This is a genomic window from Curtobacterium poinsettiae (genome assembly GCF_047226435.1).
GTDB lineage: Bacteria > Actinomycetota > Actinomycetes > Actinomycetales > Microbacteriaceae > Curtobacterium > Curtobacterium poinsettiae.
The window spans coordinates 2,219,987-2,276,015 of sequence record NZ_CP178434.1 but is presented as its reverse complement, the minus strand read 5'-3'; the positions used below and the strand labels follow the sequence as shown (position 1 = coordinate 2,276,015).

Sequence of the window (56,029 nt, the reverse complement as noted above, 5' to 3'; positions counted from 1 at the left end):
GGCCTGCAGGTCCGGCTCGCTGACGAACCGCGAACCGATCGCGCGGAGCCACTGCGGGTCGACGTGGACGTCGTCGTCGGTGAAGGCGATCACGTCGCCGGTCGCGGCGGCGACACCGGCGTTGCGACCGGCGGACAGGCCCGGGCGACGTTCCTCGACCAGACGGACGTCCCGCCCGGCCAGCATCGCGGGCAGCGCGTCACCGGCGGGGACGCGCACCCGGTTGTCGACGAGGATGACCTCGTGCCGCGGGTAGTCCAGGTGCTCGAGGACGTCGAGCAGCTTGCCGAGGTCCTCGACGCGGTCGACGACGGTGGACACCACGACCGAGATGGTCGGCAGGTCCTCGTCGGCCACGACGGGGACGTCAGCCAGCACGGTCTCCTGCAGGGCCTCGAGCGCGCGGGCCGCGTCGGCGGGGTCGTCGGTGAGCAGCACGTCGAGCGTGCCGGTGGGGTGGCCGCCGCGGTAGCCGATCACCATGGCGGACGCGCCGGTCTCGTCGGCGACGAGCCGGGGGAGCGGGGCGTCGAGGTCGACGCCGATCACCCGGCGCGGTGCGGGCACGGTGGCGGCGGTGGAGGGGATGGCCATGTGCGGGACGCTACGACGGCCCGGAGCGGCCGACAACGGGAGATCGGCGCAGTGGCGGGGTTCGTGCGGGGTTCCGCACGGCGCGTGTGCCCCGGACGAGGGTGAGCGCTCACCCAGGAAGACACGGGAAGCTCATGGGTCACGCTCAGGTCACGGATCCGATGCAACCGGTTGCGCTCCGGTCGGACCGGGCGTAGCTTCCTCCTCCAGCAGGCAGTGTCGCCTGCTCCAGGGCGGCGGTGTCGTGCTCCGACCGAGCCGTCCTGGTGATCTCAACGAGGAGACAACGCTGTGAAGACAACACGCGCCAGGGTGCGGTTCGCGTCCGTTGCGGGGGTCGCGGTCATCGGGCTCGTGCTCACCGGATGCTCGAGCGGCAGTTCGGCGGACGACGACGCCAAGAGCGGCCAGGACAGCCGCGGACCCATCACCTACGTGCAGGGCAAGGACAACTCGAACGTCGTCCGCCCGCTGATCGCGAAGTGGAACAAGGCCCACCCGGACGAGAAGGTCACCTTCAAGGAACAGTCCGACCAGGCCGACCAGCAGCACGACGACCTGGTGCAGCACTTCCAGGCCAAGGACGAGAACTACGACGTCGTCGACGTGGACGTCGTCTGGACCGCCGAGTTCGCCGCGAAGAAGTGGCTCACGCCGCTCACCGGCGAGATGAAGCTCGACACCTCAAAGCTCCTGCCGTCGACGGTGAAGACCGCGACCTACAACGACACCCTCTACGCCGCGCCGCAGACCTCGGACGGCGCGCTGCTCTACTACCGCAAGGACCTCGTCAAGACGCCCCCCACCACGTGGAAGGAGATGATGGACGACTGCACGATCGCGAAGGCCGCCGGCATCGGTTGCTACGCGGGGCAGTTCGCGAAGTACGAGGGCCTCACCGTCAACGCGTCCGAGGCGATCAACGGCTCCGGCGGTTCGGTGCTCGGCAGCGACGGTGCTCCCGACGTCGACACCGACAAGGCGAAGGCCGGTCTGCAGAACCTGGTCGACGCGTTCCAGGACGGGAACATCCCGGCCGAGGCGATCACCTACCAGGAGGAGCAGGGCCGCACCGCGTTCGAGGACGGCAAGCTGCTGTTCCTGCGCAACTGGCCCTACGTCTACAGCCTCGCCAAGACCGACGGCTCGTCGAAGGTCAAGGACACCTTCGGCATCGCGCCGATCCCCGGTGCCGACGGCGTCGGAGCCTCGACGCTCGGTGGGCACAACGCGGCCATCAGCGTGTACTCGAAGCACAAGGCGACGGCGCACGACTTCCTCGAGTTCCTGACCTCGGACGAGACGCAGAAGTTCTTCGCGACCCAGGGCTCGCTCGCACCGGTCGTCGGTGACCTCTACACGGACCCCGAGCTGACGAAGCAGCTGCCCTACCTGCCGACGCTGCTCAAGTCAATCGAGTCGGCGGAGCCGCGCCCGGTCACGCCGTTCTACCCGGCCGTCACGAAGGCGATCCAGGACAACACCTACGCGGCGCTCAAGGGGTCGAAGTCGGTCGACGAAGCCATGAAGGACATGCAGGACGCCCTCAAGGCCGCGACCGACAGCGGGAGCTAGCGGCCGCACCGCGGCTTCCGCCGCACCTTCCGGACAGGAGGCCCGTGGCGGGTCCGCCACGGGCCTCCCCTCCGTCCCCACTTGCGTTCCGACACCCCCGGCAAGGAGGCCGACACGTGTCAGCAGCAACCGAGATCCCCGCAGCCGTCCCGAACCCGACGGGCACGGAACCGAAGCCCCAGCGGCGCAAGGGCGGGCTCAACGCCGAGCACGGCCGGTGGGCCGTGTACCTCATCGGCCCGACGATCGTGCTCCTGGCGGTCGTCATCGGGTACCCCGTGGTCAGCGCGGTCATCCAGTCGTTCCAGCTCGACCAGGGCCTCGACAAGGCGACCGGTCTGTTCGTCGAGGGCGGCTTCGCCGGAGTCACGAACTACGTGCACTGGCTCGGCCAGCGGTGCGGGGACGTCGCGTGCCCACCAGGCAACCTCGGCTCCCAGTTCTGGGTCGCCTTCGGGAACACGTTCTTCTTCACGATCGTGACAGTGGTCCTCGAGACCGTCATCGGTCTGTGGATGGCGATCATCATGAACCGCAACTTCAGGGGCCGCGCCCTCGTCCGCGCCGCCATCCTGGTGCCGTGGGCGATCCCGACCGCCGTCACCGCGAAGCTCTGGTACTTCATCTTCGACGCGAACGGCGTGCTCAACCACGTGATCGGGCACCAGGTCCTCTGGTTCTCCGACGAGTGGGCGTCTCGGTTCGCGATCGTCATCGCCGACACCTGGAAGACGACGCCGTTCATGGCGTTGCTGATCCTCGCGGGCCTGCAGCTCATCCCCGAGGACGTCTACGAGGCGGGGAAGATGGACGGCGCTTCGACGCTCCAACGCTTCTTCCTCATCACGCTGCCGCTCGTCCGGCCGGCCCTGATGGTCGCCATCCTGTTCCGTGTCCTCGATGCCCTGCGCATCTACGACCTCATCGCGATCATGACCGGCGGTGGTGGTGGTTCCGGGAACGCGACCGTGTCGCTGTCGGTGCTGGTCGTCGACCAGATCCGGCAGGGGTTCAACGCCGCATCCGCCCTGTCCACCATCACGTTCCTCATCGTCTTCATCGTCGCGTTCGTCTTCGTCCGGTTCCTCGGCGCGAACGTCGTGCAGACGCAGGCAGCCCAGCAGAAGGGTGAACTCAAGTGACCCTCGCAGCAGATCGTCCCCGGCGCACCGCCGCGACCCGCGACCGGGCGACGGACCGTCCCGACGTGCGGGTCCGACGCGAGACGGGCCCGAAGCTCCGGACCGCCGTGCAGGCCGTCGTCATCGCCGTCTGGTGCCTCCTGCCGTTCTACTGGATGGTGGTCACGAGCTTCCGCGAGGTCGGGTACACGTTCGACGCCACCCCGTGGTTCACCCACGTGACCCTCGACAACTACGCGACCGCGTTCTCGACGGCACTGGGCAACCACCTCGGCCGAGCCCTCCTGAACAGCGTGTTCATCGGCGTCGCCGTGACCGTCATCGCCCTGCTCGTCGGCACCACGGCGGCGTACGCGCTGGCCCGGCTCGAGTTCCGCGGCAAGTCGTTCATCGCCGGTGCGATCCTGGCCGCGTCGATGTTCCCCGGTGTCGCCCTCATCTCGCCGCTGTTCCAGCTGTTCACCGACATCGGCTGGATGGGGTCGTACCAGGCACTCATCCTGCCGAGCATCTCGTTCGTGCTGCCCTTGACCGTGTACACGCTCGCGTCGTTCTTCCGCGAGATGCCGTGGGACCTCGAAGAGGCCGCCCGCATCGACGGGTGCACCCGGGTGCAGGCGTTCCGGCGGATCATCCTGCCGCTCGCGGCGCCCGCGGTGTTCACCACGGCGATCCTGGCGTTCATCTCGAGCTGGAACGAGTACCTCATCTCGTCGCAGCTCTCGAGCGACGCGACACAGCCGGTGACCGTGGCGATCGCCTCGTTCGCCGGGTCGCAGCCGCACCAGGAGCCCTACACGGCGGTGATGGCCGCCGGCACGATCGTCACGATACCGCTCGTGGTCCTCGTGTTGATCTTCCAGCGGCGCATCGTGGCGGGGCTCACCGCCGGCGGCGTGAAGGGCTGACGGCCATGGCCCAGCGCGGACCCACCCGTCCCACCGCCCACATCGAGGAATCGATCGGCTTCGTCGGCATGTTCGGCGTGCTGTTCCTCGGCGTCACGGTGTTCTGCGAGCTCACCGGGCGACCGGCACTCGGCTGGGCGCTCACCCTGCTGGTGTGCGTGCTCGGCGTCGTCGCCCTCGACCGCTGGCGGGTGCGGGTGCTCCGCCGGCACGCCGAGGTCGACGGTGTCGGTGCCACTCCCGCCATCGCTGGGTTCCGCACCGCGCGCGGCGACGACCACCGGCGCCGGCCACGACCCTCCGCGGACGGGCGGGTGCACCGGCACAGCGGGTGGGACGAGCTCGCACCAGCCGGTCGTCGAGCGCCGCACGGCGCCCGCCGGGCCGCAGCGGCCGTCGCGCACGCAACCCCCGGCACTGCGGCCGACCGACCGGCGGACGTGACGCACGGGACGGACGGCTGACGGGCCTCCCGGGTCGCACCGATGGGGATCCAGGAGATCGCGACCGTCACGGGGCTGTCGAAGTCGACGGTGTCGCGGGCGCTCCGCGGCATGTCGAACGTGGCCGACACCACGATCGACGAGGTGCGCCGGGTCGCCGACGAACTCGGGTACGTCCCGAGCTCGGCGGCGGCCGGTCTCGCCACCGGTCGTCAGCGCGCCGTCGGGGTGGTCGTGCCCGTCATCGACCGATGGTTCTCCGTGCAGGCGCTCGGCGGTGTCGACGCGGAGCTCCGCCAGGCCGGGTACGACCTGGTCCTCTACAACCTCGGCGGCCCGGGCGGCGACCGTGACCGGGCGTTCCGGCGCTCGATGCTGCGGCACCGCGTCGACGGCCTCGTGCTGCTCTCCCTGGTGCTCGACGCCACCGAACGGGCCGAGCTCGAACTCAGCCGACACCCGATGGTCGTCATCGGCGGCCCCGCACCGGGCCTGCGGAACGTGGGCGTCGACGACCGCGAGGTCACCCGGATCGCCGTCGAGCACCTGCACGGACTCGGGCACCGGCGGATCGCCTACGTGGGCGGCCAGGACGAGGCCGGCCTGAACGTCGCCGTGCCGCACCTGCGTCGGGACGGGTTCCTCGACGCGGTGCGGTCGGCGGGGTCCGCGGTGCCGGAACGGTGGTCCCTGGACGGTCGGTTCTCGTTCGCCGGTGGGACCGCCGCCGGGGCCGTGCTGTTCGCCGAGCCGGCGACCGCGCGACCGACGGCGGTGCTCTGCGCCTCGGACGAGATGGCCCTCGGCGTCCTGCTGGCCGCCCACCGAGCCGGCCTCGCAGTACCCGAAGCCGTGTCCGTGATGGGGATCGACGGCCACGAGTTCGGTGCCACCGTCGGACTCACCACCGTCGCGCAGGACCCGGTCGCCCAGGGGCGGACCGCGGCGCGGGCGGTGCTCGCCGAGGTCGACGGCGGTGTGGCCGGCCCGATCGCGGCGGCACCGGCGCACCTGGTCGCCCGAGCGTCGACGGGGCCGCCGCCGGGGTGAGGTCGGCGGCGCGTGGGTGGCGTGGGCGTGGGCGGCGTAGGCGTGGGCGTGGGCGTGATCGACTCGGAACGACGTTCCCGATGTCTCACGACAACGGCGATGTCGTTCCGAGCCGACGCAGCCCCCGCGGCCCTCCCTCCCTCGCTCGGCTCGGCTCGGCTCGGCTCGGCGTAGCCTCGCCCGCATGGAGGTCACGAAACTCGAACACGCCTGCCAGATCATCACCGAGGGCAACACCCGCCTGGTGCTCGACCCGGGCAACTTCACCCGCCCGGTCGACGTCACGGGTGTCGTCGCCGTCGTCGTGACCCACGAGCACCCGGACCACGTCACGCCCGAACAGCTGCACCGGATCCTCGCCGCCGACCCCGATGCCGTGGTGTTCGGCCCCGAAGGCGTCCGCGCGGCGCTCGCCGACTCCGGCATCGCGGTCGAGGTCGTGACCGACGGCGACCACCGCACCGTCGGCCCGTTCGAGCTCTCCTTCCACGGCACCCGACACCAGCTCATCCACTCCTCGGTGCCGATCGTCGACAACACCGGCGTGCTCGTGAACGGCCGGCTGTTCCACCCGGGGGACTCGTACACGGACCCGGGCGTCCCCGTCGAGGTCCTCGCAGCGCCCGTCGGGGCACCGTGGCTCAAGGTCGGCGAGATGATGGACGCCGTCGCCGCGATCGCGCCGTCCCGCGCGTACCCGATCCACGAGGCCACGCTCTCCGACATCGGCTACGACATGCACACGGGGCGGCTGCGCGAGGCCGTCGAACCCGCGGGGTCGCTCGTCGTGCTGCGGCCGGGGGAGTCGCTCACGATCTGACCGCGCGGGCGGACGGGAGGCCCGTGGCGGGCCCGCCCCGCGCCTCCCTTCCGAGGGGCGGTCGCGTCCACGGCCGCGCGACCGATGCGTGCGCATGTTGCGACAGACTGCGCGTCGTTCGACGGGTGTTTCGTCGCTCGATGCGCACGCAACGGATGCGTGTGCAGGTTGCGACAGAACGCGCGTCGTTCGACCGGTGTTCCGTCGGGATCTGCACGTGCAGCGAGCGCCGTATGCCGGGCGCAGCACGACGGCGCACCCGGGCGACACGCCCCGTTTTGGTGCGGATGCAGGGCTTGTGCAATACTTGTCGAGTTGTCGGAACGGCCCCATCGTATAGCGGCCTAGTACGCTGCCCTCTCACGGCGGTAACGCGGGTTCGAATCCCGCTGGGGTCACCACAGGTGACATGCTCCGAGTCCGACAACAGCCGCGGCCCCATCGTATAGCGGCCTAGTACGCTGCCCTCTCACGGCGGTAACGCGGGTTCGAATCCCGCTGGGGTCACCAGCACACGAAACCCCCGTCGAGCTCCTGCTCTGCGGGGGTTTCTTCGTCCCCTCCGACAGGCGGTGTCGACCCGGCTCGGCACATGTGCGCATCCACAGACCGTCCAGGTGCGGGCGATCGCGGGCGCCGCGGGTGGGGCGGTACCCTGTCGACGTCGCCAGACCCGGCAGTGGGGCCTGCCGGACCCAACCGCGCACCAGCCGCCAACGGTCCCTATCCCGAACACCGCACGCGCGGAGACGATCCGGCGTGCTCGGCGATAGGAGTACCGATGACCGATGAGCGCCCACCACACCTGCGATGGGGCTTCATCGCCCTGGTCGCCCTCGGCGGCGCGATCGGGACCACCGTCCGCGCACTGCTCGCTGCAGCGTTCCCCGCCCACGATGGCATCAGCTGGACCATCCTGGCGATCAACGTCGTCGGGGCGTTCTGCCTCGGGTTCCTGCTCGACGCGCTCGCACGCCGCGGCGCCGACGTCGGTCGTCGTCGTGCGGCCCGGCTGTTCGTCGGCACCGGCGTCCTGGGCGGCTTCACGACCTACAGCACGCTCGCGGACGACACCGCGCAGCTGCTCGACCTCGGCCGGTGGACGGCCGGCAGCGGGTACGCCCTGCTGTCGGTCGTGCTCGGACTCGCCGCGGTCGTCCTCGGTCTCTGGGTCGCCGCGGCCACCCGGCCCCGCACCCGCCCCGAACCGCTGCAGGACACCCGATGAGCCCCGTCGAACTGCTCCTCGTCGCGGTCGGCGGGGGAGCAGGCGCTGCGCTTCGCTTCGTGCTCGACGGGCTCGTCAAGGGCCGCGTGGCCCGTTCGCGGTTCGCCGGGTTCCCGGTCGGCACGCTGCTCATCAACGTGTCCGGGTCGCTCCTGCTCGGCGTGCTGACGGGCCTCGGACAGGCCGGCACCATCCCCGCCTCGACGGTCGCGGTGCTCGGGACGGGCATGATGGGTGGGTACACGACGTTCTCGACGGCGAGCGTCGAGACCGTACAGCTCCTCCGATCCGGCAAGACCCGGCTCGCCGTCCTGAACGGCCTCGGGATGCTCGTCGTCTCGGTCGGCGCAGCTGCGCTCGGCCTCTGGATCGGAAGGAACTCATGACCTCGGAACGCCCCGGCGAACTCGTCCTCGTCCGTCACGGAGAGACGGAGTGGTCGAAGAGCGGGCAACACACCGGCCGCACCGACATCCCGCTCACCGACAACGGCGTCGAGCAGGCGAAGCGCGCAGGCCGGTACCTCGGGGACCGGTCGTTCGCGCTGGCGCTGTCGAGCCCGCTGCAGCGCGCCCGCGACACCGCACACCTGATCGGCGTCGAGCCGGAGCTCGACGAGGACCTGTACGAGTGGGACTACGGCGCGTACGAGGGCCTCACCACCCCGCAGATCAAGGTGCTGCGCCACGGACCGTGGGACCTGTGGACCGACGGCGTCCCCGCCGGCGACACCCCCGGTGAGAACGCCGCCGAGGTCCGGGTCCGCGTCGAGCGCATCCTGAACCGTGCCCGTCCGGTGCTCGCCGAGGGCCACGACGCCGTGTTCATCGCGCACGGCCACGTGCTGCGGGCGCTCGGCGCCGCGTGGATCCGGCTCGCACCGCAGGACGGTGCCGTGCTGAAGCTCGGCACCGCTTCGGTCAGCGTCCTGGGCTACGAGCACGGTCGCCCCGTCATCGACGCCTGGAACATCCAGCCGCGCGACTGACGCGCTGGTGGGGCGTCCGGTGCTCGCGAAAGCGACAGACCCGCGGCACCCGGTGCGGTCCCGTCCGCGAGGGCGACAGACTTCAGCGGTTGTTCCGCAGCGATCTGTCGCTTTCGCAGAGCGCGCTGGTCGTGACCACGGACGGACGGGAGGCCCGTGGCGGCCCCGCCACGGGCCTCCCGTCCGTCGTCCGCGCCCGTTCCTTCCCCTGTCACGCGCGATGGCAGGCGGAATCGGGCATCCCTGGTCGGAAGGAATGACCAGGAACGCCCGGAACGACCGGGTGCGTCAGACGGTCCGGATGGCGCTGGTCGCACCGAGGGCACGGCCGCGCCGGCGCTCGATCGCGCGCCCGACGAGCAGCAGCCCCACGCTGACCACGGCACCGAGCACGGTCTGCGCGATCCGGTCGAGCGCGAGCAGCTGGGGCGCCTCGGGCAGGCTCAGCCACGAGACCGCCAACGCAAGCGGGGTGAGGAACAGCAGGCACACGGCGTAGTTCCGGGCGACGAAGATCTCGGCGAAGAACTGCCCGACGACGGCCAGCACGACGATCCACCACGCCGCCGGTTCGAGCAGCAGGACGCCGACCGCGACCACGGTGCCCCCGATCGTGCCGACCACACGCTGCCCGGCGCGGACGACGGTGTGCCGCTGCCGGATCGCCGGCAGCGTCGACACCACCGCGATGACGGCCCAGTACGGGTGGCCGAGTCCGGGGATCGACTCCGCGACCGCACCGGCGACGAGGGACCCGACGACGTTGAGCCCGACGGTCTCCCACAGCGCCGGCGTGCGCAGGACCGCGAGCGACCGGTGCTTGCGGTCGGCCAGCGGGCGGAACCGGTGCGGGGCGTGCGGGTGGAACACCCGGCGGAGCACCGAACCGGACATCGCGACGAGCCACGCCCAGACCACCGAGCACACGATGATCGTCGCGACGAGCGGGACGTCCGCCGGACGCATCGGGACGAGTGCGGACACGACGAACGCGAACACCGGGAAGATCGGCTGAGCGGGGATCGCCCGGAGCGCGGAGAGGGTGCAGACCGCGACCACCAGGGCGACGACGAGACCCACGGCCTGCAGCCAGAGCGGCGACCCGACGAGCCCGACCCCGATGCCGGCGAACATGCAGAGCGTCTGCAGCGCCCCGGCGACCCCGGTGGTGACGGCACGCTGCCGGTAGGGCTCGGTCGCACCGAAGATGGCGGTGAACCCGGCGAACATGGCGAAGGCGGCGTACCCCGGCATCCCGAGGGCGATGAGCAGCGCGAGCGGTGCGCCACCGGCGATCGCGGCGCGGGCCGCGCCCTCGAGGTTGATGGTCCGGGTCGAGTGCGCAGGTGTCGTCATGTCGTCCCCATCTTCCCACCGCGACAGGTGTCGGGGAGTCGCCCCGGGCCTCCAGGCCGCGCCGTCACGGGGTGACGGGCGTGCGACGGCGGGGTGACGGACCCGCGACGGGCGGGGTGCCGCATGTGCGACGGGCGGGGTGCCGCGCGTTGGTATACCAATGGTAGAGTCTGCTGATCGTGCCGCGGTCGCGGCGCAACGACGAGGACGAGGAGGGCCGGGCTCATGGGAAAGACGCTCGCCGAGAAGGTGTGGGACGACCACGTCGTGGTCAAGGGTGAGGACGGCAACCCCGACCTCCTCTACATCGACCTCCACCTCGTGCACGAGGTGACGAGTCCGCAGGCGTTCGACGGCCTGCGGCAGGCCGGTCGGCCGGTCCGTCGCCTCGACCTGACGATCGCGACCGAGGACCACAACACCCCCACGCTCGCCATCGACCGCCCCATCGCGGACCCGACGAGCCGGATCCAGATCGAGACCCTCCGTCGCAACTGCGAGGAGTTCGGCGTCCGCCTGCACTCCCTGGGTGACAAGGAGCAGGGCATCGTCCACGTGGTCGGCCCGCAGCTCGGCCTCACCATGCCCGGCATCACCGTGGTCTGCGGCGACTCGCACACCAGCACCCACGGGGCCTTCGGCGCGATGGCCTTCGGCATCGGCACGTCCGAGGTCGAGCACGTCCTCGCCACGCAGACCCTGCCGCTCAAGCCGTTCAAGACGATGGCGATCACGGTCGAGGGCACGCTGCGCCCCGGGGTGACGGCGAAGGACATCATCCTGGCCGTCATCGCGAAGATCGGCACCGGCGGCGGCCAGGGCTACGTGCTCGAGTACCGCGGCTCCGCGATCCGCGCGCTCTCGATGGAGGGGCGCATGACGATCTGCAACATGTCGATCGAGGCCGGTGCCCGCGCCGGCATGGTCGCCCCCGACCAGACGACCTACGACTACGTGCAGGGCCGCGACCACGCCCCGACCGGTGCGGACTGGGACGACGCCGTCGCCTACTGGGAGACCCTCGCCACCGACGACGACGCCGTGTTCGACGCCGAGGTGTTCATCGACGCCGACGACCTCGAGCCCTTCGTCACCTGGGGCACGAACCCCGGCCAGGGCGTCTCGCTGTCCGAGAACGTGCCGGACCCGTCGAGCTACAGCGACCCCAACGACCAGGCCGCAGCACGCCGAGCCCTGGAGTACATGGACATCACCGCCGGCACCCCGATGAAGGACATCGCCGTCGACGCGGTGTTCATGGGGTCCTGCACGAACTCGCGCATCGAGGACCTGCGGGCCTTCGCGTCGATCATCAAGGGCCGCACCAAGGCCGACGGCGTCCGGGTGATGGTCGTGCCCGGCTCCGCCCGCGTCCGGCTCGAGGCCGAGGCCGAGGGACTCGACAAGGTGTTCACCGAGTTCGGCGCCGAGTGGCGGTTCGCGGGCTGCTCGATGTGCCTCGGCATGAACCCGGACCAGCTGGCGCCGGGGGAGCGCTGTGCGAGCACCTCGAACCGCAACTTCGAGGGGCGCCAGGGCAAGGGCGGCCGTACGCACCTGGTCTCGCCGCTCGTCGCCGCGGCCACCGCGGTGCGCGGCACGCTGTCCAGCCCGTGGGACCTGGAGACCGACGACGAGATCGCGGCGGCGACGTCCGCCACCGCCACCGAGGGGACCTTCTGATGGACAAGATCACCACCGTCACCGGCATCGCGGCCCCGCTCAAGCGGTCCAACGTCGACACCGACCAGATCATCCCCGCGGTCTACCTGAAGCGCGTCACGAAGACCGGCTTCGAGGACGCCTTGTTCTCCGGGTGGCGCCAGGACCCCGACTTCGTCCTGAACCAGGAGCGCTACCAGGGCGCCCGCGTCCTGATCGCCGGCCCCGACTTCGGCACCGGGTCGTCCCGCGAGCACGCCGTCTGGGCGCTCCGTGACTTCGGCTTCTCGGTCGTGATCTCGCCCCGGTTCGCGGACATCTTCCGGGGCAACGCCGGCAAGCAGGGCCTGGTCACCGCGATCGTGACCGAACCGGAAGTCGAGCGGCTGTGGGCCGTCATCGAGGCGAACCCGGGCGTCCAGGCGACGGTCGACCTCGTGACGCAGCGCGTGTCGCTGGGGGATGTGGACGTCCCCTTCGAGATCGACGCTTACACTCGTTGGCGGTTGATGGAAGGGCTCGACGACATCGGGCTCACCCTCCGTGACGAGACCTCGATCACGGAGTTCGAATCCCGCCGCTCCAGTTGGCGGCCGAAGACATTGCCGGTGAAGTAGTGAACTCTCTCGTACAGGACGCAGCGGCCGCAGGGGCGCGCGTGGGCCTCACGTCGGACGAGATCGTCATCCGCGGGGGCAAGCCCCTCGTGGGGCGCATCGAGGTCCGTGGGGCGAAGAACCTCGCGACCAAGGCCATGGTGGCGTCGCTGCTCGGTGACACCCCGTCGATCCTCCGTGACGTGCCGGACATCTCCGACGTCAAGGTGGTCCGCGGGCTGCTCGAGGTGCACGGCGTGCGCATCACCGATCCGGCACGAGGCGAGCTCATCCTCGACCCGTCGCGCGTCGAGTCGGCGCACTTCGCCGAGATCGACGCCCACGCCGGCTCGAGCCGCATCCCGATCCTGTTCTGCGGCCCGCTGCTGCACAAGCTCGGCGAGGCGTTCATCCCCGACCTCGGCGGCTGCCGCATCGGCGACCGCCCGATCGACTTCCACCTCGACGCGCTCCGCGCCATGGGCGCGGTCGTCGACAAGCAGGTCAACGGCATCCACCTGACGGCCCCGGACGGCCTGACCGGCGCCTCCATCGAGCTGCCGTACCCGAGCGTCGGCGCCACCGAGCAGGTCCTGCTCTCGGCGACCCTCGCCAAGGGCGTCACGGAGCTGCGGAACGCCGCGATCGAGCCCGAGATCATGGACCTCATCGCGATCCTGCAGAAGATGGGCGCCATCGTCTCGGTCGAGCCGAACCGTGTCATCTTCATCGAGGGTGTCGAGTCGCTCCGCGGCTACACGCACCGTGCGATCAACGACCGCAACGAGGCCGCGAGCTGGGCCTCTGCAGCGCTCGCCACCAACGGCGACATCTTCGTCGAGGGTGCGAACCAGCAGGAGCTCATGACGTTCCTCAACGTCTTCCGCAAGGTCGGCGGCGGGTTCGACATCCAGGAGGACGGCATCCGGTTCTACCGCGAGCTGGACACCCTGAAGCCCGTCGTCATCGAGACCGACGTGCACCCCGGCTTCATGACGGACTGGCAGCAGCCGCTCGTCGTCGCGCTGACGCAGGCCGACGGCCAGAGCATCGTGCACGAGACCGTCTACGAGAACCGCTTCGGCTTCACCGACGCCCTGAACGAGATGGGTGCCGACATCGTCGTGCACAAGGAGGGGCTCCCCGGCCACGACCGCCGTGTCGCCCGCCGACCGTTCGAGCAGGCCGCCGTCGTCACCGGGCCCACGAAGCTGCACGCCGCGAACGTCCGCGTCCCCGACCTGCGCGGTGGCTTCAGCCACCTCATCGCGGCGCTGACCGCCGAGGGTGAGTCGCACATCACCAACGTCGGCATCATCAGCCGCGGCTACGAGCACTTCATCCCGAAGCTGCGCAAGCTCGGCGCCGACTTCGACTTCGCTGGGTAGGCACCGTGCGGGCTGAAGGCAAGGGCGACGGTCTGGAGGCCCGTGGCGGCTCCGACGCGCAGGTAGCGACCGGCATCCCAGTGCGTGGGCGCCGGTGGCGCCGCGGCGAGCTGAACACCGCGTTCCGCATCGTCGCCTCCATCGTCATCCCGACGTTCCGGTTCTCGGCGCGCTACCACTGGCACGGCCCGAACCGCCTGCCGGCCGAGGGCGCGTTCGTGCTCGCGCCGAACCACTTCACGAACATCGACCCGCTGGTCGTGGGCACCGCCGTGTACATCTCGAAGCGGGCGCCGCGGTTCCTGGCGAAGGCGTCGCTGTTCACGGTCCCCGTGGTCGGCAAGCTCATGTCCGGCATGGGGCAGATCCCGGTCGAACGCTCCGGCCGGACGCGTCTGAGCGACCCGCTCGGCGGCGGCCGGTCGCTCGTCGAGCAGGGCGGGGCGATCATCGTCTACCCCGAGGGCACGCTCACGCGCGACCCGGACCTGTGGCCGATGCGCGGCAAGACGGGCGCGGTCCGGATCGCGCTCGAGAACGACGTCCCGATCATCCCGATGGCCCACTGGGGCACGCAGAACATCATGGCGCGGTACGGCAAGAAGCTCCGGCTGTTCCCGCCGTCGCGCGTCGACGTGATCATCGGCGACCCGGTCGACCTGTCGGCGTACCGTGGTCGGCCGATCGACCAGCAGATGCTCGGCGAGGCCACCGAACTCGTCATGCGCGAGATCACCGCGCTGCTCGAGGTGCTCCGTGGTGAACGGGCACCCGCGACCCGCTGGGACCCGGCGGCGAACAACCAGAAGGAGACCGGCCGGTTTGAGTGACCTCCGCCCCCACGACGACCGACCCGACCCCGCTGCGGCGGCTCCCGGGGCCTTCGACACCGCTGCGATCCGGGTGGTCATGCAGTCGACCGACAAGCCCCGGGTGGCCGTCATCGGTGCCGGCAGCTGGGGCACCACGTTCGCGAAGGTGCTGGCCGAGGGCGGTGCGTCCACCGTGGTGTGGGCAAGGCGCCCCGAGGTCGCCCGCGAGATCACCGAGACCAAGCGCAACTCGGACTACCTGCCCGGCATCAACCTGCCGCGCACGCTGACCGCCTCGACGTCCCTCGAGCGCGTGCTCGACGGTGCCTCGCAGGTGTACGTCTCGGTGCCCTCGCAGACCCTGCGCTCCAACCTCGCCGCGATCCGCGAGCTGCTGCCCGCCGACGTGCCGGTCGTCAGCCTGATGAAGGGCGTCGAGAAGAGCACGGGGCTGCGGATGAGCGAGGTCCTGCTGCAGGGCCTCGGCATCGACCAGGACCGCATCGCCGTGGCCAGCGGGCCGAACCTGGCGCTCGAGATCGCCCGCCGGCAGCCGACCGCCGCCGTGGTGTCGTCGTCCTCGCTGGAGACCGCCACCGACGTCGCCGCCGTCGCGACGAACCCGTACTTCCGGTCGTTCATCAACACCGACGTCATCGGCACCGAGTTCGGCGGCGTGCTGAAGAACCTCATCGCCGTGGCGATCGGCATCGTCGACGGGGTCGGCTACGGCGAGAACACCAAGGCCTCGATCATCACCCGCGGCCTGGCCGAGATGACCGACTTCGCGGTGTCGCTCGGTGCGCAGTCGTCCACGCTGTCCGGGCTCGCGGGCCTCGGCGACCTCATCGCCACGTGCCAGTCGCCGCTGTCGCGGAACAACACCGCCGGGCGGCTGCTCGGTCAGGGCTACCGGTTCGACGAGGTCGTCCGCCAGATGAACCAGACGGCGGAGGGGCTGGCCTCGGTCGCCCCGATCCTCGAGCTGGCCGCGGCGAACGGTGTCGACATGCCCATCGTCAGCCAGGTCGGCGAGGTCCTCGCCGGTAGGCTCGATCCGCGCAACATCGCGCCGCACCTCACCGAGACCGACGAGCCGCAGGGCGAGTGACCGGTCCCGCACCGAGTCACGAAGGGACTCCCGTGCCCACGATCCCCGAGGGAACCCCCATGCCCAGGACCACCGTCGCCGTGCTCTTCGGCGGTCGATCGAGCGAGCACGAGATCAGCTGCGTGACCGCCGGCGGCATCATGGACGTCGTCGACCGGTCCGAGTACGACCTGGTGCCGATCGGGATCACCCAGGACGGTGCCTTCACGCTGCAGTCCGACGACCCGGCGCAGTGGACGATCCGCGACGGCGCGCTGCCGACCGTGGCCGACAACGGCACGCGGATCGCGTTCCCGACGTCCCCGGCCACGAACGAACTCGTCGTGTCGCACCCCGACGGCACCGTCACCGCGATCCCGGTCGACGTGGTGTTCCCGATCCTGCACGGCCCCTTCGGTGAGGACGGCACGATCCAGGGCCTGCTCGAGATCGCCGGGCTGCCCTACGTCGGCGACGGCGTGCTCGCGAGCGCCCTGGCGATGGACAAGCACGTCGCCAAGGCCGTGCTCGAGCACGCCGGGCTGCGGGTCGCCCCGTGGACCACGGTGCTCCGCCGGCAGTGGGCGGCCGACCCGGTCGACGTCGCCGAGACGGTCGCGGCACACGGCTGGCCGCTGTTCGTCAAGCCGGCCCGAGCGGGATCGAGCATGGGCGTCTCGCGCGTCGACGACCCCTCGCAGCTGGGTGCCGCCATGGACCTGGCGTTCGAGCACGACTCCAAGGTCATCATCGAGCCGCGGGTGATCGGCCGCGAGGTCGAGGTGGCCGTGCTCGAGGGGCGCGACGGTGCGCCGCGGACGAGCCTGCCCGGCGAGATCGTGGTGGCCGAGGACGGCTTCTACGACTTCGCCTCGAAGTACCTGGGCGGCGACGAGTCGCTCCTCTGCCCGGCCCCGCTGACCGAGGCGCAGACCGACGAGATCCGCTCGATCGGCGCGCGCGCGTTCGAGGCCATCGGCGGTTCGGGCCTGGCCCGTGTCGACTGCTTCCTGACCGACGACGGCTTCGTCGTGAACGAGGTCAACACGATGCCGGGCTTCACGCCGCTGTCGATGTACCCGCGCTGCTGGGCGGCGTCGGGCGTGTCCTACGGCGAGCTGGTCACCGAGCTCATCGAACTGGGTCGCGCCGCCGTCCGCTGACCAGGTCGGTCAGCCCTGCACGTCCGCCGGGTCGAGGCACTCGTGTCCGTCCTTCGGCAGCGACGACACGGCGTCGGACAGCTCCTGCACGACCGACGTGGTCTTCGTCGAGTCGACGACGACCTGCACGGCCGGCGACCGTCCGAACGTGGTGAAGACGACCTGGTCGCCGCGGTCGTCGCGGATCCAGTCGACGCCGCCCTGCGAGAAGCACGGCAGGTCGGACACGGTGGGCACGGCGACGCCGCAGTGGTAGATCGCCACCTCGGGGTCGCCCCAGGCCGCCGTGGCCTGTGCGTTCGTGTTCCGCAGGTCGAACTTGGAGCCCACGGTCGCGGGCAGTCGGACCTGCACGGCGGCACACGCTGCGGCGTCGGCCGACGGCGCTGCGGTCATCGAGACGGCGTTCGTGCACCCGGTCAGCCCGGCGGCGAGGGTGATCACGACCCCGACGATCGCGAGGGTCCGAGGGGTGCGGCGCGCGGTGTCCATCACCGTCCAGGCTACCGTTCTCGTGTGGACGCGACGGACGACGCCTGGACCGGACCGACGGTGGGGGAGCTCGGCGAACTCGTCGTCCTCGACCGGATCACGAGCCGCCTGCCGACCGGGACGCCGATCCTCGGCCCCGGTGACGACTGCGCGGTGGTGGCAGCACCCGACGGTCGGTTCGTCGTCACGACCGACATGATGGTCCACGGTCCGGACTTCCGGTGGGCATGGTCGTCGCCGACGGACGTCGGGTGGAAGGCCGCCGCCACGAACCTCTCCGACGTCGCGGCGATGGGTGCGGTGCCGAGTGGCCTCGTGATCGCCCTGGCCGCGCCGCAGGACACCCCCGTCGCGGTCCTCGAGGGCATCGCCGACGGCTTCCGGCTCGCCGTCGACGCGCTCGCGCCGGGGTGCGGGGTGGTCGGTGGGGACCTCTCCACCTCGGCCACGTTCACGGTCACCGTCACCGCCTTCGGGGACCTGCGCGGCCTCGCACCCGTGCTGCGGTCGGGCGCCCGGGTCGGTGACGTGCTCGCGGTGTCCGGCGAGACGGGTCGTGCCGCACGTGGGCTGTCCCGGCTGTTCCGCGACGGCGTGGACGACCGGGGCGAGCCGGACCGCGCAGCGACCGTGACGAGCGGCGCCGACACGGACCCCAACGTCGGACGGCAGCGTCGCCCGGTACCGCCGATCGCCGACGGCCCGCTCGCCGCGCAGACGGGGGCCACCGCGATGCTCGACCTGTCGGACGGCCTGGCGATCGATGCCGGCCGGCTGGCGCGCGCGAGCCGCGTCACGCTGGAGATCGACGCCGAGGCCGAACTCGACGACGCCGCGCTGCACGGCGGCGAGGACCACGGACTCCTCGCCACGTTCCCCGCCGACGTCGTCCTGCCCGGGGGCTTCCGCCGCATCGGCGTCGTGCGGGAGCGTGGCGACGCAGACCTGTTGCGCGCCGGCTCCCCGGTGCCGACGACCGGCTGGGACCCCTACGCCGACTGGGACGGCGCCGCCGGCTGACCCGGCTGACCCGATCCGGTCGGTGCAGGACCGTGTTGCGACAGGACACGCGTCGTTCGACAGGTGCACTGTCGCAGAGCGCGTGCACAGGCGCACCGCGCCTCAGTCGGCGGCGACGGCCTCCCACGCGACGGTCTCGCCGTAGCTGCGCTTGCTGAACGGCGCGAGCCCCGTCGGCCAGGTGGGTTCGGGGGAGCGCTTGCTCCGCTCGACCACGACGACGGCGTCGGGAGTCAGCTTCGGCGCCAGCGCCTCGAGCACCTCGGCGAGCTCGTGCTCCGTGACGTCGTAGGGCGGGTCGATGAACACCAGGTCGAAGGTGCGGACGGTTCCGCGCAGGTACCCGAGCACGGGCTGCGGCTGCACGTCGATCCGGACACCGGGGATCCGCTGCTGCACCGCCTTCGCGTTCGCCCGGCACGCCTGCGCCGCTGCGGACGCCCGGTCCACCAGGACCACCTCGACGGCCCCGCGCGATGCCGCTTCGAGCCCGAGCGCGCCCGTGCCCGCGTACAGGTCGGCCACCGACGTGTCCTCGACCAGTCCCCGCGCCTCGAGCGACGAGAACAGCGCCTCACGCACGCGGTCGCTCGTCGGCCGGGTGCCGGACTTCGGCACGCGGAGCGTCAGGGAGCCGGCGGCGCCGGCGATGATGCGGGTCATGCAGCCACCGTATCGGCCCGGCGGGTCCGTTCCGGCGTTCTCCACAGGCCCGTTCGGGAGGCGCGGGTGGGGTCGGTCGTGCCCGGTACCGTTGGACCGTGGTCACCTCCGGAACCCCCGCTGCGCCGGCCGCGCCCGACCTCGGTCCGGCGCCGCTCGACGCGCGGCTCGCGAACGTCCTCGGCGGTCGGACGGCGACCGCGATCGAGAAGGCCTTCGGCTACCGCACGGTGGGGGAGTTCCTCGAGCACGCGCCGCGTCGGTACGCCGAGCGTGGTGCGCTGACGGCCCTCGACTCGCTCGCGATCGGCGAACCGGTCACCATCGTGGCCGAGGTGGTCGACGTCCGCGAACGCACCATGCGCGCGCGTCGTGGCTCCATCCTCGAAGCGAAGATCGGTGACGGCAAGGGGCTGCTCACCCTGACGTTCTTCAACCAGGGATGGCGCACGAAGGACCTCGTGCCCGGCGCCCGCGGCATCTTCTCCGGCAAGGTCAGCGACTACCGCGGTGCCCGGCAGCTCGCCCACCCGGACTACGAGCTGTTCGACCCGGACGACCCACGGGCCACCGCCGACCCCGGTTCCGACGAAGCGATCCGGTGGTCGCGCCAGCCGATCCCGATCTACCCGGCGACGGCCTCGCTCACCTCGTGGCAGATCGCGAAGTCCATCGGCATCGTCCTCGACACCCTGCCGGACCTGCCCGACCCCGTGCCCGCGTCCGCGCGGTCCCGGCTCGACCTCGTGCCGTTCCGCCGGGCTCTCGAACTGCTGCACCGCCCCGAGAAGGTCGCCGACTTCAAGCGCGCGCAGGACGCCCTGCGCTACCGCGAGGCGTTCGTGCTGCAGACCGCCCTGGTGCAGCGCCGGATCGCGGCCCGTCGCACCGCGGCGACGCCGCGCGTGGCCGCTCCCGGTGGCATCCTCGAACGCTTCGACGCCACCCTGCCCTTCACGCTGACCGACGACCAGCGTGCCGTCGGTGCCGACATCGACCACGACCTCGCCCGTACCTGGCCCATGCACCGCCTGATCCAGGGTGAGGTCGGTTCCGGCAAGACCCTCGTGGCGATCCGGGCCATGCTCACCGTGGCCGAGTCCGGCGGGCAGTCCGCGCTCATCGCCCCGACCGAGGTGCTTGCGGCGCAGCACCTGCGGTCCATCGTGAAGTTCCTCGGTCCGGACCTGGCGGCCGAACTCCGACCGGTGATCCTGACGGGGTCGCAGTCCACCGACGAACGCCGTCGTGCCCTGCTCGCCGCGGTGTCGGGCAGCTCACGGCTGGTCGTCGGCACCCACGCCCTCCTGGGCGACCGGGTGGACTTCGCCGAGCTCGGACTCGTGGTGGTCGACGAGCAGCACCGCTTCGGCGTCGAGCAGCGCGAGGCCCTCCGCACCAAGGGCACGACCCCGCCGCACGTGCTCGTGCTCACGGCCACACCGATCCCGCGCACCGTCGCGATGACCGTGTTCGGCGACCTCGACGTCTCGACCATCACGGGCATGCCGTCGGGGCGTGCCGGCGTCGAGACCTTCACCGTCCCGCTCGCGGAGCACCCCGGCTGGGAGCCCCGGATCTGGTCGCGGATGGCCGAGGAACTCGCGAAGGGCCGGCAGGCGTTCGTCGTCTGTCCAGCCATCGACGACGCCCACACCGAGGACGACGGGGAGCCGGAACCCGCCGAGGCCGAGGCCGACGCCCCGAAGCGCGCTCCTGCGACCGTCCTCGCCACGGCCGAGCGGATGCGCACCATGCCCGCGCTCGAGGGGCGCTCGATCGCGGTCCTGCACGGCCGGATGACCGCCGACGAGAAGGACCGCGTGATGACGTCCTTCGCCGCCGGTGACCTCGACGTCGTCGTGGCCACGACCGTGATCGAGGTCGGGGTCGACGTGCCGAACGCGGCGATGATGGCGGTCCTCGACGCCGACCGGTTCGGTGTCTCGCAGCTCCACCAGCTGCGCGGTCGCATCGGCCGTGGGCAGTGGGCCGGTGTCTGCCTGCTCGTCACCACGGCCGAGCTCGAGACCACCTCGCGTGAGCGCGTCGAGGCGGTGGCCGCCTCGGACGACGGCTTCGAGCTCGCCCGGATCGACCTCGAGCTCCGACGCGAAGGCGACGTCCTGGGTGAACGGCAGTCCGGAGGGCGGTCCTCGCTCAACCTGCTCCGGGTGGTCGAGCACGCGGACCTCATCGTCGACGCGCGCGAAGAGGCCGAGCGGGTACTCGAACCCGACCCGGAGCTCGAGGGGTCGCCGGCCCTCCGCGACGCGCTCGCCCGGCGCCTCGACGAGTCCGACGCGGCGTTCCTCGGCAAGAACTGACCCGGGGGCACGACGGCGCGCGCGGTATCGTCGCTGCCATGGCGCAGATCGCGGTGGTCCCCGGTTCCTTCGACCCCGTCACCCTCGGGCACCTCGACGTCATCGGCCGCGCGGCCGGGCTCTTCGACGAGGTGCACGTCCTCGTGGTGCACAACCCCGACAAGAAGCCGGCGATGTTCGAGGCGGTCGACCGGGTCCGGCTCATCCGGGACTCGCTGGTCGAGGTCGGCGCGCCCGGGACGGTCACGGTCGGCGAATGGACGTCGGGCCTGCTGGTCGACTACTGCCGGCAGGTCGGCGCGAAGGTCCTGGTGAAGGGCGTGCGGTCCGGCGAGGACGTCGCGTACGAGACCCCGATGGCCATCATGAACCGCCACCTGGCCGACGTCGAGACGGTGTTCCTGCTGCCCGAGGCGTCACGGGCGCACGTGTCGAGCTCGCTCATCCGCCAGGTGTCGTCCCTCGGCGGCGACGTCACGCCCTACGTGCCGAAGACCGTCGCGGACGCCCTCGCGGCCCGCTGAGCGTCCCCGGGGCGGCACCGCGTCCGGACACGCCTGTCGCCACCTCGACTCTCGGCCTGGATCGCGCTAGGCTTGTCGATCGTGTCTTCCCCCGTGAACAGCCCCTACGCCCTGCGCGTGCGCGACCTCGCGCACCGGCCGGGCGAGATGCGCGAGCACTCGCTCGACATCGAGGTGCCCGACGCGATGGGGGCCGGTCTGATCGCCGTCCGCCAGGGTGCGGAACTGCGGATCGACGTCAAGCTCGAAGGCCTGCACGAGGGCGTCCTCGTGTCCGGGCACGCTTCAGCCGACGCCGCGGGGGAGTGCTCGCGCTGCCTCATCGACATCAGCGAACCGATCGAGGTCGATTTCGCCGAGCTGTTCGCGTATGATGCCTCGGAGGATTTCGACTTCTTCGTTCGCGATGACCACGTGGACACCGAACAGGTCGTTCGAGATGCGGTGGTGCTGTCGCTGCCGTTCCAGCCGGTCTGCCGACCGGACTGCCCAGGACTCGACCCGGTGACGGGTGAGCGTCTGGCCGACCTCGGCGAGCAGCCCGCTCGTCAGGTGATCGACCCCCGGTGGGCAGCGCTCAGCGGGATCGCTCTCGACGACAGTGCTGCAGGATCCACCGACGGTGACACCACCGCACCGAAGACCACCGAGGGCGAGGAGCGGGCCGAGACCGAGTAGGTCCCGACACCGCCAGCCCCCGTTCCGACCACCGACCAACCGAAAGAGATTCACCATGGCCGTTCCCAAGCGCAAGCAGTCCCGTGCGAACACGCACGCCCGTCGTTCGCAGTGGAAGGCCACGCCGATCCAGCTCGTCAAGACGATCGAGAACGGTCAGGTCACCTACAGCCTCCCGCACCGCGCGAAGGTCGTCGAGGACTCGGCCGGCACGCCCCTGTACATGGAGTACAAGGGCCGCAAGGTCGCCGACGTCTGATCGGACCGAACGCATGACGACAACGTCCGGCGCTGCGGGGTCTCGCCCCGCGGGGCCGGACGTCGTTCGTCTGCAGGGCATCCTCGGGGTCGACATCGATCTCGAGCTGCTCCAGCTCGCCCTGACGCACCGTTCCTACGCCTACGAGCACGGCGGCATCAAGCACAACGAGCGCCTCGAGTTCCTCGGGGACTCGATCCTCGGCCAGGCCGTGACCGTGAAGCTCTACCGGTCGTTCCCCGACCTCGACGAAGGCGACCTCGCCAAGCGTCGAGCGAGCCTGGTGTCGACCGTGGCGCTGGCCGAGATCGCCCGGATGATCGGGCTCGGCCGCTACCTGCGCCTCGGCAAGGGCGAGGAACAGACCGGTGGGCGCGACAAGTCGTCGATCCTGGCCGACACGGTCGAAGCCGTGATCGGCGCGACGTACCTGTCGGCCGGCCCCGACCCGGCCACCGAGCTCGTGCTCCGTCTGGTCGAGCCGCTCATGATCGACCCGGACCGCTTCGGCGCCGCGATGGACCCGAAGACGAGCCTGCAGGAGCTCGCCTCGAGCCGCTCGCTCGGCAACCCGGCGTACCGCGTCACCGAGACCGGCCCGGACCACGACAAGACCTTCACGGCCACGGTCGTCCTGCAGGGCGAGGACATCGCCACCGGCACCGGGTCGAGCAAGAAGGCAGCCGAGATGGCGGCCGCGCTCGACGCGTGGACGCGGCTGTCCGGTCGAGCGGCCTGACCGCGTGCCCGAACTCCCCGAGGTCGAGGTCGTCCGCGCCGGCCTCGAACCCGCCGTCAGCGGCGCGCGGGTCCTGCACGTCGACGTGGTCGACGACCGTGCCCTGACCCGGCACGACGGCCCCGCCGAGGACTTCGCCGACCGACTGACCGGTCGCACCATCGCCGCCGCCGTCCGCCGGGGCAAGTTCCTCTGGATGCCGCTGCAGCCCGAGCACGACGGGGACCGCCCCGAGGCACTCGTCGCCCACCTCGGCATGAGCGGGCAGATCCTGCTGGGCCGTGGTCGGCAGGCGGCGAAGCACCGGCGGATCCTCATCGACGTGCAGCCCGCGGGCACCGACCGTGCGGGTGCGCCGGAACCCCCGGTGGAGCTCGAGTTCGTCGACCAGCGCACGTTCGGTTCGATGGCGATCGACGCGATGGTGCCGACGATCGACGGTGCTCCCGCCGGGTTCGGCGGGCAGGTCGACGCGACCGACCCCGACGCCGTGTGGCGCCGCTGGGTGCCCGGCCAGGTGTCGCACATCGCGCGTGACCCACTCGATCCCGCGTTCGACGACGACCGGTTCACCGCGATGGCCCGGAAGCGCTCGAGCGGCATCAAGCGGGTGCTGCTCGACCAGGGTGTCGTGAGCGGCATCGGCAACATCTACGCCGACGAGTCGCTGTGGGCGGCGAAGCTGCACTACGACCGCGCCGCCGACCGGCTCACCCGCGCCGACCTGCGACGCCTGCTCGACGAGGTCCGCGCCATCCTGCGCCGGGCGCTCGAGGACGGCGGCACGAGCTTCGACGCCCAGTACGTCAACGTGAACGGGCAGTCCGGGTACTTCTCGCAGCGCCTGAACGTCTACGGCCAGCAGGGCAAGCCGTGCCCCCGCTGCGGCACCACGATCGTCCGCGAGGCCTTCATGAACCGGTCGAGCCACATCTGTCCCGTGTGCCAACCGCGTCCCCGTGCCCGCACGCGTTAGCCTGACGCCAACCTGAGCATCCGGAGACCGCATGTACTTGAAGAGCCTGACCATCAAGGGGTTCAAGTCCTTCGCGCAGCCGACGACGTTCGCGTTCGAGCCGGGCGTGACGTGCATCGTCGGCCCGAACGGCTCCGGCAAGTCGAACGTGGTGGACGCCCTGGCCTGGGTGATGGGGGAGCAGGGGGCGAAGACCCTGCGCGGCGGCAAGATGGAGGACGTCATCTTCGCCGGCACCTCCACCCGCGGTCCGCTCGGTCGCGCCCAGGTGCTGCTGACCATCGACAACAGCGACGGCCTGCTGCCGATCGAGTACTCCGAGGTGACGATCGCGCGCACGCTGTTCCGCAACGGCGGCAGCGAGTACGCCATCAACGGTGAGAACTGCCGACTGCTCGACGTGCAGGAGCTGCTGAGCGACACCGGCCTGGGCCGTGAGATGCACGTGATCGTCGGGCAGGGGCAGCTCGACAAGGTGCTGCACGCCACGCCGGAGGACCGCCGCGGCTTCATCGAGGAGGCCGCGGGGATCCTGAAGCACCGCCGCCGCAAGGAGAAGACCCTCCGCAAGCTCGACGCGATGCAGACCAACCTGACCCGCTTGTCCGACCTGGCCGGTGAGATCCGGCGGCAGCTGAAGCCCCTCGGGCGACAGGCCGAGGTCGCGCGCAAGGCCCAGTCGGTCGCCGCGGTCTTCCGCGACGCCAAGGCCCGCATCCTGGCCGACGACGTGGTGCGCCTGCGCCGCGAGCTGCACGACCACCAGGAGGTCGAGGCCGGCCGCAAGTCCGAGCGCATCGTCCTGACCGAACGGCTCGACCAGACCCGGGTGCGCCAGCAGCACGTCGAGCAGAGCATGGTCGGCGACGACGTCGACCGCGCCCGCACCGTCGTGCACCGGCTCGAGAGCGTGCAGGAGCGCCTCCGCGGCCTGTCGAGCCTGGCGAACCAGCGCCTGATGTTCCTGGCGCAGCAGGCCGACGCCCCGCAGCAGGGCCCGACCGTCACCCAGGAGCAGGTGGACGGGGTCCGCGCCGAGGCCGATCGCCTCGCGGCCCGTGCCGACGAGATGCAGGGCGGCTCGGCGACGACGGCCCGTGCCGTGCAGGACGCCCGGGTCGCCCTCGACGCCCTCGACGAGCGGATCGCCGCGCAGGCCGCCCGGGTCTCGCAGCACGACCTCGAGGCGCAGCGGCTCGCCAGTGCCGTTGACGTCGCGCGGTCGAAGCGCGGTTCCGCCGTCGCCGACCGTGAACGGCGGGAGCGGGCTCTCGCCGAGGCCGGGGAGCGTGCCGAGCGTGCTGCGGCGGCCCTCGCCGAACTCGGGGTCGACCCGTCCGAAGGTGTCGACGAGGCCGCACTCGCGCAGACCCTCGAGCAGGCGCGTGCCGAGCTCGAACGGGCACAGAGCGCGCGCGACGAGCAGCGCGACCGGCTGCACGCCCTCGAACGCGAGCGGGACGCCCTGGACGCCCGGGTCACCGCGCTCGGCATGTCGATCGAGGTCCGTGACGGCTCGCAGGCCCTGATCGACGCCGGCCGCGCGGGCATCGTCGGTCGCCTGGCCGACAGCCTGACGGTGTCCCCCGGGTTCGAGGCCGCGATCGCCACCGCGCTCGAGGGCCTCGCCGACGCCGTGCTCGCCGACGGCCGCGGTGTGGCGCTCGACGCCGTCGACCACGCCCGTGCCGCTGACCTCGGCCGGATCGACGTCGTCGTCGCGGACGCCGTGCCCGTCTCCACCGCTCTGCCCGCGACCCTGCCGGCCGGCGTCCGCCGTGCCACCGACCTGGTGCAGGGACCGCCGGCGCTCGCGTCGATCCTGCGCGACACGCTGGTCGCGGAGACCGACGACCTCGACCTGGAGGCGGTGCTCACCGCCGCCCCGCAGGCCACGGTGGTCACGCGGTCCGGCGACCTCGTCCGTGCGGTCCGCGTGACCGGCGGCGGGGAACGCGTGACCTCGCGTATCGAGCTCGTCGCGGAGCGCGACGACGCCGTGACCCGACGCGACGCGATCGCGACCGACGCGGAGGACGCCGCCACGGGCCTCCAGGCCGCGCGCAGCGCCGTCGAGGACGCACGCCGTCGTGCGGACGAGGCCGACGCGGCATCCCGGGCGTACACGCGGGCGAAGGCCGAGTACGACCGCACGAGTGCGTCGACGCGGGCGAAGGCGGAGAACGCCGCGGCCGAGGTCGAGCGGCTGCGCGCCGCGCTGGCGGAGACCGACGGTGCCGTCGAGACCGCCGAGGCGGCGCTGGCCGAGGCCGAGTCGGCCCACCGGACCTTCACCGAGCAGGACCGCCCCGTGGTCGACGCGTCCGAGCGCCCCGCGCTGCAGGACGCGCTCGAGGCCGCGCGCGCCGCCGAGGTCGAGCAGCGCATCCAGGTCGAGACCGTGCGCGAGCGGGTGCGCGCCGAACGAAACCGCGCCGACCAGCTCGAACGCCAGCTGGAGGCCGAGCGTGCCGCCGCTGAGGAAGCCGCGCGGCTCGCGGTGATCCGCCGCGGACAGATCCGCACCGCCGAAGCCGTGCTCGCCGACCTGCCCGGGGTGCTCGGCGCGGTCGACCGTTCGCTGGCCGAGGCGCGGGTGCAGCTGGCGACCGAGGAAGCCGAGCGGTCGAAGCGCAACACCGAGCTGCAGACGATCCGCAACGAGGAACGTGAACTCCGCGACCGCCTGCAGACCATCACCGACGGCGTGCACTCCCTCGAGATGGAGATCTACGAGAAGAAGCTGCACGTCTCCGGCGTCCTCGACCGGGCGCAGAGCGAGCTCGGGCTGACCGAGGCGGTACTGGTGGCCGAGTACGGGCCGCACGTGCCGGTGCCGGTCGACGTGCTCGTGGACCCGCGGGTGCTCGCGCGGAAGCACCGCGAGGCGGAGCGCGCAGCGGCGGCCGTCGCCGCCGACGCCGCGGGCGTGCCCGAGCCGGACCGCGCGGACGCGCACGAAGACGAAGACGCAGACGCAGACGCCGAGATGAGCACCGACGACGGCACTGACGAGCCGGCCGACGACCTGGCCCTCGTCGAGCCTGCGTCCACCCTGCCCGGCGGCCCCGCCCTGCCCGAGTTCGACACGACCGACGAGATCGACCCCGCCGACGTCGAGACCGTCCCCTACGTCCGCGCCGAGCAGGAGCGCCGGCTCAAGGCCGCCGAGCGCGACCTCGGGCAGCTCGGCAAGGTGAACCCGCTCGCGCTCGAGGAGTTCCAGGCGCTCGAGCAGCGGCACGCGTTCCTCGCCGAGCAGCTCGAGGACCTGCAGAAGACCCGGACGGACCTGCTGACGATCATCGACGAGCTCGACACGAAGATGCAGACGATCTTCGAGTCCGCGTTCAACGACACGAAGGAAGCGTTCGACGTCATCTTCCCGATCCTGTTCCCGGGCGGATCGGGGTCGATCAACCTGACCGATCCGTCCGACCTGCTGGGCACCGGGATCGACGTGCAGGTGAAGCCCGCCGGCAAGAAGATCGACCGCCTGACGCTGCTGTCCGGCGGCGAGCGGTCGCTGGCTGCGGTGGCGCTCCTCGTCGCGATCTTCACCGCGAGGCCGTCGCCGTTCTACATCATGGACGAGGTCGAGGCGGCGCTCGACGACGCCAACCTCGGCCGTCTGCTGACCGTGTTCGAGCGCCTGCGCGAGTCGTCGCAGCTCATCGTCATCACGCACCAGAAGCGCACGATGGAGATCGCGGACGCCCTGTACGGGGTGTCGATGCGGCAGGACGGCGTCTCCGCCGTCGTCGGGCAGCGGGTGCAGAAGCGCGAGCCGGCGGACGCGGTCGCGTAGGCGCCCTGGTCGCGACCGCGACAGACAGGAGGCGCGGTGCCAGCTGGCACCGCGCCTCCTGTTCCGTCAGGTGCGTCCGGACAGGACGCCGGGTCGCTACGCGCGACCGCGGATCGTCCGGAGCAGCCAGCCGATGATCCCGAGCAGGATGAGCACGATGCCCACCCAGAGCAGGAGCTTCAGGGCGCCGACGAAGATGCCGCTGAAGAGCAGGACGAGGCCGACGATGATCGCGATGATCAGCAGTGCGGGCATGAGGGTCTCCTATCCCTGGAACGAGACCGAGCAGATGCCCGGACCAGAACGGGACGCTACTCCTCGGCGCCGCATCGCGTTCGCTCGTGCGGCGGGACCGCGCCCGCTCAGCCGACGAGGTTCTGCACGAACACGTGCGGCGTGAAGCCCGTCAGGTCGTTGATGCCCTCGCCCTGCCCGATGAGCTTGATCGGGATGCCGGTCTTCTCCTGCACGCTGAGCACGAAGCCGGCCTTGGCCGAGCCGTCGAGCTTCGTGATGACGAGGCCGGTCACGCCGGCGCCCTCGATGAAGGCCTGGGCCTGGGCGAGTCCGTTCTGGCCGGTCGTCGCGTCGAGGACGAGCAGGACCTCGCTGATCTCGGTCTGCTTCTCGACGACGCGCTTGATCTTGGTGAGCTCGTCCATCAGCCCGGCCTTGGTGTGCAGGCGCCCGGCGGTGTCGATGACGACGATCTCGGTCTGGTCGCGGATCGCCTTCTCGACGGTCTGGTACGCCACCGATGCGGGGTCCTGCCCGGGCTGCGACGGACGGACGACGTCGACCCCGGCGCGCTGGGCCCAGGTGGCGACCTGCTCGACCGCCGCGGCGCGGAACGTGTCCGCCGCCCCGACGAGCACCGTGCGGTCGTAGGTCTTCAGGAACTTGGCGAACTTGCCGATCGTCGTGGTCTTGCCGACGCCGTTCACCCCGACGACGAGCACCACGGCGGGCCGCGCGCTGAGCTTCAGGGTGGTGTCGAGCTTCGAGAGCCGTTCCTCGAGGACCTCGCGGAGCATGCGCTGCAGGTCGGCGGGGTCGGTCGTGCCGTACCGGTCGACGCGGGCGTGCAGGTCCTCGATGATCTCCTCGGAGATGTCCGGGCCGAAGTCGGCGCCGATCAGGGCGGTCTCGAGGTCCTCCCACGTGGTCTCGTCGATCGTCTTGCGCTGGAAGAGGCCGCGCAGCCGTGTGGACAGTGACCAAGAACTCGCCATGCTCCCAGCTTAGAGCGCGGCACATGTCCGCTGTGCCCGGTATGCTCGGGGACACGAAGGGGAGTATTCCCTCTCGGTGACCCCGTCAGTACGGTCCGGAACGATCCGGCCCCGGGGCGCCGGTCGTGCGGCACCGGTTCCGGTGCGGGGCGACGGAAGAGACCTTCAGGCCTCGGCGTACCCGCACACCAGTGGCACGCCCTACCTGAAGGAAACCGTGGACGTCCCACTCTTCGTCTGGCTCATCACGATCGCCGGCATCCTCGCGCTGCTCGTGTTCGACTTCTACTCGCACGTGCGCACGCCGCACGTGCCCCACATCCGCGAATCCGCGTTCTGGTCGGCCTTCTACATCGGCCTGGCCATCCTGTTCGGCATCGGGATCCTGGTGTTCGGCGGCGGACAGGCCGGTGGTGAGTACTTCGCCGGCTGGCTGACCGAGAAGGCGTTGTCGGTCGACAACCTCTTCGTCTTCCTCATCATCATGTCGAGCTTCGCCGTGCCGAAGGAGTTCCAGCAGAAGGTCCTGCTGGTCGGCGTCGCGATCGCGCTCGTCGCCCGCGGTGTGTTCATCGCCCTCGGCGTCACGATCATCGAGAACTTCTCGTGGGTCTTCTACCTGTTCGGTGCGCTGCTGTTCTGGCTCGCCTGGTCGCAGGCCCGCAGCGGCAACGACCACGGCAACGAGGGCGATTCGCGGCTCATCCGGATCCTCAAGCGCTTCATCCCGACCTCGGACCACTACGACGGTGACCGCCTGACCACCCGCGTCGACGGCAAGCGCCTGTTCACCCCGATGCTGCTCGTCATGGTCGCCATCGGCCTCACCGACGTGCTGTTCGCGCTCGACTCCATCCCCGCGATCTTCGGGCTGACGCAGGACGCCTTCATCGTGTTCACCGCGAACGCGTTCTCGCTCCTCGGGCTCCGGCAGCTGTACTTCCTGATCGCCGGTCTGCTCGAGCGCCTCATCTACCTGGGTCAGGGCCTGGCCGTCATCCTGGCGTTCATCGGTGTGAAGCTCGTCTTCCACGCCATGCACGTCAACGAGCTGCCCTTCATCAACGGTGGCGAGCACATCGAGTGGGCGCCGGAGATCCCGATCTGGTTCTCGCTGGGCTTCATCGCCCTGACGATCACGGTCGCGACGATCGCCTCGCTCGTGGTCTCGAAGCGCCGCCAGGAGCGCGGGCTCACCCCGTCGGGTGAGCCGAAGGAGTCGGTGGAAGCCGACGCGAAGTAGTCGTCACCACCTGACGGACGCCAGGCGCGGTGCCAGCTGGCACCGCGCCTGGCGTCTGTCCGGAGCGTCGCCCGGAGCGTCAGACGGCCTGGCGACCGGGGGTCGCGTCGAGCAGGTGGGCCAGGTGCTCGGGAACCGAGCCGCCGCGCGCCACCGTCGCCCGTGCCCACAGCCGGCCCGCCCGGTACGACGACCGGACCAGCGGCCCGGCGAGGACCCCCGCGTAGCCCATCTGCTCGGCGAGCTGGCGGAGCTCGACGAACTCCGCAGGGCTGACCCAGCGCGCGACCGGCAGGTGCCGCGGTGACGGGCGGAGGTACTGCGTCAGCGTGATGATGTCCGTGCCGGCGTCGTGCAGGCGCTGCAGGGCGTCCTCGATCTCGATGCGCTCCTCGCCCATGCCGAGGATCAGGTTCGACTTCGTGACGAGTCCGGCGTCGCGGCCCTGGGTGATGACGTCCAGGGAGCGTTCGAACGTGAACGCCGGTCGGATCCGCTTGAAGATCCTCGGGACGGTCTCGACGTTGTGCGCGAAGACCTCGGGGCGGGCGTCGAACACCTGGCCGAGCTGGTCCGGCCGGCCGTTGAAGTCCGGCACCAGGATCTCGACGCCGGTGCCGGGGGAGTGCTCGTGGATCTGCCGGATCGTCTCGGCGTAGAGCCAGGAGCCGCCGTCGGGCAGGTCGTCTCGTGCGACGCCGGTCACCGTCGCGTACTTCAGGCCCATCGAGACGACGGAGTCCGCGACCCGGCGGGGCTCGTCGCGGTCGAGCGGTTCCGGCTTGCCGGTGTCGATCTGGCAGAAGTCGCAGCGGCGGGTGCACTGCGATCCGCCGATCAGGAACGTCGCCTCGCGGTCCTCCCAGCACTCGAAGATGTTCGGGCAGCCGGCCTCCTGGCAGACGGTGTGCAGCTGCTGGTCCTTGACCAGGGCGGACAGTTCGCGGAACTCTGGGCCCTGCGTGGCACGGGTCTTGATCCACCCGGGTTTCGTCTCGATCGGGGTCTCGGCGTTCCGGGCCTCGACCCGGAGCATGCGGCGGCCTTCGGGGGCGAGGGTCATACGAGGGTCTCCTGTCGGGCGGGCGCGGTGCTGGTGCTCGTGCTGGTGCTGGTGGTCGTCGTGCTGATCCGGTGGCCGCGGTGCATGCCGTCGACGGCCTGTTGGACGCCGTGCGCTACCAGGGGTGCGAGGTCGTCGACGGTCACGGGAGCGAGCCCCAGGCGCGCCGCGGCGGCGCTCAGCGTCGTGACCCCGGCGTCCGCGATGCCGCACGGGACGATCGCTCGGTAGGCGTCCAGGGCGTTGTCGCAGTTGATCGCGATGCCGTGGCTCGTCACGCCCTCGGCGACGTGCAGCCCGATGGCGCCGATCTTGGCGGCGGGGGAGCCGTCCGCGCTCGGCACCCATGCGCCGCTGCGCCCGGCGACCCGTTCGGCGTGCACTCCGACGGCGGCAGCAGCGTCGATGATGACCTGCTCCAGGTCGCGCACCCAGGCGACGACGTCGAGGGGTTCGGCGAGTCGGACGATCGGGTAGGCGACGAGCTGCCCCGGGCCGTGCCAGGTGATGCGGCCGCCGCGGTCGGTGTCGACGACGGGGGCACCGTTCGTCGGCAGGTCGGAGGGTTCGGTGCGGCGTCCGGCGGTGTACACGGACGGGTGCTCGCACAGCACGAGGGCTCCGGGGGAACGGCCTGCGACGACGGCGGCGTGCAGGTCCCGCTGCAGAGCGAGACCGTCGGCGTAGTCGAGCAGCCCGGGGTGGTGCACGATCTCGAGTTCCGGCATGCGGCGAGCGTACGACAGTTTCTGGACGGCGTCCAACAACCATCCTCTTGACCTCAACTATGGTTGAGATGGTCCGATGTGGACATGGACATCCGCCAGGTACAGCTCGCCACCCGATCCCTCGACGACACCGCACGGTTCTACGAACGGCTGGGGTGTCCGGTCGAGATCGTCGACGCCGCGGTGCGCGTCGTCGTGGGGTCGTCGCTCCTCGTGTTCCGTGAACTGCCCGAGATGACGGGAGCCCTGCACCTGGCGATCACGATCCCCACCGGGACGTTCGACGCGGCCAAGGCCTGGATCGCCGGACTGACGACGGTGCTCGGTGCCGATGACCAGGACGAGTTCGAGGGGCCGCCGAACTGGAACTCGCGGTCGGTCTACTTCGAGGGGCCCGACGAGCAGCTCCTCGAGCTCATCGAGCGGCGGGACCTGCCCGCAGACGCGGGCGAGAACACGGTCGTCCCGCTCGTCTCCATCAGCGAGGTCGGCGTCCCCGTCCCCGACGTCCTCGGCGCCGTCGATGCCCTGCGACGCGCCGGTCTCGAGCCCTACGCGAACCCGCCGGGGGAGTCCTTCGCCGCGGTCGGCGACGTGGACGGCCTCGTGATCCTGGTGTCGCCCGACCGGCGCTGGTTCCCGACCGGTGACCGGAGTCCGTCGAGCGCGCCGGTGGTCGTCGACCTGGGCCTCGGGGCACCGCTCGAACTGACCGAGGGTGTCCTCCTGCGGTGAACGGACCGGTGCGGCCTGCGCGAGCCTTGTAGAATCGACGGATCATGGCGCAATTCGGCTCACTCTCCGATCGGCTGACCGAGACCTTCCGCAATCTGCGGAGCAAGGGTCGGCTGACTCCGTCCGACGTCGACGGCACCGTCCGCGAGATCCGGCGGGCCCTCCTCGACGCCGACGTCGCGCTCGAGGTCGTCAAGGCGTTCACCGCCTCGGTGCGCGAGCGTGCCCTCTCCGACGAGGTCAACCGCGCGCTCAACCCGGCGCAGCAGGTCGTCCAGATCGTCAACGAGGAACTCGTCGGCATCCTCGGCGGGCAGCAGCGACGGCTCGAGTTCGCGAAGAAGCCGCCGACGGTCATCATGCTCGCGGGTCTGCAGGGGGCCGGTAAGACGACCCTGGCCGGCAAGCTCGGCAAGTGGCTCAAGAAGGACGGCCACACCCCGATGCTCGTCGCGGCGGACCTGCAGCGACCGAACGCCGTGCAGCAGCTGCAGGTCGTCGGCGAACAGGCCGGCGTGCACGTCTTCGCGCCCGAGCCCGGCAACGGTGTCGGTGACCCGGTCAAGGTCGCCAAGAACGCCATCAAGGCCGCGATCGACCAGCAGTACGACACCGTCATCGTGGACACCGCCGGTCGTCTCGGTGTCGACGCCGAGCTGATGAAGCAGGCCGCGAACATCCGCAAGGCCGTCGACCCGGACGAGGTCCTGTTCGTCATCGACGCGATGATCGGTCAGGACGCCGTCAACACGGCCCGCGCGTTCCAGGAAGGCGTCGACTTCACCGGTGTCGTGCTGTCGAAGCTCGACGGTGACGCCCGCGGTGGTGCTGCCCTGTCGGTGGCCAGCGTGACCGGCCGCCCGATCATGTTCGCGTCGACGGGTGAGTCGCTCGACGACTTCGAGCCGTTCCACCCGGACCGCATGGCGAGCCGGATCCTCGACCTCGGCGACATCCTGTCCCTCATCGAGCAGGCGCAGGGTGCCTTCGACGAGGAAGAGGCGCGCAAGGTCGCGGACAAGATCGCGACCGACAACTTCACGCTGAACGACTTCCTGCAGCAGATGCAGCAGCTCCGCAAGGCCGGCTCCATCAAGGGCATGCTCGGCATGCTCCCGGGCGCCAAGGGCATGCGCGAGGCGCTCGACAACTTCGACGAGCGCGAGATCGTCCGCACCGAGGCGATCATCCAGTCGATGACGCCCCAGGAGCGCGAGCTCCCGAAGCTGCTGAACGGTTCGCGTCGTCTGCGCATCGCGCGCGGCGCCGGATCGACCGTCACCGAGGTCAACGCCCTGGTGAACCGGTTCGAGCAGGCCGCCAAGATGATGAAGACCGTCGCCCGCGGCGGCGTGCCGCAGATGCCGGGCATGGGTCCGATCCCGGGCATGCACGGTGGCAAGAAGCAGCAGCAGGGGGGCAAGAAGAAGTCGAAGGTCGGCAACCCGGCCAAGCGCGCGGCCCTCGCGGCCGGTGCCGCGGCTGCACCGCAGCAGGCCCCGCAGGGCTCCGGCCTCGGCCTCGGTGGCGCCAAGGGTTCCAAGGCGCCGACCGAGGAAGAGCTCGCGTCGCTGCAGAAGTTCCTGGGTCGCTGACGCGGCTCGCGATCGCGACCACCTGACGGACGGGCGCGCTCCGCTCAGCGTGACGCGCCAGCAGCACGCGGGGCGCGCTGACCGAGCCTGCGAGGGAGGGGAGCCAGCTGGCACCGGGCCTCCCGTCCGTCGTCCGGTCGCGTCGCGACGTTCCTTCCCATCGCACGCGCGCTGGAAACCGGAATCGGGCGTACCTGGTCGGAAGGAACGTACGGGTACGCCCGATTCGACCGGGTACGCCCGGTCCGGGTGGGTGCGTCAGAGCGCGTCGCGGAACTCCGTGACCAGGTGGCGGACCACCGCGCGCAGGTCGCCGCCGTTCTCGCGCGCGACCTGCAGCTGCCGCTGGTACGAGGCGCCGCGCTCGATCATCGTGTCGAGGTGGTGCAGTTCGTCCTGGCAGCCGAGCCGCTCCGCGATCGGGTCGAGCCGCTGCACCAGGTCGTGCACCTCGTCGGTCACGAGCCGCTCGTCACCGGCGACGTTCGTGATGATCTCGGCCTCCATGCCGTAGCGGGCCGCGCGCCACTTGTTCTCGCGGATGAACCACGGCTGCATCGTCGGCAGGGTCTCGCCGGCGTCGAGCCGGTCCGAGCACGCGGTGACCAGGCACTGCACCAGCGCGGTGACGGCACCGACCTCGTGCAGGGTCGAGATGCCGTCGGACACGCGGTTCTCCAGGGTGCCCCAGCCGGGCGAGGGGCGGATGTCCCAGCGCAGGTCCTTCACGCTGTCGATGACGCCGGTGTGCGTGAGGTCGCCCACGACCTCCTCGAAGTTCGCCCAGGCACCGAGCTGTGGCGGGAGTCCACCGGTCGGGAGCTGCTGGAACATGAGCGCCCGGTTCGAGGCGTACCCGGTGTCGGTCCCGCCCCAGAACGGGCTCGACGCCGTGAACGCCTGCAGGTGCGGGACGTAGGCGAGCATCGCGTTCATGATCGGGACCGCCTTGTCGCGGTCGTCGATGCCGACGTGCACGTGCACCCCCCAGATGAGCATCTGGCGTCCCCACCAGCGGGTGCGGTCGATCAGGGTCGTGTAGTGCTCGCTGTCCGGGGTGATCTCCTGCTGGTCCCAGACGGCGAACGGGTGCGTGCCGGAGCACATCACCTGGGCGTCGAGCGGTTCGGCGGCGTCGATGACCTCGCCGATGATGCCGGACAGCTCGCTCGTCGCCGCACCCACCCGATCGTGGACGCTCGACACGACCTCGACCGTGTTGGTCAGCAGCTCCTCGGTGACGCGGTCGGGGTCACCGAGCCGCTCGTGCACGGCGGCGATGACGGCAGGGGCGCGGGGCGCGAGGTCGCCGGTCGACAGGTCGACCAGCGGGAGTTCCCACTCGACGCCGATGGTCGACGGGCGGGACTCGGTGAAGCGGATGTCCATGCCGTCCATCCTGCCCGGAACGTTGTCGGACACGCACAACGATCCGTCCGCCGGTCGCACGGACCCCGCAGAATGGGCGCATGAGCAGCGTCGCTTCCGCCCCCGTCGTCCCGGAGTCGCTCCGGAGCGTGGCGTCACCCTGGACCCTCGGGCCCCTGCACCTGCCGAACCGGGTGGTGATGGGGTCGATGCACACCGGGCTCGAGGTGCAGGACGACGGTGGTGCCGGCATGGCCGCGTTCTACCGGGAGCGTGCGGCCGGCGGAGCCGCGTGCATCATCACCGGCGGCATCGCGGTCAACGACGAGGCCCGCGGTGGTCCGGACTTCGCGGTGTTCGGGGTCGGGGGAGCCGACGAGCGGTTCCGGGTCGCGGTGCAGGCCGTGCACGACGAGGGCGGGACGATCCTGGCGCAGCTGTTCCACGCCGGTCGGTACGCCCTGGCGTCGGGGATGGTCGACCGGCACGGGGACCCGCAGCGCGTCGTGGCACCCTCGGCGCTGCCGTGGGCAGCCGCCCGGGGCGTGGTGCCGACCGCGCTGACGGCGGCCGAGGTCGAGCGGACCATCGAGGACTTCGCCGTCGCTGCCCGCACCGCCCGCGCGATCGGGTTCGACGGCGTGGAGATCATGGCGTCCGAGGGGTACCTGATCAACCAGTTCCAGTCGCCGCTGACGAACCTGCGCGACGACGAGTGGGGCGGCGACGCAGCACGCCGCCGGCGGTTCGCGATCGAGGTCGTCCGGGCCGTGCGCACCGCCGTCCCGGACCTCGCCGTGACGATCCGGCTGTCCGGCGCCGACCTGATGCCCGGCTCCTCGACCGACGACGAGGTCGACGCACTCGTGCACGACCTGCTGCCGCTCGGGCTCGACGGCATCTCGGTCGGCATCGGCTGGCACGAGTCCCGCACCCCGACGGTGCAGGCCGCGGTGCCGCACGGGGCCTGGCTGGCGTACGCGTCCCGGATCGCCGGGGTGGTGCGCGCGTCCCCGCACCCGCACGTCCGCGTGATCGCCTCGAACCGGATGACGGACCTGCGGGACGGCGAGGCGGTGCTCGCCGACGGCCTGCTCGACGCCGTCGCCCTCGCCCGACCGTTCCTGGCCGATCCCGCACTCGTCGACCGCTCCCTGGCCGGCCGGTTCGCCCTCGTGAACACCTGCATCGGCTGCAACCAGGCGTGCCTCGACCGGTCGATCATCGGCGCACCGGTGTCGTGCCTGGTGAACCCCCGCGCCGGCCGCGAGGTCGCGTTCCCCGCACGCCCGACGGCCGACCCGAAGCGCGTCGACGTCGTCGGCGGCGGTCCGGCCGGGCTCGCCGCGGCGGTGGACGCCGCCCGCCGCGGCCACGAGGTCACCCTCTGGGAGGCGTCCGACCGTCTCGGCGGCCAGTTCGGCCTCGCCGCACTCGTCCCGGGGAAGGAGGACTACGCCGCCACGGTGCGGTCCGCCCGCACGGAGCTCGAGGAGCGGGGCGCGACCATCCACCTCGGACGCCCGGCCACGGCTCGGGACCTCGTCGACAGCGACGCCGTCGTGCTCGCGGCCGGGGTGGTCCCGCGGAGCATCGACGTCCCCGGTAGCGACCTGCCGCACGTGCTGTCCTACGAGCGGGCGCTGCGGGACGGCGTCCCCGAGGGCACCGTCGCGATCATCGGCGGCGGCGGCATCGGGGTGGACACCGCGGCGTTCCTGACCGAGTCGCCCGACGAGGCCGTCCGGGCCGCCGGGTTCGCGGCGCGCTGGGACCTCGACGTGTCCGAGGAACTCGTCGGCGACGTCCCGCAGCGGCTCCCCGCGGCACCGCGCACCACCCGACCGGGGCCGGACGTGACGGTGCTCCGCCGATCGGGCAAGTTCGGCCACGGGATCGGCATCACCTCGCGGTGGGTCGCGATCGGTCGGCTGCGCGACACCGGCGTGCGGATGGTCGGCGGCGTGCAGGAGTACCTGCGCATCGAACCCGGGGTGCTCTGGATCCGCGACGAGCACGGGGACGAGGTCGGCGTGCCGGCGGACACCGTCGTGGTCTGCGCCGGGCAGGAGCGGGCGAGCGACGCCGAGGGTGACGCTCCCGACGGACTCGCCACGGGCCTCCAGGCCGCCGGCGTGCCGTACGCCGTCGTCGGCGGCGCGCGGGACGCACGGAGCGTGGACGCGGTCCGGGCGACGTCCGAAGCCCTCGAAGCGGTGCGGCGCCTCGCCCCGTAGCGAGTCGGCTCGCATCACGGCCGGGAATCTGCAAGAATGAACGGTCGAATCGCCGCAGCTCGACCCTCTATCCAGCTGTGAGCGATCTCTCTCGAGCTTTCGCCGTGTGTGCCCCCACGCCCGCGGTTCCAGTTCAACCACAACGAAAGCAAACAGGAGCAATTGTGGCTGTCAAGATCCGTCTGAAGCGTCTCGGTAAGATCCGTGCGCCCTACTACCGCATCGTCGTCGCCGACTCGCGCACCAAGCGCGATGGTCGTGTCCTCGAGGAGATCGGTCAGTACCACCCCACCGAGGAGCCCTCGGTCATCAAGATCGAGTCCGAGCGTGCGCTCTACTGGCTCGGCGTCGGCGCGCAGCCGACCGAGCAGGTCGCGGCCCTCCTCAAGCTGACCGGCGACTGGGCCAAGTTCAAGGGCGAGAAGGACACCGAGTCCAAGGTCAAGGTCGCCGAGCCGAAGCAGGCCTTCCAGGTCGACTCCTCGAAGAAGGCCGTCCTCAAGCCGAAGTCGGAGAAGACGGCTCCCGCCGCCAAGGCCGACGACGCCGAGACCGCCGACGAGACGACCGAGGCGTAGTCCTTGCTCGAATCCGCGCTGACGCACCTCGTCAAGGGGATCGTCGATCACCCTGACGACGTGCGCGTCGCCAGCTCCACCTCCCCACGCGGCGAGGTCCTCGAGGTGCGTGTGCACCCCGAGGACCTCGGCCGCGTGATCGGTCGCGCCGGGCGCACCGCCAAGGCGCTCCGCACCCTCGTCACGGCCCTGGCCGACGGCAAGCGCGTGCGGGTCGACGTGGTGGACACCGATTCCTAGGGAGACGACCCAGCTCCGGGTGGGTCGAATCACGAAGGCGCACGGGCTCAAGGGCGGCATCAAGCTCGAGCTCTACACCGACGACCCGGATCGTCGGTTCACCCCGGGCGCCACCTTCACGCTCCAGGTCCCCGACGACTCTCCGTGGTCGGGCAAGACCCTCGAGCTGGACGAACTCCGCTGGTACAACGGTCACCCCGTCGCGTTCTTCGCCGGGATCGACGACCGCACCGGCGCCGAGTCCCTGGCACGCATCATCCTCTGGGTCGAGCAGGACGCCGACGCCGAGACCGGTGAGGACGACGCCTGGTACGACCACCAGCTCGTCGGGTTGAAGGTCCTGCGCGACGGCGCCGAGGTCGGCACCGTCGCCCGTGTGGACCACATGCCCGCGCAGGACCTGCTCGCGATCGACACGCCGTCCCGCGGCGAGGTCCTCGTGCCGTTCGTCTCCGCCATCGTGCCCGCGGTCGACATCGCTGCCGGCACCGTCACGGTCACGCCGCCGCAGGGCCTGTTCGAGGACCCCGAGGACACCTCGCGCCCCGAGACGGTCACGGACTAGCTGCCGTGCGGATCGACATCGTCACGATCTTCCCGGAGTTCTTCTCCGTGCTGGACGTGTCCCTGCTCGGCAAGGCGCGCTCCGGCGGCCTGCTCGACCTGCACGTGCACGACCTGCGGTCGTGGACCACCGACCGGCACCGCACCGTCGACGACACCCCGTACGGCGGTGGCGCTGGCATGGTGATGAAGCCGGAACCGTGGGCGCAGGCGCTCGAAGCGCTCTTCCGCCCCGACGGCTCGTCGACCCTGGTGGTCCCGACGCCGGCCGGCACCCCCTTCACGCAGTCGATCGCGCGCTCGCTCGCGTCGACGTCGGACCACCTCGTGTTCGCCTGCGGGCGGTACGAGGGCATCGACGCCCGCGTCTTCGAGTGGGCGTCATCGCGCGCCACCGTCGTCGAGCTCTCCCTCGGTGACTACGTGCTGAACGGTGGCGAGGTCGCCGCGATGGCGATCATCGAGGCCGTCGGTCGACTGGTCCCCGGCGTGGTCGGCAACCCCGAGTCACTGGTCGAGGAGTCCCACGAGGACGGTCTGCTCGAGTACCCCTCGTACACCAAGCCCGCGTCGTGGCGCGGCCTGGACGTCCCCGACGTCCTGCTCAGCGGGCACCACGCCCGCGTCGGTGCCTGGCGGCACGAGCAGCAGCTGGAGCGGACGCGGCGCGTCCGTCCGGACCTGCTGCCCGACGCGTAGCGCGACCCGTCCTGGGAAAGCGACAGATGTCCGCGGAACATCCGCGGACATCTGTCGCTTTCGCTGTTCTGACGGTCCGCGGCCTGCGAGATCTGTCGCCTCGGTGGGGTGGGGGCGACGCGTGACGGACTGGAGGCGCGGTGCCAGCTGGTGCCGCGCCTCCAGGCCCGCTACTGGTCGCGCTGGGCGCGACGCAGGGTCAGGACCTCGGGTCCGGCCTCGGTGACCGCCACGGTGTGCTCGACGTGCGCAGCGCGCGAGCCGTCGACGCTGCGCAGGGTCCAGCCGTCGTCGTCCTGGGAGAGCTCGTCGGTCGTCTGCATGAGCCACGGTTCGATGGCGACGACCAGCCCCGGCCGGAGCTTGAGCCCGCGGCCCGGACGGCCGTCGTTCGGCACGTGCGGGTCCCCGTGCATCGTGCGGCCGACGCCGTGCCCGCCGAACTGCAGGTTGACGTCGTGACCGGCCTGGTGCGCGACGTGTCCGATGGCGTGCGAGACGTCGCCGAGCTTGTTGCCGGGGGCGGCCTGGGCGATGCCGGCCGCCAGCGCCCGCTCGACGGTGGCGATCAGGGCCTGGTCCTCGGCACGCGGCGTCCCGACCTGGACGCTGACGGCGGAGTCCGCGACCCAACCGTCGACGCTCGCGGCGAAGTCCAGGCTCACCAGGTCGCCGTCCTGCAGCGCGTAGTCGTGCGGCAGGCCGTGCAGGGCGGCGTCGTTGACCGACGTGCAGAGGTTCTTGCCGAACGGCGACATCCCGAACGACGGGTGGTAGTCGACGTAGCAGCTCTCGGCCCCGCGCTCGGCGATCATCCGGGCGGCGACGCGGTCGAGGTCGAGCAGGTTCACGCCGACGTCGACCGTCTCGAGCAGTTCGTCGAGCACGTCGGCCACGAACCGGCCGGCGACACGCAGGCCGTCCAGCTCGGCGGGGGTGCGGAGTTCGATCATGGGTCCATCCTCGTCGTTTTGCCTCGCGCGCTCTCTGTGGCAGTATTGAACGCTGTGCCCTGGCTGGACTCTGCCACGGGGGAGTCGCCGACACCGGGCACGCACCACCACTTTCCGAACCTTCTATCCGCGGCGACCCGTGTGCGTCCGCAGAGAGTGAAACCCACCATGAGCCAGCTCCTCGACAACGTCGACGCAGCATCGCTGCGGACCGACGTCCCGGACTTCCGTCCCGGCGACACCATCAAGGTGCACGTCAACATCATCGAAGGCACGCGCTCGCGTATCCAGGTCTTCCAGGGTGTCGTCATCGGCCGTCAGGGCCACGGCATCGGCGAGACCTTCAAGGTCCGCAAGGTGAGCTTCCAGGTCGGCGTCGAGCGCTGGTTCCCGGTGCACTCGCCGATCATCGACCACATCGAGATCGTCACCAAGGGTGACGTCCGTCGTGCGAAGCTCTACTACCTGCGCGAGCTCCGCGGCAAGGCGGCTCGCCGCAAGATCAAGGAGAAGCGCGACGCCTGATCGCCTTCACAGTGAACGTCCGCGAGCCGGACGACGCTGCGAGCCCCTCGTCCATGTACGGTTGTGCATCGACGGGGGGCTCTTCCCATTGCGGCAGAGCGAGCGGTTCGAACGAGAGCGGAAATGACGGACACGACAGACGATTCGGGGCGCAGGCCACGTGCCGAGAAGCAACGGAACGGTGTCCTCACATTCCTCCGCGACCTCGTCATCATCTTCATCGCGGCACTCCTCGTGTCGTTCCTGGTGAAGACGTTCCTGATCCGGTCGTTCTACATCCCGTCGGCGTCGATGGAGAACACGCTGCAGATCAACGACCGCGTGATCGTCAACGAGCTCGTTCCCGGAACCGTGGCGCTGAAGCGGGGGGACGTCGTCGTCTTCAAGGACCCGGGCGGATGGCTCACCGGTTCCGACGTGCCGAACGTCACGCCGGACACGCAGCCCGCCAAGGCCATCGACTGGGCCCTGACGCAGGTCGGGCTCGGCACGGGGGACAGCGACGACCACCTCATCAAGCGCGTCATCGGGCTGCCGGGTGACAAGGTGTCGTGCTGCAACGACCTCGGGCAGATGTCCGTCAACGGCGTCCCCATCAAGGAGCCGTACCTGAAGCTGCCCGCCGGTGCCCCGGCCTCGGCGACCGATTTCTCGGTGACCGTGCCGAAGGGCACCATCTGGGTGATGGGCGACAACCGGAACGATTCGAAGGACTCCCGGTACAACGGTGACACCCCGTCGAAGGGCTTCGTCCCGATGTCCGACGTCACCGGCCGCGCGTTCGTCATCTCCTGGCCGGCGAGCCGGTGGACCTGGCTCGACGACCACCCCGAGGTGTTCGCCGGCGTGGAGGAGCGCGACGAGTGACCGCCGTCCGTCCGTCGCTCCGGGTCGAGAAACGGCTGCTGGCCGAGGGCCGCGTGACCGTGATCGGCATGGACGAGGTCGGCCGTGGTGCCATCGCCGGTCCTGTCGGGGTCGGAGTGGCCGCGGTGACGCTCGACATCGGACGTGTGCCCCAGGGGCTCGCCGACTCGAAGCTGCTCTCCGAAGCGCACCGGACCGACCTGGTGCCCGTCGTGCAGCGTTGGGCGCGGACAGCGGTCGGCATGGCCTCGGCGGAGTTCGTCGACCAGCAGGGCATCGTCCCCGCCCTCGGTGCTGCCGGGGCGCGGGCGCTCGGTTCCCTGGTCGCAGACGGGGTGTCCCTCGACGGCGCAGTGGTCGTGCTCGACGGCTCGTTCGACTGGTTGAGCAGGGCCATCCCCGCATCCCTCCGGCCGGCGACGGAACCGCTCGAGGTCGTCGTGCGGGTCAAGGCCGACCGCGACTGCGCCTCGGTGGCCGCGGCGTCCGTGGTGGCCAAGGTCGCGCGTGACGCCGTCATGATCACGGCGCACGACGACGCTCCGCACTACGGCTGGGTGTCGAACAAGGGGTACGGGTCGACGGCGCACTACGACGCGATCCGGACGGTCGGGGCGCACACCCTGCACCGGAAGTCGTGGCTGCACCAGGCCTCGAGCGTCGCGCTGGACGGGTTCGACGCACTCGACGCCCCCGCGGCCCTCACCGGTCCTCCGCTCGGGCGTCCGTCGCCGTAGACTGTGGGCGCAATGGATGAGGACGAATTCGACGACTACGACCGCGAGGTCGAGCTGGCCCTGTACCGCGAGTACCGAGACGTGGTCTCGCAGTTCCGTTACGTGGTCGAGACGGAGCGCCGTTTCTACTTGGCGAACGAGGTCGAACTCGTGCGCCGTGACACGGAGCACGACTTCTACTTCGAACTGACCATGAACGACGTCTGGGTCTGGGACGTCTACCGTTCCGACCGGTTCGTCAAGGGTGTCCGCGTGCTCACGTTCAAGGACGTGAATGTCGAGGAGCTCACGACGCGGGAACTCGAACTGCCGAAGGAACTCGCACTCGACGAGTGATCGTCGCTTTTCATTCTGCTGCTTTCTCGGTGAATCGCCGGTGATCCGAAGCGCCATGGAATTGTTCGCGCTATTCTGATGGGGATTTAACCGCCCCACGAACAGGAGCACCCCATGGCACAGAAGGTCACCGTCCAGCTCGTCGACGACCTCGACGATTCCCCCATCACCACCGGTGAAGGCCGGACGGTCGAATTCGCGTTCGACGGCTCGTCGTACGAGATCGACCTGTCGAACGACAACGTCGACAAGTTCCGCGAGGCGATCTCCGATTACATCGCCGCGGCGCGCAAGGTCTCCGGTCGTCGGACCGGTGGCGGTTCCGCCCCGAAGTCCGCACCCAAGCGCGGCAACTCGGAAGAGCTCGGCAAGATCCGCGAGTGGGCCAAGGAGAACGGGTACGAAGTCTCGTCCCGTGGTCGTATCTCGACGCAGGTGCAGGAAGCGTACGCAGCAGCGCACTGACGCTCGCCGCAGCAGGACCCGGGTGATCTCGATCGCCCGGGTCCTTCTTCTTTCCTCCACAGGGGCTATCTGCTCGCACTGATTCCACAGATTCTGCATCGTCACTGATGTGGTTGTTCGTTCCCGAGATCGTTGTCGTGGAGGCAACGACATGGAACAACAGGTGCAACGCCCACCGGGGCGGTCGCTCCGGAACGGCCGACTCGGGCGATTCGGTGAAGAACGTGCGGTGGTCTGGCTCGAAGCTCGGGGATTCCGCGTCCTCGAACGGAACTGGCGATGTGCGCGCGGGGAGATCGACATCGTCGCGTGGGATTCCTGCACGCTCGCGTTCATCGAGGTGAAGACCCGGTCCGGTGCGGCGACCGGGCACCCGTTCGAGGCGATCACCGCAGCGAAGCTCACCCGGATGCGTCGGCTCGTCCCCGAGTGGTTCGACGCGCATCCCGAGGTCTCGGCACGTGCGGTCCGCGTGGACGTCGTCGCGGTCCACGTCGACGGACCCCGCATCGTCGTCGAACACCTGGCAGGCGTGCTGTGACCGGCATCGGCCGCGCGGCCGCGGTCGCGCTGCTGGGGGTCACCGGCCGCTGCATCGAAGTCGAAGCCCACCTCACCAGTCAGCTCCCGGCGTTCAGCATCATCGGGCTGCCCGACACTTCGTTGGGCGAGGCGCGGGAACGCGTGCGATCCGCGGCCGCGAACGCGGGGTGCCCCTTGCCCGCCCGTCGGATCACCGTGAACCTGACCCCCGCTGCGATCCCGAAGCGCGGTTCCGGGTTCGACCTGGCCATCGCGATGGCGGTGCTCGCCGGCGCGGGACTCGCGCCGGACGTCTCGGAGCGTGTCGTGTACATCGGCGAGCTCGGCCTCGACGGTCGGGTGCGTCCGGTCCCCGGGGTGATCCCGATGCTCATCGCCGCGCGCGACGCCGGTGTCGACCGCGTGGTGCTGCCCGTCGGCAACCTGACCGAGGCCCGTGTCGTCAGCGGTGTGCGGGTCCGGGGTGTGGACTCGCTGCGGGCGGCGGCCATCGACGCCGGGGCGTTCCTGCCAGAGGTCGAGGTCGACCCGGTGCTGCCGGTCCCGATCCCGTCGGTGCCGCGTCCCGTGGCCGAGCTGTCCGACGTCGTGGGGAACCCGGTCGGGGTCCGTGCCGTGATCGCGGCGGCGGCCGGGGGACACCACGCGCTGCTGCTCGGGCCGCCGGGTGCCGGCAAGACGATGCTCGCCGAGCGGCTGCCCGGGCTGCTGCCGGACCTGGACGACGAGACCGCGCTCGAGGTCGCCGCGGTCCGGTCCGTCGCCGGACTCGGCCCCGCGTCCTGGAGCACGAAGCCACCGTGGGAAGCCCCGCACCACTCCGCCTCGGCGGTCTCGCTCATCGGCGGTGGGTCGGGGGTGCTGCGTCCGGGGGCCGTGTCGCGCGCCACCGGGGGCATCCTGTTCCTCGACGAGGCGCCGGAGTTCCCCCGGGCTGTGCTCGACGCGCTCCGGCAACCGCTCGAGTCCGGTCGGATCACCGTCCACCGGGCGGCGGGCGCCGCCGAGTTCCCCGCACGCTGCCAGGTCGTCCTCGCGGCGAACCCCTGCCCGTGCGGGAACGCCGGTGGTGCCCACGGGCAACCCTGTGAGTGCTCGCCGAGCACCGTTCGCCGGTACCTCGGGCGGATGTCCGGGCCGTTGCTCGACCGCATGGACATCCGCGTGCTCGTACCCCGGGTGACGACGGGGCGGATGCGCGCCGCGGACGGCAGCACGCCGACCACGGCGGTCGCCCGTGCAGCGGTCGCGGCAGCCCGGGCGCGCATGGCGGAGCGACTGCACGGGACGGGATGGTCCCGCAACGCCGAGGTCACCGGGACCTGGCTCCGCGCCGACGGGCGCATCGAACCCGGGTCGACCGCGGACCTCGACCGTGCACTCGACCTCGGCACCCTGACGATGCGCGGCTGGGACCGCGTGATGCGACTGGCGTGGACGCTCGCCGACCTCGATGCCGTCGACCGGCCCACGGGTGAGCACATCCGGGGTGCCCTGGCCCTGCGGAGCGCGCTGTGATGCCGGCGGGCACGGAGCTCCTCGACACCGTGGCGCGCCTGCTGGGACGCAGCGGCGCCGCGGTCGACCCGGTGCAGGCCGCGGCACGGGTCGCGTGGTCGGCCATCGTCGAACCCGGGGACTCCGTCGCCGGCGAGCTCCTCGCCGGGCTCGGGCCGGAGCGCGCACTCGGTGGGGTGTTGCTCGCCGCGGACGGCGACCACGACGCGCTGCTGGGGGACTGCGTCGAGGCCGAGGTCCCCGGAGCCGAGGACCCCGCGGTGCTGCTCGGGGTGCTGCGGACCGCGGTGGAGCGCTGGCGGCCCCGGCTGGCCAGCGTCGAGGTGGGCGACGTCCTCGCGGCCGCCGGTGCGGTCGGCGCCGGTCTGCTCGTCCCGGAGAGCGACGGGTGGCCCTCGTCGCTGGACGACCTCGGGCCGCACGCCCCGGTGGTCCTGTGGACGCGCAGCCCCGGCGTCCGCCTCGGCGACGGGACGCCGGTGCTCGGGGTCGTGGGGTCCCGGGCGAACACGGTGGCCGGTGCCGAGGCGACCGCGGAGATCACCTCGACGGCGGTGGACGCCGGATTCCGCGTCGTCAGCGGTGGCGCCTACGGCATCGACGCCGTGGCGCACCGCGTGGCCGTCGCTGCCGGAACACCCACGATCGCGGTCCTGGCCGGTGGCATCGACCAGCTCTACCCGGTGGGCAACGCGCAGCTGCTCCACAACGTGGCACGGCTGGGCGCCCTGCTCGCCGAGTCGGCACCGGGGACGCGACCGACGCGGTGGCGTTTCCTCGCTCGGAACCGGCTGATCGCCGCGCTGGCCGACGTCACGGTGGTGGTCGAGGCCGGTGCTCGCTCCGGGGCGCTCAACACCGCTCACCACGCCGCGCAGCTCGGGCGGCCGGTGTTCGCCGTGCCCGGAGCCTTCGCGTCCTCAGCGTCGGTCGGATGCCACCGGCTCATCGCGCAGGGGCGGGCGGAGATCGTAGTGCACCCCGGCGATCCGGTCGCGGCGATCCGTGCGGTGTCCGGGACCTGTGGGGGAGCGGTGCCGGACGAGCCGTTGCTGTCCGGCAGGCAGGACCCCGAGGTGGTCCGGGTCCTCGACGCGCTCGGCCGTCGTGCGCTGCCCGAAGCCGAGATCGCCCGCCGAGCCGGGATGTCGACTGCGGACGTCGCCGACGCGCTCGCGCTGGCGCAGCTGCAGGGGCTCGTCGTCCCGAGCGGCGGCGGGTGGGGGCGGGCATGACGGTCTGCAGCCGTACGCTGACGTCGTGGCTTCGCGGACGGACGATCGACTCGAGGCGGCGGTGCACGCCTTCCTCGGACACGCGCGGCACGCGCGGGGCCTCAGCGAGCAGACCCTCCGCGCGTACGCCAACGACCTCGAGCAGCTCGTCACCTTCGCGGGCGGCCGCAGCGTCGACCGCGTCGCCGACGTCGAGCTGGAGCTCCTGCGTGACTGGCTCTGGGACGCCGACCAGCGGGGGCTGGCCCGGTCGACCATCGCCCGACGGTCCTCGTCCGTGCGGGCGTTCACCCGGTGGGCGAGCGAGACCGGGGTGACCCCGACGGATGCCGGGGTCCGGCTCCGTGCGCCGAAGGGTGGAGCGCACCTGCCCCGAGTGGTGTCCGCCGACCAGGTGCGCACCCTGCTCGACGGGCTCGGCGCCCGGGCCGCGACGGACGACCCGACGGCGCTGCGGGACCTGGCCCTCGTCGAGCTCCTGTACGCGGCGGCGATCCGAGTCAGCGAACTCGTCGGGATCGACGTGACCGACCTGGACCGCGGACGCCTGACCGTGCGGGTCCTCGGCAAGGGCGGCAAGGAACGCGTGGTGCCGTTCGGCGTTCCGGCGCGCGATGCGCTCGAGGCATGGCTGGAGCGCGGACGGCCCGCCCTCGCCGCTCGGAGCGTCGGCCCGGCGAGCACGGCGCTGTTCCTCGGCGACCGTGGCGCCCGACTCGGCGTCCGGAGTGCGTACCGCGTGGTGGCGCGGTTGCTCAGTGATCTGCCGGGCGAGGGCCCGAGCGGCCCGCACACCTTCCGCCACACCGCGGCGACGCACCTGCTCGACGGGGGAGCGGACCTGCGCGCGGTGCAGGAACTCCTCGGGCACGCGAGCCTGGGGACGACGCAGATCTACACCCACGTGTCGTCGGCGCGGCTGCGCGAGGTCTACCGGACGGCGCACCCGCGCGCCTGACGCTGCGCCGACGTCCCTGACGCTCGGTCGCCGGTGGGCTCAGCCGGGCCACGCCGACTCGGGCAGCAGCACCGGCCACTCGGCAGGCGGCAGGTACGGCATCGGGTCGACGTAGCGACCGTCGACCCGCGCACCCAGGTGGAGGCACGGTGCCGTCGCCGGACAGTGCCCGACCGAGACGCGCCCGACTGCATCGCCCTGCACGACCTCGTCACCGGCGGCGACCAGGGGCGTCACCGAGTCGAGCGTGCTGACCAGCCCGCTGCCGTGGTCGATCGTCACGACGGTGCGGCCGCCGACCGCGCCGGCGAACGCCACGGTGCCGTCCGCCACCGCTGACGCGGTCGTCCCCAGGGCCGCGGGGACGTCGATGCCGCGGTGGCCGGCGGCATAGTCGGAGGACGGCGCCTCCCACGCACGTTCGACCACCCGTGACCCGGTCGGCCAGACCCAGCGGGCCTCGGCTCCGTCGGCGTCGGCCGCAGGAGTCACCGACGGCCCGGCTCCCGACGACGGCGCAGCACCGAACGCCGCCGCCCCGAACGCCGCCGTCCCGAACACCCCCGCACCGAACGCCGCCGTCCCGCACAGCACCGCCGCGCACACCACGGACAGCAGGACGGGACGGGAGCTCGATCGCATGTTGCCAGCCTCGGCCGTGGAACCGGCCCCGTGGCGGACACGGGGCGATCCGTGGAGGGGGAGTCGCGCCTCCAGGCCTGGGGAGGAACGACGCGACGGCCGATGCGACGGAGTCGACGTCGTCCGACAGCGACACCGTCGATCCGCGTCGGCACGCCGACCAGTCGTCCCGATCTCGCACCCGGTTATGACCACATCCCGGGCGAGGAGTACAGTCGGGGCCGCTCCGGAACACGCAACGCCGCTCGGACGGCGAACCAGCCGACCGCCGGGGCACCGTGCTGCACACCGGCACGGCGGCAGAACCCAGGAGCATCGTGTCCACCACGACCACCGGGCACGGCGAAGACCGTGCGTTCAAGGGGAAGGTCACCCTGTTCGCCATCGCGGCGGCGGTCGGTGGCTTCCTGTTCGGCTTCGACTCGTCCGTCATCAACGGCGCCGTCGACGCGATCAAGGGTGAGTTCAACCTCTCCGACGCGGCCAGCGGCTTCGCGGTCGCCTCGGCCCTGATCGGCTGCGCGTTCGGCGCCTACTTCGCCGGCCGTCTCGCCGACCGCTACGGCCGCACCCGGATCATGTTCTGGGCCGCCGTGCTGTTCTTCGTCTCGTCGATCGGATCGGCGTTCGCGTTCGCCACGTGGGACCTCGTGGTCTGGCGTCTCGTCGGCGGTCTCGGCATCGGTACCGCCTCGGTCATCGCACCGGCGTACATCTCCGAGGTCTCCCCGAAGGCGATCCGCGGGCGGCTGGCCTCGTTCCAGCAGCTCGCGATCACGCTCGGTATCTTCGCCGCGCTCCTGTCCGACCAGCTCTTCGCCGTGACCGCGGGCAGCGCGTCGGCCGAGGTCTGGGGCCTGGCTGCCTGGCGCTGGATGTTCCTGGTCGGGGTGATCCCCTCGGTCGTCTACGGCGTCCTGGCGATCACGCTGCCGGAGTCCCCGCGGTACCTGCTCACCAAGGGGCGGGACGACGACGCGCGCGTGGTGATGGGCAAGATCGTGCCGCGCGACACCGTGAACACGAGCCTGGAGGAGATCCAGGACGGCATCAAGAAGGAAGCCAGCGAGAAGAAGGGCTCCATCCGGGGCAACCGCTTCGGGCTCCAGCCGATCGTCTGGGTGGGCATCATCCTGGCGGTGCTGCAGCAGTTCGTCGGCATCAACGTGATCTTCTACTACTCGACGACGCTCTGGCAGGCGGTCGGCTTCAAGGAGGAGGACTCGTTCCTCATCTCCACGATCACCTCGGTGGTCAACGTCGCCGTGACCTTCATCGCGATCTTCCTGGTCGACAAGGTCGGCCGCAAGCCGCTGCTGGTCGCGGGTTCCGCGGGCATGTTCGTCTCGCTCACCATGGTCGCCATCGCGTTCTCGCAGGCGACGATCGTCGACGGCAGCCCGAGCCTCCCCGGCTCGTGGGGCGTCATCGCGCTGATCTTCGCGAACCTCTTCGTGGTGTCCTTCGGCGCTACTTGGGGTCCGCTGATGTGGGTCCTGCTCGGTGAGATGTTCCCGAACCGCATCCGTGCCACGGCGCTGGGGATCGGTTCCGCCGCCAACTGGATCGCGAACTTCATCGTGACGATCTCGTTCCCGGTGCTCTCGGGCTTCAACCTCACCGTCACCTACGGCATCTACGCACTGTTCGCGCTGCTGTCGCTCTTCTTCGTCATCGCGAAGATCCCGGAGACGAAGGGCCGCTCGCTCGAGGAGATGGGCATCTCCGCCGACGGCGACACGGTGGACGCCAAGGCCTGATCAGGACGGCCGGAGCCGCGGAGATCCGCCGGATCGACCGGACAGGAGGCCCGGATCACGTCAGCCGCGAGGCGGGCGTGATCCGGGCCTCCCTTCTGTTAGCATCTATCCAGCAGCGTGCTGATGCGCGCTGACTTCGCGTGTCCACCAGGCCCTCATCGGCTCGGTACCCGACCACCGGTCCCGCTCTCACGAGCGGGCGGTCGCGTGCCAGGACACCAGGGATCACGACCGACGGTCGCGATCGACACAACCGCAACAGGTCCGCAGTGACGTGTGAGAGCACGGCTGCGCGCCGAGAACACAGAAGGAGGACGGCACATGGCCGTCGTCACCATCCGCCAGCTGCTCGACAGCGGCGTCCACTTCGGACACCAGACCCGTCGGTGGAACCCGAAGGTGAAGCGCTTCATCCTCGCCGAGCGCTCGGGCATCCACATCATCGACCTGCAGCAGTCGCTGGCCTTCATCGACCGCGCGTACGACTTCGTCAAGGAGACGGTCGCGCACGGTGGCACGATCCTCTTCGTGGGCACCAAGAAGCAGGCCCAGGGCTCCATCGCCGAGCAGGCGACCCGCGTCGGCCAGCCGTACGTCAACCAGCGTTGGCTCGGCGGTCTGCTCACGAACTTCCAGACGGTCTCCAAGCGCCTCGCGCGCATGAAGGAGCTCGAGGAGATCGACTTCGACGACACGACGAAGGGCTTCACCAAGAAGGAGCTCCTCATCAAGAAGCGCGAGCTGGACAAGCTCCACAAGACCCTCGGTGGTATCCGCAACCTCACGCGGACCCCGAGCGCGCTCTGGATCGTCGACACCAAGAAGGAGCACCTCGCCGTCGACGAGGCGCAGAAGCTCGGTATCCCGATCATCGGCATCCTCGACACCAACTGCGACCCCGACGAGATCACGTACCCGATCCCGGGCAACGACGACGCGATCCGCTCCGTCGGTCTCCTGACCCGCATCGTCGCCGACGCCGCGGCCGAGGGCCTGAAGACCCGCCACAACGGTGGCGACGAGGACGAGGCCAGCGAGCCCCTCGCCGAGTGGGAGCAGGAGCTCCTCGGTGGCGAGACGGCAACCCCGTCCGCCGACGCCGCCCCCGAGGGTGCGACCGTCGAGGAGAACAACGCTGACGCGCAGGTCGCCGCGAAGGAGATCGGCGAGCCGATCGCCGACGAGGCGAAGAACGCGGAGCCGACGGCCGAGGCCGAGGCAGCCGCGGAGACCACCCCCGCCGAGTGAGCCGCCGGGGCGTCGGACCCACCGGGTCCGGCGCCCCGACTGCACTCCACTCTCCACACACGTACAGTCCAGAAAGGACTCCAGTCAATGGCAAACTTCACCGCTGCTGACGTGAAGAAGCTCCGCGAGGACCTCGGCGCCGGCATGATGGACGCGAAGAACGCGCTCGTCGAGGCCGACGGCGACTACGACAAGGCCGTCGAGCTGCTCCGCATCAAGGGTGCCAAGGCCGTCGCCAAGCGCGACGACCGAGCCACCTCCGAAGGCGTCGTCGTCGCGACCTCCGAGAACGGCGCCGCCACGGTCGTCGAGCTCGCGAGCGAGACCGACTTCGTCGCCAAGAACGAGAAGTTCACGACCCTCGCCGACAAGGTGCTGGGTGCGGTCGCCGCTGCCGGTGCCGCCGACGTCGCCGCCGCCAACGCTGCACCGCTGGACGGCAAGACCGTCCTCGAGGTCGTCAACGAGTCGGCAGCCGCGCTGGGCGAGAAGCTCGAGGTCCGCACGGTCCGCCGTGTCGAGGGCTCGGCCTTCGAGATCTACCTGCACAAGACCAGCCAGGACCTGCCGCCGCAGATCGCCGTCGTCATCGCGTACGAGGGTGACAACGCCGCCGAGGCGCGTTCGATCGCCCAGCACGTCGCGTTCGCGAACCCGACGTACCTGACCCGCGACGAGGTCCCGGCCGAGGCCATCGAGAAGGAGCGTGCGACCGTCGAGGCGATCACGCGCGAAGAGGGCAAGCCCGAGGCTGCCCTCCCGAAGATCGTCGAGGGTCGGGTGAACGCCTACATCAAGCAGGTGTCGCTCCTCGACCAGGACTACGCGAAGGACAACAAGATCTCCGTCGCGAAGGCCGCCGAGAACGCCGGCATCACGATCCAGGGCTTCGCCCGCGTCAAGGTCGGCGCGTAACGAACCCGTGACGGGGTCAGGAACCAACGAGGTTCCTGGCCCCGTTTTTCGCGCGCACCGACACGACACGCGCACGACACATCCGCGAGTACATTTCCACGAGACCACGACGAAGGGTGCGGACCAGATGACCGACGAGAAGACCGGACGACGCCGCGTTCTGCTGAAGCTGTCGGGAGAGGCGTTCGGCGCCGGCTCCCTCGGGGTGAACCCCGACGTGATCGGCACCATCGCCAAGGAGATCGCCGTCGCCGCGCGCGAGGTCGAGATCGCGATCGTCGTCGGCGGAGGCAACTTCTTCCGTGGCGCCGAGCTCTCGCAGCGCGGCATGGACCGCGGACGCGCCGACTACATGGGCATGCTCGGCACGGTGATGAACGCGCTCGCGCTGCAGGACTTCCTCGAGCAGGCCGGCGCCGCGACGCGCGTGCAGTCCGCCATTGCGATGACCCAGGTCGCCGAGCCGTACATCCCGCGGCGGGCCGAGCGGCACCTCGAGAAGGGCCGGGTCGTCATCTTCGGTGCCGGCGCCGGTCTGCCGTACTTCTCCACCGACACGGTGGCGGCGCAGCGTGCGCTCGAGATCAAGGCGGACGAGGTCCTCGTCGCCAAGAACGGCGTCGACGGCGTGTACACCGCGGACCCGAAGAAGGACGCCTCGGCCGAGAAGCTGCACCACGTGACCTACCAGGACGCACTGCTCAAGGGCCTCAAGGTCGTCGACGCCACCGCGTTCTCGCTCTGCATGGACAACGGCATGCCGATGCACGTCTTCGGCATGGAGGGCGACGGCAACGTCCAGGCCGCCATCCGTGGCGAGCGCATCGGCACCGTCGTCAGCAACTGACCCCCGGCGCTGACTAGACTCGACGCCAGTACCGAAGGAGTAACACCGTGATCAGTGATGTCCTGACCGAAGCCACCGAGAAGATGGCGAAGGCTGTCGAGGTCGCCAAGGACGACTTCTCGACCGTCCGCACCGGCCGCATCAACGCGGCGCTCTTCCAGAAGATCCCGGTCGAGTACTACGGCACCCCGACGCCGCTCGCGCAGCTCGCGTCGCTGCAGACGCCCGAGGCCCGAACGCTCATCGTCACGCCGTACGACAAGTCGGCGCTCAAGGAGATCGAGCGCGCCATCGCGACGTTCCCGAACCTCGGTGCCAGCCCGACGAACGACGGCGACATCGTCCGCGTGACGATCCCCGAGCTCACCAAGGACCGCCGCAAGGAGTTCGTCAAGCTCGTGCGGACGAAGGGCGAGGACCACAAGGTCGTCATCCGCAACATCCGCCGCAAGGCCAAGGACGACCTTGACGCGCTCAAGGGTGAGATCTCCGACGACGAGATCTCGCGTGGCGACAAGGACCTCGAGGGCCTGACGAAGAAGCACGTCGACCAGATCGACGACGCGCTGAAGAAGAAGGAAGCCGAACTCCTCGAGGTCTGATGCGTCGCTCCGACCAGGGCGATGACCGCCCCACAGCAGAGCACGGGCCCGCGACGAGCGGGCCTGTGAAGAAGGGGCTCCGCCAGGACTTCGATGCGCGCGCACGTGCGGCGCGCACCGACTTCGAGGCGCAGCTCCGCCAGCGCAAGGCCGACTTCGGTGCGCGGAACGAAGCACTGACGGCGCGGACCGGGCGCAACCTGCCGGCGGCGATCGGCATCGCGCTCGCGTTCGCGGTCGTCATGCTCGGCACGCTGCTCCTGTTCACGCCGTCCTTCATGGTGGTCGCGGCGTTCCTGCTGGGCGTCGGCGTCTACGAGCTGACGAGCGCGATGCGCTTCGCCGGCCGCGACGTCCCGCGGATCCCGAGCGTCGCCGTCGCGATCGCGGTGGTGCCGGCGGCGTTCCTGTACGGGCAGGCCCCGGCGCTGTTCACGCTGCTCGGCGGCATCGTCCTGATCAGCGTCTGGCGCCTGGTCGAGGTCGCCCTCGCCCGGCAGAAGCCCCCGGCCGCCAACGTCGTCCGTGACCTGACGAACGGGCTGTTCGTCCAGGCGTACATCTCGTTGCTCGGTGCCTGCGTCGTGCTGCTCTCCGCCCAGCGGGACGGCAACCTCTGGGTGATCGGCTTCATCCTCGTGGTCGTCGCGGTCGACACCGGTGCGTACGCGACCGGCCTGAACCTCGGCAAGCACCCGATGGCACCCCGCATCAGCCCCAAGAAGACGTGGGAGGGTTTCGCCGGGTCCGTGGCGGCGAGCATCGTCGTCGGCATCCTGGTGGCCGTGTTCATGCTCGGGCTGCCCTGGTGGACCGGTGTCGTGCTGGGTGTGCTCATCTCCGGGTCGGCCACGCTCGGCGACCTGACCGAGTCGATGATCAAGCGTGACCTCGGCATCAAGGACATCTCGTCGTTCCTGCCCGGGCACGGTGGACTGCTCGACCGCATCGACAGCATCCTGCCGTCGGCCGCGGTCGCCTACGTGCTGTACCTGGTCGTCAACCACTGACCCGCCCCCGGGCCGGGCTGTACGTGGCACTCAGCGCGTCCAGGTTGTGCCACGGGTCGGGACTGGCAGAATGACGCCGTGGCCACCACCTTCCCGACCGCAGCCCGTTCCGCCCTCGGTTACGACGTCGACGAAGTCGAGCGTTTCCTCGAGGACGCCCGGCGCGCGTACTCCGCCGACGACAGTGCCCCCGGCATCGAGGCTGCGAAGATCCGTGCCACGGCGTTCTCGATGCGCAAGGGCGGCTACTCCACCTCGCACGTCGACGCCGCTCTCGAGCGGCTG

The 56,029-nt window shown here is 70.8% G+C and carries 58 protein-coding genes and 2 tRNA genes (2 of these 60 cut by a window edge); 49 read left to right on the top strand and 11 right to left on the bottom strand.

The genetic code is table 11. The features are described from left to right. On the bottom strand, positions 1-594 hold the 5' portion of the coding sequence (locus ACL00U_RS10710; protein ID WP_412873385.1) for a glycosyltransferase. It extends 726 nt beyond the left edge of the window; only the first 594 of its 1,320 coding nucleotides appear in the window; it begins with the start codon at positions 592-594; its stop codon lies off the left edge, out of view. A 291-nt stretch (positions 595-885) separates the two neighbouring features. Here ACL00U_RS10710 and ACL00U_RS10705 point away from each other — a divergent pair, with 291 nt between their 5' ends. The 11 genes from ACL00U_RS10705 to ACL00U_RS10655 all read left to right on the top strand — a co-directional run bounded on the left by ACL00U_RS10705 (position 886) and on the right by ACL00U_RS10655 (position 8,748). Then, complete coding sequence (locus ACL00U_RS10705; protein WP_040419670.1) at positions 886-2,169, top strand: ABC transporter substrate-binding protein; 1,284 nt, start codon at positions 886-888, stop codon at positions 2,167-2,169. A gap of 116 nt (positions 2,170-2,285) precedes the next feature. Further along, a complete protein-coding gene (locus tag ACL00U_RS10700; protein ID WP_017887131.1) occupies positions 2,286-3,311 on the top strand; it encodes a carbohydrate ABC transporter permease in 1,026 nt (341 codons plus the stop codon). 65 nt (positions 3,312-3,376) lie between these two features. Continuing rightward, the gene (locus ACL00U_RS10695; RefSeq protein WP_051067388.1) at positions 3,377-4,219 is read left to right on the top strand and encodes a carbohydrate ABC transporter permease; all 843 of its coding nucleotides are present in this window, start codon (positions 3,377-3,379) and stop codon (positions 4,217-4,219) included. Positions 4,220-4,224: 5 nt separating this feature from the next. Further along, complete coding sequence (locus ACL00U_RS10690) at positions 4,225-4,683, top strand: hypothetical protein (protein ID WP_017887133.1); 459 nt, start codon at positions 4,225-4,227, stop codon at positions 4,681-4,683. A 21-nt stretch (positions 4,684-4,704) separates the two neighbouring features. Beyond that, positions 4,705-5,712, top strand: a complete 1,008-nt coding sequence (locus ACL00U_RS10685; RefSeq protein ID WP_017887134.1) for a LacI family DNA-binding transcriptional regulator — start codon at positions 4,705-4,707, stop codon at positions 5,710-5,712. A 184-nt stretch (positions 5,713-5,896) separates the two neighbouring features. Next, a complete protein-coding gene (locus ACL00U_RS10680; protein ID WP_194590453.1) occupies positions 5,897-6,532 on the top strand; it encodes an MBL fold metallo-hydrolase in 636 nt (211 codons plus the stop codon). Between the two features lie 325 nt (positions 6,533-6,857). Next, positions 6,858-6,933, top strand: a tRNA-Glu gene (locus ACL00U_RS10675). Between the two features lie 33 nt (positions 6,934-6,966). Further along, a tRNA-Glu gene (locus ACL00U_RS10670) sits at positions 6,967-7,042 on the top strand. A gap of 271 nt (positions 7,043-7,313) precedes the next feature. Continuing rightward, the gene (locus tag ACL00U_RS10665) at positions 7,314-7,760 is read left to right on the top strand and encodes a fluoride efflux transporter FluC (protein ID WP_412873384.1); all 447 of its coding nucleotides are present in this window, start codon (positions 7,314-7,316) and stop codon (positions 7,758-7,760) included. Continuing rightward, positions 7,757-8,146 carry a fluoride efflux transporter CrcB gene (crcB, locus tag ACL00U_RS10660; protein WP_042539687.1) on the top strand — a complete coding sequence of 130 codons (390 nt, stop codon included), beginning with the start codon at positions 7,757-7,759 and terminating at the stop codon, positions 8,144-8,146. The genes ACL00U_RS10665 and crcB overlap by 4 nt, the downstream gene beginning before the upstream one ends. Then, positions 8,143-8,748 carry a histidine phosphatase family protein gene (locus ACL00U_RS10655; protein ID WP_017887138.1) on the top strand — a complete coding sequence of 202 codons (606 nt, stop codon included), beginning with the start codon at positions 8,143-8,145 and terminating at the stop codon, positions 8,746-8,748. The genes crcB and ACL00U_RS10655 overlap by 4 nt, the downstream gene beginning before the upstream one ends. Before the next feature lie 288 nt (positions 8,749-9,036). Here the strand turns inward: ACL00U_RS10655 and ACL00U_RS10650 are convergent, their stop codons facing one another. Continuing rightward, complete coding sequence (locus ACL00U_RS10650; RefSeq protein ID WP_274007222.1) at positions 9,037-10,104, bottom strand: FUSC family protein; 1,068 nt, start codon at positions 10,102-10,104, stop codon at positions 9,037-9,039. 225 nt (positions 10,105-10,329) lie between these two features. On the opposite strand from ACL00U_RS10650, the gene leuC reads away from it, so the two are divergent. The 6 genes from leuC (at position 10,330) to ACL00U_RS10620 (ending at position 16,815) form a co-directional block, all read left to right on the top strand. Continuing rightward, entirely contained in the window at positions 10,330-11,787 is a 1,458-nt protein-coding gene (leuC, locus tag ACL00U_RS10645) for a 3-isopropylmalate dehydratase large subunit (RefSeq protein WP_056068985.1), read from the top strand. Continuing rightward, positions 11,787-12,383 carry a 3-isopropylmalate dehydratase small subunit gene (gene leuD / locus ACL00U_RS10640; RefSeq protein ID WP_042539681.1) on the top strand — a complete coding sequence of 199 codons (597 nt, stop codon included), beginning with the start codon at positions 11,787-11,789 and terminating at the stop codon, positions 12,381-12,383. Before leuC ends, leuD begins: the two co-directional genes overlap by 1 nt. After that, positions 12,383-13,750: a UDP-N-acetylglucosamine 1-carboxyvinyltransferase gene (murA, locus tag ACL00U_RS10635; RefSeq protein ID WP_031259726.1), complete on the top strand. Its 1,368-nt coding sequence runs from the start codon at positions 12,383-12,385 to the stop codon at positions 13,748-13,750. Before leuD ends, murA begins: the two co-directional genes overlap by 1 nt. Positions 13,751-13,755: 5 nt before the next feature. Continuing rightward, positions 13,756-14,580 (top strand): lysophospholipid acyltransferase family protein, encoded by an 825-nt coding sequence (locus ACL00U_RS10630; protein WP_017887143.1) that lies wholly within the window; start codon positions 13,756-13,758, stop codon positions 14,578-14,580. 79 nt (positions 14,581-14,659) lie between these two features. Then, positions 14,660-15,673 carry an NAD(P)H-dependent glycerol-3-phosphate dehydrogenase gene (locus ACL00U_RS10625; RefSeq protein WP_031259730.1) on the top strand — a complete coding sequence of 338 codons (1,014 nt, stop codon included), beginning with the start codon at positions 14,660-14,662 and terminating at the stop codon, positions 15,671-15,673. Between the two features lie 59 nt (positions 15,674-15,732). Further along, a complete protein-coding gene (locus ACL00U_RS10620) occupies positions 15,733-16,815 on the top strand; it encodes a D-alanine--D-alanine ligase family protein (protein ID WP_042539679.1) in 1,083 nt (360 codons plus the stop codon). Between the two features lie 9 nt (positions 16,816-16,824). Here the strand turns inward: ACL00U_RS10620 and ACL00U_RS10615 are convergent, their stop codons facing one another. Next, positions 16,825-17,307: a DUF3515 family protein gene (locus ACL00U_RS10615; protein WP_017887146.1), complete on the bottom strand. Its 483-nt coding sequence runs from the start codon at positions 17,305-17,307 to the stop codon at positions 16,825-16,827. A gap of 24 nt (positions 17,308-17,331) precedes the next feature. Here ACL00U_RS10615 and thiL point away from each other — a divergent pair, with 24 nt between their 5' ends. Continuing rightward, positions 17,332-18,327, top strand: coding sequence for a thiamine-phosphate kinase (gene thiL / locus ACL00U_RS10610; protein WP_412873383.1), 996 nt, complete (start codon positions 17,332-17,334; stop codon positions 18,325-18,327). A 102-nt stretch (positions 18,328-18,429) separates the two neighbouring features. Here thiL and ACL00U_RS10605 read toward each other — a convergent pair whose 3' ends face one another. After that, complete coding sequence (locus tag ACL00U_RS10605; RefSeq protein ID WP_017887148.1) at positions 18,430-18,990, bottom strand: RsmD family RNA methyltransferase; 561 nt, start codon at positions 18,988-18,990, stop codon at positions 18,430-18,432. 98 nt (positions 18,991-19,088) lie between these two features. Between ACL00U_RS10605 and ACL00U_RS10600 the strand changes: the two genes are divergently transcribed. The 7 genes from ACL00U_RS10600 to ACL00U_RS10570 all read left to right on the top strand — a co-directional run bounded on the left by ACL00U_RS10600 (position 19,089) and on the right by ACL00U_RS10570 (position 28,301). Next, positions 19,089-21,317, top strand: coding sequence for an ATP-dependent DNA helicase RecG (locus ACL00U_RS10600; protein ID WP_412873382.1), 2,229 nt, complete (start codon positions 19,089-19,091; stop codon positions 21,315-21,317). Positions 21,318-21,355: 38 nt separating this feature from the next. Beyond that, positions 21,356-21,841 carry a pantetheine-phosphate adenylyltransferase gene (coaD, locus tag ACL00U_RS10595; protein WP_017888275.1) on the top strand — a complete coding sequence of 162 codons (486 nt, stop codon included), beginning with the start codon at positions 21,356-21,358 and terminating at the stop codon, positions 21,839-21,841. 93 nt (positions 21,842-21,934) lie between these two features. After that, positions 21,935-22,519 carry a YceD family protein gene (locus ACL00U_RS10590; protein ID WP_017888274.1) on the top strand — a complete coding sequence of 195 codons (585 nt, stop codon included), beginning with the start codon at positions 21,935-21,937 and terminating at the stop codon, positions 22,517-22,519. A gap of 55 nt (positions 22,520-22,574) precedes the next feature. Next, positions 22,575-22,778: a 50S ribosomal protein L32 gene (gene rpmF / locus ACL00U_RS10585; RefSeq protein ID WP_017888273.1), complete on the top strand. Its 204-nt coding sequence runs from the start codon at positions 22,575-22,577 to the stop codon at positions 22,776-22,778. Positions 22,779-22,791: 13 nt separating this feature from the next. Continuing rightward, positions 22,792-23,517 (top strand): ribonuclease III, encoded by a 726-nt coding sequence (rnc, locus tag ACL00U_RS10580; protein WP_017888272.1) that lies wholly within the window; start codon positions 22,792-22,794, stop codon positions 23,515-23,517. Between the two features lie 4 nt (positions 23,518-23,521). Then, entirely contained in the window at positions 23,522-24,493 is a 972-nt protein-coding gene (mutM, locus tag ACL00U_RS10575; protein ID WP_017888271.1) for a bifunctional DNA-formamidopyrimidine glycosylase/DNA-(apurinic or apyrimidinic site) lyase, read from the top strand. Between the two features lie 31 nt (positions 24,494-24,524). Further along, a complete protein-coding gene (locus ACL00U_RS10570; RefSeq protein WP_412873381.1) occupies positions 24,525-28,301 on the top strand; it encodes an AAA family ATPase in 3,777 nt (1,258 codons plus the stop codon). 96 nt (positions 28,302-28,397) lie between these two features. On the opposite strand, the gene ACL00U_RS10565 is transcribed toward ACL00U_RS10570, so the two are convergent. Both ACL00U_RS10565 and ftsY read right to left on the bottom strand, forming a co-directional pair. After that, positions 28,398-28,556 carry a hypothetical protein gene (locus tag ACL00U_RS10565; RefSeq protein ID WP_017888269.1) on the bottom strand — a complete coding sequence of 53 codons (159 nt, stop codon included), beginning with the start codon at positions 28,554-28,556 and terminating at the stop codon, positions 28,398-28,400. Between the two features lie 107 nt (positions 28,557-28,663). Next, the gene (ftsY, locus tag ACL00U_RS10560) at positions 28,664-29,533 is read right to left on the bottom strand and encodes a signal recognition particle-docking protein FtsY (protein WP_017888268.1); all 870 of its coding nucleotides are present in this window, start codon (positions 29,531-29,533) and stop codon (positions 28,664-28,666) included. 217 nt (positions 29,534-29,750) lie between these two features. On the opposite strand from ftsY, the gene ACL00U_RS10555 reads away from it, so the two are divergent. After that, positions 29,751-30,776: a TerC family protein gene (locus ACL00U_RS10555; RefSeq protein WP_017888267.1), complete on the top strand. Its 1,026-nt coding sequence runs from the start codon at positions 29,751-29,753 to the stop codon at positions 30,774-30,776. A gap of 79 nt (positions 30,777-30,855) precedes the next feature. Here ACL00U_RS10555 and lipA read toward each other — a convergent pair whose 3' ends face one another. Both lipA and lipB read right to left on the bottom strand, forming a co-directional pair. Further along, the gene (gene lipA / locus ACL00U_RS10550) at positions 30,856-31,839 is read right to left on the bottom strand and encodes a lipoyl synthase (RefSeq protein WP_017888266.1); all 984 of its coding nucleotides are present in this window, start codon (positions 31,837-31,839) and stop codon (positions 30,856-30,858) included. Continuing rightward, the gene (lipB, locus tag ACL00U_RS10545) at positions 31,836-32,567 is read right to left on the bottom strand and encodes a lipoyl(octanoyl) transferase LipB (RefSeq protein WP_412873380.1); all 732 of its coding nucleotides are present in this window, start codon (positions 32,565-32,567) and stop codon (positions 31,836-31,838) included. Before lipB ends, lipA begins: the two co-directional genes overlap by 4 nt. 84 nt (positions 32,568-32,651) lie before the next feature. Between lipB and ACL00U_RS10540 the strand changes: the two genes are divergently transcribed. Next, positions 32,652-33,302, top strand: coding sequence for a hypothetical protein (locus ACL00U_RS10540; RefSeq protein WP_412873379.1), 651 nt, complete (start codon positions 32,652-32,654; stop codon positions 33,300-33,302). A 44-nt stretch (positions 33,303-33,346) separates the two neighbouring features. Further along, on the top strand, positions 33,347-34,897 hold the full coding sequence (gene ffh, locus ACL00U_RS10535; RefSeq protein WP_017888263.1) for a signal recognition particle protein: 1,551 nt from the start codon (positions 33,347-33,349) through the stop codon (positions 34,895-34,897). A gap of 258 nt (positions 34,898-35,155) precedes the next feature. On the opposite strand, the gene ACL00U_RS10530 is transcribed toward ffh, so the two are convergent. Further along, positions 35,156-36,295 carry a glutamate--cysteine ligase gene (locus ACL00U_RS10530; protein WP_175470751.1) on the bottom strand — a complete coding sequence of 380 codons (1,140 nt, stop codon included), beginning with the start codon at positions 36,293-36,295 and terminating at the stop codon, positions 35,156-35,158. A 71-nt stretch (positions 36,296-36,366) separates the two neighbouring features. Here ACL00U_RS10530 and ACL00U_RS10525 point away from each other — a divergent pair, with 71 nt between their 5' ends. From ACL00U_RS10525 to trmD, 5 genes are all read left to right on the top strand, one after another. Beyond that, positions 36,367-38,502 (top strand): FAD-dependent oxidoreductase, encoded by a 2,136-nt coding sequence (locus ACL00U_RS10525; protein ID WP_412873378.1) that lies wholly within the window; start codon positions 36,367-36,369, stop codon positions 38,500-38,502. A 164-nt stretch (positions 38,503-38,666) separates the two neighbouring features. Continuing rightward, the gene (gene rpsP, locus ACL00U_RS10520) at positions 38,667-39,080 is read left to right on the top strand and encodes a 30S ribosomal protein S16 (protein WP_017888259.1); all 414 of its coding nucleotides are present in this window, start codon (positions 38,667-38,669) and stop codon (positions 39,078-39,080) included. A gap of 3 nt (positions 39,081-39,083) precedes the next feature. Continuing rightward, complete coding sequence (locus ACL00U_RS10515; RefSeq protein ID WP_017888258.1) at positions 39,084-39,320, top strand: RNA-binding protein; 237 nt, start codon at positions 39,084-39,086, stop codon at positions 39,318-39,320. Positions 39,321-39,339: 19 nt separating this feature from the next. Next, a complete protein-coding gene (gene rimM / locus ACL00U_RS10510; RefSeq protein ID WP_017888257.1) occupies positions 39,340-39,885 on the top strand; it encodes a ribosome maturation factor RimM in 546 nt (181 codons plus the stop codon). Positions 39,886-39,890: 5 nt separating this feature from the next. Continuing rightward, positions 39,891-40,583, top strand: a complete 693-nt coding sequence (gene trmD, locus ACL00U_RS10505) for a tRNA (guanosine(37)-N1)-methyltransferase TrmD (protein WP_017888256.1) — start codon at positions 39,891-39,893, stop codon at positions 40,581-40,583. Positions 40,584-40,753: 170 nt separating this feature from the next. Here trmD and map read toward each other — a convergent pair whose 3' ends face one another. Beyond that, entirely contained in the window at positions 40,754-41,536 is a 783-nt protein-coding gene (gene map / locus ACL00U_RS10500; RefSeq protein WP_017888255.1) for a type I methionyl aminopeptidase, read from the bottom strand. Between the two features lie 168 nt (positions 41,537-41,704). On the opposite strand from map, the gene rplS reads away from it, so the two are divergent. The 9 genes from rplS (at position 41,705) to ACL00U_RS10455 (ending at position 48,720) form a co-directional block, all read left to right on the top strand. Next, positions 41,705-42,061 carry a 50S ribosomal protein L19 gene (rplS, locus tag ACL00U_RS10495; protein WP_017888254.1) on the top strand — a complete coding sequence of 119 codons (357 nt, stop codon included), beginning with the start codon at positions 41,705-41,707 and terminating at the stop codon, positions 42,059-42,061. A 123-nt stretch (positions 42,062-42,184) separates the two neighbouring features. Continuing rightward, complete coding sequence (gene lepB / locus ACL00U_RS10490; protein WP_017888253.1) at positions 42,185-42,928, top strand: signal peptidase I; 744 nt, start codon at positions 42,185-42,187, stop codon at positions 42,926-42,928. Next, positions 42,925-43,665: a ribonuclease HII gene (locus ACL00U_RS10485; protein ID WP_412873377.1), complete on the top strand. Its 741-nt coding sequence runs from the start codon at positions 42,925-42,927 to the stop codon at positions 43,663-43,665. Before lepB ends, ACL00U_RS10485 begins: the two co-directional genes overlap by 4 nt. A 12-nt stretch (positions 43,666-43,677) precedes the next feature. Further along, positions 43,678-44,001 (top strand): DUF2469 family protein, encoded by a 324-nt coding sequence (locus ACL00U_RS10480; RefSeq protein ID WP_017888251.1) that lies wholly within the window; start codon positions 43,678-43,680, stop codon positions 43,999-44,001. A gap of 114 nt (positions 44,002-44,115) precedes the next feature. After that, entirely contained in the window at positions 44,116-44,466 is a 351-nt protein-coding gene (locus ACL00U_RS10475; RefSeq protein ID WP_017888250.1) for a histone-like nucleoid-structuring protein Lsr2, read from the top strand. Positions 44,467-44,617: 151 nt separating this feature from the next. Beyond that, positions 44,618-45,007, top strand: coding sequence for a YraN family protein (locus ACL00U_RS10470; protein ID WP_042539661.1), 390 nt, complete (start codon positions 44,618-44,620; stop codon positions 45,005-45,007). Continuing rightward, positions 45,004-46,527, top strand: a complete 1,524-nt coding sequence (locus ACL00U_RS10465; protein ID WP_194590463.1) for a YifB family Mg chelatase-like AAA ATPase — start codon at positions 45,004-45,006, stop codon at positions 46,525-46,527. The genes ACL00U_RS10470 and ACL00U_RS10465 overlap by 4 nt, the downstream gene beginning before the upstream one ends. Next, on the top strand, positions 46,527-47,762 hold the full coding sequence (gene dprA / locus ACL00U_RS10460; RefSeq protein ID WP_412873376.1) for a DNA-processing protein DprA: 1,236 nt from the start codon (positions 46,527-46,529) through the stop codon (positions 47,760-47,762). Before ACL00U_RS10465 ends, dprA begins: the two co-directional genes overlap by 1 nt. A 25-nt stretch (positions 47,763-47,787) precedes the next feature. Further along, positions 47,788-48,720 carry a tyrosine recombinase XerC gene (locus tag ACL00U_RS10455; protein ID WP_017888246.1) on the top strand — a complete coding sequence of 311 codons (933 nt, stop codon included), beginning with the start codon at positions 47,788-47,790 and terminating at the stop codon, positions 48,718-48,720. 39 nt (positions 48,721-48,759) lie between these two features. Here the strand turns inward: ACL00U_RS10455 and ACL00U_RS10450 are convergent, their stop codons facing one another. After that, on the bottom strand, positions 48,760-49,362 hold the full coding sequence (locus ACL00U_RS10450) for a M23 family metallopeptidase (protein WP_083389265.1): 603 nt from the start codon (positions 49,360-49,362) through the stop codon (positions 48,760-48,762). A gap of 317 nt (positions 49,363-49,679) precedes the next feature. Here ACL00U_RS10450 and ACL00U_RS10445 point away from each other — a divergent pair, with 317 nt between their 5' ends. The 7 genes from ACL00U_RS10445 to ACL00U_RS10415 form a co-directional block, all read left to right on the top strand. Beyond that, on the top strand, positions 49,680-51,122 hold the full coding sequence (locus ACL00U_RS10445) for a sugar porter family MFS transporter (RefSeq protein ID WP_042539727.1): 1,443 nt from the start codon (positions 49,680-49,682) through the stop codon (positions 51,120-51,122). Between the two features lie 321 nt (positions 51,123-51,443). Beyond that, positions 51,444-52,370, top strand: coding sequence for a 30S ribosomal protein S2 (gene rpsB, locus ACL00U_RS10440; RefSeq protein ID WP_017888243.1), 927 nt, complete (start codon positions 51,444-51,446; stop codon positions 52,368-52,370). An 87-nt stretch (positions 52,371-52,457) separates the two neighbouring features. Then, positions 52,458-53,285: a translation elongation factor Ts gene (gene tsf, locus ACL00U_RS10435; RefSeq protein WP_027465873.1), complete on the top strand. Its 828-nt coding sequence runs from the start codon at positions 52,458-52,460 to the stop codon at positions 53,283-53,285. 127 nt (positions 53,286-53,412) lie between these two features. After that, entirely contained in the window at positions 53,413-54,132 is a 720-nt protein-coding gene (pyrH, locus tag ACL00U_RS10430) for a UMP kinase (RefSeq protein ID WP_017888241.1), read from the top strand. A 47-nt stretch (positions 54,133-54,179) separates the two neighbouring features. Beyond that, positions 54,180-54,734, top strand: a complete 555-nt coding sequence (gene frr, locus ACL00U_RS10425) for a ribosome recycling factor (RefSeq protein ID WP_017888240.1) — start codon at positions 54,180-54,182, stop codon at positions 54,732-54,734. 65 nt (positions 54,735-54,799) lie between these two features. After that, entirely contained in the window at positions 54,800-55,744 is a 945-nt protein-coding gene (locus tag ACL00U_RS10420; protein ID WP_017888239.1) for a phosphatidate cytidylyltransferase, read from the top strand. A 78-nt stretch (positions 55,745-55,822) separates the two neighbouring features. Then, a protein-coding gene (locus ACL00U_RS10415) for a DivIVA domain-containing protein (RefSeq protein ID WP_017888238.1) crosses the window boundary here: on the top strand, positions 55,823-56,029 show its beginning. Its footprint extends 342 nt past the window's final position; the window shows 207 of its 549 coding nt (coding positions 1-207); it begins with the start codon at positions 55,823-55,825; its stop codon lies off the right edge, out of view.

Bases quoted from the DNA above. Each gene is read 5' to 3' on its own strand.
- ACL00U_RS10565 (WP_017888269.1), bottom strand. From the start codon at position 28,556: ATGCCCGCACTGCTGATCATCGCGATCATCGTCGGCCTCGTCCTGCTC.
- pyrH (WP_017888241.1), top strand. From the start codon at position 53,413: ATGACCGACGAGAAGACCGGACGACGCCGCGTTCTGCTGAAGCTGTCG.
- tsf (WP_027465873.1), top strand. From the start codon at position 52,458: ATGGCAAACTTCACCGCTGCTGACGTGAAGAAGCTCCGCGAGGACCTC.
- dprA (WP_412873376.1), top strand. From the start codon at position 46,527: ATGCCGGCGGGCACGGAGCTCCTCGACACCGTGGCGCGCCTGCTGGGA.
- ACL00U_RS10620 (WP_042539679.1), top strand. From the start codon at position 15,733: ATGCCCAGGACCACCGTCGCCGTGCTCTTCGGCGGTCGATCGAGCGAG.
- ACL00U_RS10655 (WP_017887138.1), top strand. From the start codon at position 8,143: ATGACCTCGGAACGCCCCGGCGAACTCGTCCTCGTCCGTCACGGAGAG.
- ftsY (WP_017888268.1), bottom strand. From the start codon at position 29,533: ATGGCGAGTTCTTGGTCACTGTCCACACGGCTGCGCGGCCTCTTCCAG.
- ACL00U_RS10530 (WP_175470751.1), bottom strand. From the start codon at position 36,295: ATGGACGGCATGGACATCCGCTTCACCGAGTCCCGCCCGTCGACCATC.
- ACL00U_RS10665 (WP_412873384.1), top strand. From the start codon at position 7,314: ATGACCGATGAGCGCCCACCACACCTGCGATGGGGCTTCATCGCCCTG.
- ACL00U_RS10570 (WP_412873381.1), top strand. From the start codon at position 24,525: ATGTACTTGAAGAGCCTGACCATCAAGGGGTTCAAGTCCTTCGCGCAG.
- ACL00U_RS10605 (WP_017887148.1), bottom strand. From the start codon at position 18,990: ATGACCCGCATCATCGCCGGCGCCGCCGGCTCCCTGACGCTCCGCGTG.
- leuD (WP_042539681.1), top strand. From the start codon at position 11,787: ATGGACAAGATCACCACCGTCACCGGCATCGCGGCCCCGCTCAAGCGG.
- ACL00U_RS10680 (WP_194590453.1), top strand. From the start codon at position 5,897: ATGGAGGTCACGAAACTCGAACACGCCTGCCAGATCATCACCGAGGGC.
- coaD (WP_017888275.1), top strand. From the start codon at position 21,356: ATGGCGCAGATCGCGGTGGTCCCCGGTTCCTTCGACCCCGTCACCCTC.
- rnc (WP_017888272.1), top strand. From the start codon at position 22,792: ATGACGACAACGTCCGGCGCTGCGGGGTCTCGCCCCGCGGGGCCGGAC.
- ffh (WP_017888263.1), top strand. From the start codon at position 33,347: ATGGCGCAATTCGGCTCACTCTCCGATCGGCTGACCGAGACCTTCCGC.
- ACL00U_RS10650 (WP_274007222.1), bottom strand. From the start codon at position 10,104: ATGACGACACCTGCGCACTCGACCCGGACCATCAACCTCGAGGGCGCG.
- ACL00U_RS10685 (WP_017887134.1), top strand. From the start codon at position 4,705: ATGGGGATCCAGGAGATCGCGACCGTCACGGGGCTGTCGAAGTCGACG.
- leuC (WP_056068985.1), top strand. From the start codon at position 10,330: ATGGGAAAGACGCTCGCCGAGAAGGTGTGGGACGACCACGTCGTGGTC.
- rplS (WP_017888254.1), top strand. From the start codon at position 41,705: ATGAGCCAGCTCCTCGACAACGTCGACGCAGCATCGCTGCGGACCGAC.
- ACL00U_RS10470 (WP_042539661.1), top strand. From the start codon at position 44,618: ATGGAACAACAGGTGCAACGCCCACCGGGGCGGTCGCTCCGGAACGGC.
- lipA (WP_017888266.1), bottom strand. From the start codon at position 31,839: ATGACCCTCGCCCCCGAAGGCCGCCGCATGCTCCGGGTCGAGGCCCGG.
- ACL00U_RS10525 (WP_412873378.1), top strand. From the start codon at position 36,367: ATGAGCAGCGTCGCTTCCGCCCCCGTCGTCCCGGAGTCGCTCCGGAGC.
- ACL00U_RS10690 (WP_017887133.1), top strand. From the start codon at position 4,225: ATGGCCCAGCGCGGACCCACCCGTCCCACCGCCCACATCGAGGAATCG.
- lipB (WP_412873380.1), bottom strand. From the start codon at position 32,567: ATGCCGGAACTCGAGATCGTGCACCACCCCGGGCTGCTCGACTACGCC.
- ACL00U_RS10540 (WP_412873379.1), top strand. From the start codon at position 32,652: ATGGACATCCGCCAGGTACAGCTCGCCACCCGATCCCTCGACGACACC.
- rpmF (WP_017888273.1), top strand. From the start codon at position 22,575: ATGGCCGTTCCCAAGCGCAAGCAGTCCCGTGCGAACACGCACGCCCGT.
- rpsB (WP_017888243.1), top strand. From the start codon at position 51,444: ATGGCCGTCGTCACCATCCGCCAGCTGCTCGACAGCGGCGTCCACTTC.
- crcB (WP_042539687.1), top strand. From the start codon at position 7,757: ATGAGCCCCGTCGAACTGCTCCTCGTCGCGGTCGGCGGGGGAGCAGGC.
- lepB (WP_017888253.1), top strand. From the start codon at position 42,185: ATGACGGACACGACAGACGATTCGGGGCGCAGGCCACGTGCCGAGAAG.
- ACL00U_RS10475 (WP_017888250.1), top strand. From the start codon at position 44,116: ATGGCACAGAAGGTCACCGTCCAGCTCGTCGACGACCTCGACGATTCC.
- ACL00U_RS10480 (WP_017888251.1), top strand. From the start codon at position 43,678: ATGGATGAGGACGAATTCGACGACTACGACCGCGAGGTCGAGCTGGCC.
- map (WP_017888255.1), bottom strand. From the start codon at position 41,536: ATGATCGAACTCCGCACCCCCGCCGAGCTGGACGGCCTGCGTGTCGCC.
- ACL00U_RS10450 (WP_083389265.1), bottom strand. From the start codon at position 49,362: ATGCGATCGAGCTCCCGTCCCGTCCTGCTGTCCGTGGTGTGCGCGGCG.
- ACL00U_RS10625 (WP_031259730.1), top strand. From the start codon at position 14,660: ATGCAGTCGACCGACAAGCCCCGGGTGGCCGTCATCGGTGCCGGCAGC.
- ACL00U_RS10615 (WP_017887146.1), bottom strand. From the start codon at position 17,307: ATGGACACCGCGCGCCGCACCCCTCGGACCCTCGCGATCGTCGGGGTC.